Below are 57,671 nucleotides of genomic sequence, written 5' to 3' on the forward strand. Positions count from 1 at the left end.
GGCAGGGCATCCCTTGGCGCTGTGAAATCATTGCTGGCCAAAGTATATCTTACGATGGCGGGATATCCTTTACAGAAAGGCAGTTCGTATTTCGACCTGGCAGCAAAGAAGGCGGAAGAAGTGCTGGATTCAAAACAATTTAAGCTGTTCAATAATTATGGAGATCTGCATAATCCGGCGAAGAAAAATGTGGATGAGAATATTTTTATGATCCAGTATAAAACACAGGTGATCCCCGGTACCTGGCAATCGCTGATCATTCCGTACAACAAAGGCATTTCTGCTTATTCTGCAGAAACAGGCGGTATATACGCTACTGCCGACTTCGTAAAATCTTACGACCCTGCTGACCAGCGTGCAAAAGAAGGCCAGTTCTTTTTTACTCAATTCAGCAGCCGGAGTGACAGAACAAAGACCGTGCAGTTGGGAGGTTATTTTTTATTTAAACTGTTTGATGTGACCGCACAAACAAGCACCGCTAACAGCGATCTGAACTGGTCGCTGATCCGTTATGCTGATGTGTTGCTGGTATATGCGGAAGCGGCCAATGAAACAGGTGGCCCCGGTGCCAAAGCGTACGATGCCGTTAACCAGATAAGAACAAGAGCAAATTTACCGGCATTGACGGGGCTCTCCAAAGATCAATTCAGGGAGGCGGTATGGCGCGAACGTTGGTACGAGCTGTGTTTCGAGAATGTGACCTGGTTTGATATGGTGCGGTTGCGCAAGGCATTTAACGTTACTACCAAAGGGTTTGATAATTATGTTGGGCATAAGTTTACTTACGGCCCGGTGTTAACGGAAAGAGAGTTGTTGTTTCCGATACCGAGCAGGGAGCTGAGGAATAATCCCAATCTGGTGCCCACGAAGGGGTATTAACAGAGATGACCAATTATATAAAACCCTCGCAGATTCAATCGTCTGCGAGGGTTTTGTTTTATATGATGGTTGCTGTTGGTAATTTTCCATTTCATTCATTTGTATTATTGTTGTTCATTTTGTTCATTTATGAGGCCAGCGAATAAAATGCACCTGCAACATCTTCTCAACACAGATATTGGCCCGATTGTAGCCGGCAGCTGGATAGCTGCCACGACAATATTTCGTAGCATGTTCAAATAGCGTTAACTAATTAGTTGGTATTTTTATAGTATATGTTTATCTCCTCAATCGGCCGCCGGATCCTCTTACTTATTGCAGTGGTATTGCTGATGCAGCAGGCAGGTGCTCAGTTGAGCAGTATCCGGCGATTACAGCGCGAGTTGCCCCAGCTTACAGATAGTAATGCTTATGTAAATACCCTCAATCAACTTGGGATGCTTTTTTACCTGAAATCGGGGGACTCATGTATTTATTATGCCCGGCAGGCAAAGGACATTGCAGAGCGGCGGCATTATAAATCCGGGTTGGCAGGTGCACTGAATGTGTTCGGGATTTTCCACATGTCGGAAAACAGTTATCTCGCTACCAAATACATGAACGAATCATTGCAGCTATATACGGAACTGGACGACAGTTCAAATATAGCCCAGTTGTATAATAATCTGGGCGTGATCTTTTACTTCGAAGGTAACCTCAACATGACCATTGCCTATTTTAGAAAAGCAGATAAAATAAGCAGGGATCTGCAGCAGGATTCGATCAGGAGTCTTATTGTGAGTAACCTGGCAGACATGGACTCTACCCTTAGTGTTACCCAGGTAGATTCTATGCAGGCGCTTTCGGCATCTATTGCCCGGAAATATAGAGATACCCTGTTATTGGGAGCGCTCAGGCAGAACCGGATATTTAGAGCTTTCATCCGCGAAAAGAGCAAGGCAAATATTGATAGTATGCTGAACCTACTTGAGATGTATGAGAAAGGAGAGAATAACTTCAGGCTTGCAGAAGGATATGCGGTATTGGCCGATGGTATGCTGGCCACAGGTGACAAATCAGCGGCGCTGACTTACTATAATAAAGCACTCCAAAAAGCTGACATCAATGCCAATTACCCACTGCGTGCCATGATGCTGGAAAAGCTGATGCATTATTATGTTTCGGTAAACAATACAGCTAAAGCCTATGAATATGCAATATTATTGTTGGATGGAAAAGATAAGTTAAACGAACGGTTGAAAAAATCCGGCTATACTTATGCAAACTTCGTGTTTAATGAAAAAGACCTGCAGCTGGCGGCCGAGAGGGCCGCTCAACAAAAAAGGATAATTGCCATATCGACTATATTATTGGTGCTGTTCTTGGTATTGCTGCTGGTGCTTTTCAGGTCATATAAGATTGCCCGGCGCGCCAGGGTTGCCCAGGAGCGGCTGGCAACAGCAACACGTCTGCGTAATGCGCAGCTGGAATCATGGGATCGTTTTAATACGATGTTGCTGGGCATCATGGCGCACGACCTGCGGCAGCCGTTTAGCTCCATCCTGTCTGTTGCAGAATTCAGGAAACATGGTATTGATTTGTCGGAGGAGGAATATGGTTTTGTCATGGATAACCTCTGGGAAACGTCATCGCAAAGTCTCCAGTTAATCGATGGGTTGTTGTCGTGGGTAAAATCTAAAAGAGAAGATTTTGATTACCGCCCGGTGTTAGTGCCGGTAAAGGACGCGTTACATCAGGCTAATATTTTTTTTGTATCCGATCAGCAGAAGAAAAGCATCCGGGTGACCACCAACATGGAGCCGGATACACTGGAGGTAAGCGCCGATAAAACCATGGTGCTATTCATCCTGCGAAATCTGCTAAACAATGCCACAAAGTTTGCCCCGGCAGGCAGTCATATTACGGTAACAGCCAGGCAGCATAACAGTATAGTGCAGATATCGGTAGCTGATGAGGGCAAGGGTATGTCGCCGGAAACTATGACAAGGTTGTTCTCTCTCGAACAGCGCGATTCCATACAGGGCGATACGAAGAAGGGCGCCGGATTGGCACTGGTAATCAGCAACGATATGGTGAAGCAGATGAATGGCAGACTTACCGTAGAAAGCGAGGAAGGAGCTGGTACTGTGTTCCATCTGGAGCTGCCGTCCTACAGAAGAGAGCTCGCATAATTTTGCTACTATCTGAAAATCACGAAATAGCGGCCAAACTGGAAATATAATAGCTGTCGCGATAATATTTCGCAGTATGCAAAAATAGCATTAATTTAATTGGTCAGTCAGTTGTTATTTTGCAGTATATGTTTATCCTATTGATCGGCCGCCGGATCCTCTTACTTATTGCAGTAGTATTGCTGATGCAGCAGGCAAGTGCTCAACTGAGCGCAATCCGGCGATTACAGCACGAGCTGCCCCAGCTTGCGGATAGCAACGCTTATGTAAACACGCTCAACCAGCTGGGACTACTTTTTTACCTGAAATCATGGGACTCCTGTATTTATTATGCCCGGCAGGCAAGGGACATAGCAGAACGGCAGCATTACAAATCGGGGATAGCGGGGGCATTGAATGTGTTCGGGATCTTCCACATGTCCGAAAACAGTTATCTCGCCACCAAATACATGAACGAATCATTGCAGCTATATACGGAACTGGACGACAGTTCAAATATAGCCCAGCTGTATAATAATCTGGGCATGATCTTTTACTTTGAGGGTAACCTCAACCAGACCCTTTCCTACGTCAGAAAAGCTGATGAAATAAGCAGGCACCTACAGCACGATTCGATCAGGAGCCTTATTGTGGCCAACCTGACAGAGATGGACTCGACCCTTAGTGTTACCCAGATAGATTCTATGCGGACGCTTTCGATATTCATTGCCCGGAAGTATAAAGACTCCCTGCTATTGGAGGAGCTCAGGCTGACCCGGATACTTACCGCTTTCATCCGCGAAAAGAGCAAGGCAAATATTGATAGTATGCTGAACATACTTGAGATGTATGAGAAAGAAGAAAATAATTTCAGGCTTGCAGTAGGATATGCAGTATTGGCCGATGGTATGCTGATCACAGGTGACAAATCAGCGGCGCTGACGTACTATAATAAAGCACTCGAAAAAGCTACCACCAACGCCAATTACCCATTGCGTACTATGATGCTGGAAAAGCTGATGCATTATTATGCTTCGGTAAACAACACAGCTAAAGCCTATGAATATGCAGTATTACTATTGGAAGCGAAAGATAAGTTAAACGAACGGTTGAAAAACTCCGGCTATACTTATGCAAATTTTGTATCTAATGAAAAAGACCTGCAGCTGGCGGCGGAGAAGTCCGCTGAACAGAAAAAGATAATTGTAATATCAACAATACTACTGGTGCTGTTCCTGGTATTGCTGATTGTGTTGCTCAGGTCATATAAAATTACGAGACGCGCTAAGGTTGTCCAGGAACAACTGGCTGCTGTAACGCAGCAGCGTAATGCCCGGTTGGAATCATGGGACCAGTTTAACAGGATGCTACTGGGCATCATGGCACACGATCTGAGGCAGCCTTTCGGTACCGTGGTGTCTTTTATAGATATGATGAAACAGGGTATTGCCCTGACAAAGGAGGAAAACAATGTTATTATGGATGGCCTCAGGGAAACTTCCATGCAGAGTATCCAATTCATCGACGGGTTATTAGCCTGGGTGAAATCCAAGCGGGAAGATTTTGCTTATCATCCGGTACCGGTATCCGTACAGGATGCGGTACAGCAGGCCAATGTGTTCTTTGTATCCGATCAGCAAAAGAAAAACGTTGAACTGAACGCCAGCGTGGAGCCGGCATCCCTGGCTGTAAGCGCCGATAGAACCATGTTGTTATTCATTTTACGCAATCTGCTTAGTAATGCCACTAAGTATGCTCCTCCGGGCAGCCATATTACCGTTGCTGCTGAACAACACAATCGTGCAGTGAAGCTGTCAGTAGCTGATGAGGGCATGGGGATGTCGCCGGAAGCCGTGACGAGGTTGTTCACGCTCGGGCAGAACGATGCCGTAAAGACCGACACATTGAAAGGCGCGGGGCTGGCGCTGGTCATCAGCTACGACATGGTAAAACAGATGCAGGGTAAACTTACAGTTGAAAGTGAGAAGGGGGCGGGCACAGTGTTCCGGCTGGAGTTACCTTGCTAGCTTATGATCTCCGCTTTCATCGGTTTACATCACCTTCACCAGCTGGCTGTTAAGCTTCACCAGCTCGCCTTTCCGGGTGTTATAACTAACAGACTTATTACCTGCCTTAATATTCAAAGGACCGCCAAGCTTTGATACAATAGTTGCTTTTACCAGTTGCCCCTGTTGCCATTCCATATCCACTACAAATCCGCCGCGGGCACAAAGTCCTGCAACACGGCCACTGGCCAGCGCATCGGGGAGCGAAGGCAGCAGCGATATTTCAAAAGAGCCGTCGCTTCGTTTATGTTGACTTTGCAGCAGCATCTCCGCTATGGCTGCAGTAGCGCCGAAATTACCGTCGATCTGAAAAGGTGGATGATTGTCGAACAGGTTGGGCAATGTTTTTTTAGTGATCAATCCAGAGAGTAAACGAAACGCGTGGTTACCGTCGTGCAGGCGATTCCACATATTAATCTTCCAGGCAAGGCTCCAGCCGGTGCCATCATCTCCGCGGCCTTCCAGGGTTTTACGGGCGGCTGCTGCCAGCTCAGGAGTGCCTTCCATGGTGATCTGATTGCCCGGATACAATCCGAATAAATGGGAGGTATGACGGTGATGTGGTTCCACTTCCTTATAATCTTCTGCCCATTCCATAATACGGCCGGTAGCCGGACTGATACGCACAGGCGCCAGGCGTTTTAATGCGGCTGCACACTGATCTTTGAAAGCAGGATCTATGCCCAGTGTTTCGGCCGCTGCGATACAATTGCCCAACAGGTTGTGAATGATTTCTATATCCATGGTGGCGCCGTAGGTGAACACGGATTTAGTGCCATCAGCCAGCAGGAAAGCATTTTCCGGAGAGTAGGAGGGATTGGTGACCAATTTACCGGGGCAGACAGTTCCGGCAGGAGCTTCCACCATGAAGTCGAGCATAAACTCAGCTGCACCTTTCATCAGCGGATAGCCCGTGTGCGATAGAAATTTTTTATCGCCGGTATAGCAATAATGTTCCCAGAGATGTTGCGCGAGCCAGGCTGCTCCCATGGGCCATATACCCTGTGGTCCGTCTGCGGGCGCAGTAAAGCCCCAGGCATCGGTGAGGTGGTGCACTACCCAGCCTCTGGCGCCATATGTCTGGCGGGCGGTGCGTGCGCCGGGTTTAGCCAGCTCTTCTTCCAGATCAAACAGCGGCCCGTGAAGTTCACTCAGGTTAGTGATTTCTGCCGGCCAGTAATTCATCTGCACATTGATGTTGGTGTGATAGTCGGCGTTCCATGGTGGCGTCATCTGCCATGCCCAGAGCCCCTGCAGATTGGCTGGCATACATCCCGGCTGCGAGCTGGAGATCAGCAGATAGCGGCCAAACTGGAAGTACAATTCCACCAAACCGGCATCAGGACTGCCAGCGCGTCGTGCATATTCCAGGCGTTCATCCGTAGGAAGAACGGCAGCCTGGGCATCACCTGTCTCAAAATGTAAACTCATTCGATCTGCATACTGTTTGTAAGCCGCTATATGCGCCGATTTTAAAGCCGCATAGGATCTAGCGGCAACAGCAGTCGCCTTGCTCCGGCATTGCTGTATAGGATCTGTATTAACAGTAGTAATGCCTTTGGCAAGATTTTTCAGACCAGGATAATTAGTAGCGCCGGTTATAAACAGGGTAGCGCTGTTGGCATTTTCTACGTGTAAAATCCCATCTTTTACATACACTTTCCCTCCGCTGCTGAGTACTTTAGCACGGGCAGCAAACTTTATTCCACGGGCATTTCCATCTTTATCCTTTACCGGCAGCCGGCCTTCCAGGATGAGTGCTGCCGGATCAGCTGCATCCGGAATGCATTGCGCATCCTGCTGCCGTTTGAGCACGAGCCGGAAGTTGATTTTACCGGGCTGGCTGGCAGTAAACTTTACAATAACAGCATCGTTAGCCAGTGAGGCAAAATTTTCGCGGGTATACTCCACGCCATCGGACGTGTACTTTACCGTTGCCACCGCAGTAGCAAGATCGAGACTACGGGTGTAATGGTTCGCCGCCATTACCGGCTGATCGAGCCATACTTCGCTCAGCGATTGATAGGGCTTTATCCTTTCGGGCTTGCCCAGCATGGTTTCGCTGGCCAGCTTCACCGCTTCGTTGTTTTTGTTTTCAAAAAGAAGCCGCCTTACTTCGGGGAGTGCTTTTAAGGCTGCAGGATTATCGGCATCCATCGGGTATCCATCCCACAGGGTGCTTTCGTTTAGCTGTATCCGTTCGTCTGCCACGCCGCCGAATATCATGGCGCCTATGCGGCCGTTGCCTATAGGTAATGCTTCCTCCCATACATGGGCAGGGTTGCGATACCATAACACGTTGCCTTTAAGCGGCTCGCCTGATTGTCCGCTGCATTGTGCTCTGTCGCTCCATTTCGCAGTGATGTCTGCAGGTCTTTCAACGGCAGGCAGGGGTGTAGTTTGCGCATGTGCGGTAGTGGCAAATAATAAAAGGCCTGGGATCCAGGAGTATTTTCTGAACGAGGAATTGATCATTAATGAGCTTTTTTACAGGGCAATAGGAGAAAATTAGAAAATAAATAGTAGGGGTGGAAGGGAAATTCGGGGTATCGGTAAAAAAATATTATCAATTGTTCAATAAGTATATGAATTCCTTTGAAAGCTGATGGATAGCACTTTGGCCGCAATTTTATCAGAAATGTCGTATTTTAGCCATCAGAACCACTAGCAACCATATGCTCATTGTCCCAAAAGATAGTGTTATCCCATTCGTTTTATGTTAATACCCGTTTGTCATGAAATTCATACTACCAGATCCTTTACAAAGTCAGGCATCTATGGCTGAACGTTTCCCGCTAAGTGAAGAACGAGACTTGTTGCCCTTTTTAAGAGCCACCTACATTACCGGCGCTTTTGGTGAAATATATCAGCAACAAACCCCAACGGATGTTTATACCATTTATCTGCATTTCTTCCGTATGAAGCAGGCAATTCGCCTGCAAACAATTGTTTCAGAACCGATGGTCACATTAAGTTATGCGTTGAAGGGCAACCTTACTTTTTTGCTAAATGGCTCCCAAAAAACACTGATACAAAATGGATGGTATCATTTGTACTACATTCCGGCCGGCAATTACACGGTGCAGATGCCTAAAGGAGAAGTAGTGATATTTCAAATAAATCTGCCGGCGAAATTGATACAGGGCCTGGGACAAAATAATCAGGTGATGAGGGAGGTACTGGAGAATATACTAACCAACAGCAGGAGAGGGCTCCAGCAAGATGCCGCAGAAATTACTCCAAAGGTAAACTCCATACTGGACAGCATATATAGTTGCGAATTAAACGAGGCGGAAAGGGATATTTTTCTGCATGCCCGAATCTGTGATTTGTTGTTATTGTATTTGTCTGCAATGAATGAAACACAAAAGGATTTTTGTACAAAGTATCATTTTTCTCCTGAAGACCTGCAATCTCTGCGAGCGGCCGGCGCTATACTGGCCGGCGAATTACATAAGCCGATACAGCTGGAGGAAATCGCAAGGCAGGTACATTTACATGTCCGGAAACTGACAGCAGGTTTTCGTATGCTCTATGGGGTTAGTGTATATGAATGGTTGACGGAAGTAAGAATGGAGAGGGCGAAGCAGTTGTTACAAAACGGGCATATCAACATTCATGATATAGCCTATGAAGTTGGGTACAATTCAGCATCGGGTTTTATCAGGGCTTTTAAAACCTTCACTGGTTATACACCTGCGCATTACCAGAAATAAAACCCCGGAGCATATATTCGATGCCCCGGGGCGATCAGTACTTTACTACAATACCTGCTCTTTCAGGGTAACATTTCCTGGCAGGTCAGACGCCTGCACTTTTATTTTAGCGCCTGTTGTTGGAGCATGCTCCTGGGTGGCTGTATAGATCCAGTCGAGGCCAATGTTCTGCTGTACTGCATTTCCTGTTTCCAGCAGTTGGTTATCGGCGCTGTAAACAGATACCACTACCGCCCTAACCCTGAAGTCATCTATTGCCCGGATACGTATGGTACTTCCGGTCTTACCTGTGTAATTGAGCGCATCTATTTCCCTGATCTCAGGAGCGCGGAAAGCGTCTGCCAAAGCAAGGTTATAGGCCGATTGCCCATTCTTTGCCACAGCACGATATTGGGCCAGCAAATCGGGGTTAGCCATTACTGATTTAGCATACAGGGTGGCTGTCTGGAAACGCTCTCTGACCACCTGTTGTGCAGGAGTGGGATTTCCTTTGACATGTGTAGGCCTTTTACTTAAAATGGACTGACCGAAACGTTGACGAATAACCACCTGTTTTGCAAAGGTGCCATGTGTTCCCTGCAGGATCACATTGTCTGTTGCTTTTGCCATAAAATAATCCATTTAGTGGTGAGAAAATACTGAACAGTGTCAGGCCGGCCGGTCCCGTAACCTTCAGTGTTGAACGATTCAAAGTTGATACATTCTTTCGTCAAAGGATGTGCAGATCCGGAGAAAAAATGTGCAGAAACGTAGAATCTGGTGTTTTGAGCGCATGGGAAGAAAGTATCAGTTTAGGACTTGGATTGGCACTTGGTGGAGCGAAGGTGGAATATAGGATAAGCGAAGGATAATCGAATGAGAACCGAAGGTGAGTAGGTAATCGGTTGAAGAACAATGATGTAGAAAGAAAGAAGAATGACTGAAGATGGATGATCTGATATTATTTTCGCTTACTCCAGCGGAAGTTAGCAGATTTGCGCTTTTTTATGTGGCTCCTTCATGATGACTTTTTTATGGAATAAATCATTTTTGATATCTTCCATATCCCGGGGACGGAATTACCTGGCGGTTGCCCCAAATACTAATCAAAAATCAAGCGAATGAAAAAAATCAGGGACGAGTTAATAAGAACTATTTCATCAATAAAGAATGGGAGAAAAGCAAAGGGAGAGACTATTACTGAAGCAGAAATTGCTGATAAGGTGGGTGTTTCCGAAGAACAGTTGCATGCTTATCTGAATGGAGAACAAAAGATCCCGGGTGATTTTATATCCAAAGTTAATTCGGCTTTTAACTTGATAATTACCATGGTACAGTTCACTGACGAAGTAGATTTTCCTGATCCGTTGGAGGAAGAAATAGGATCTGATGAAAGCAACAGAAAATCTCTGGAAGCCTGCATTTCCATTATTAAGGGGCATGGACGAGCTAACGGGGAAACTATTACAGAGGAAGATATAGCAAACCAGATAGGGATTTCCGCGGAGCAAATTGATGTCTGGTTAAAAGGGGAAGTGCCAACTCCTGCTGATCTGACGGGCAGGCTGCTATCTGCTTATCAGCCTCTTCTTGATGCTGTGAGGATGGAGAATAATAAAGAGCATCTAAAACGTACGGTCGTTTGGGTTAGGAATCTTGGGTTAGCGGCCGGAAGGAATATTCAGCTGGAAGAGATGGCGGGGAAAATAGGTATTTCTGTTGAACAGCTGTATAATTGCCTGAACGACCAGAGTATAGTAGAGGATGATTTTGCAAATAGGCTGGAATCGGCTTACCCGGAGCTTTTTCAGCGGGAAATGAGTGTTGAGATGACGGAGGATTTTTATCAGATAATGGAAAGGTATAGCGGAGGTCATTAGGAATACTGAATTTACACCCGATAGTCTCTGAATATTAATTAACTGCTCTTTTTTATTCTTTAACTGGCAACCTGGGTTAATTATATTATCGTTAAGTTAGTAGTATTTACTTAATTTTATGTCCGAAAATACAGCGCATTTGACAACGCAGGAATTCATTGCCGCAGCATTGCTCGAGGACGTGGGCAATGGCGATTACTCTACACTGGCATCCATACCAGCCGATGCGAAAGGTAAGGCGGTACTTAAAATAAAGGACGAAGGCATATTGGCAGGCATGCAGCTGGCGCAGGATATTTTTCATCATCTGGAAGAAGATGCAAAATTCACCCTCTATAAAAAAGATGGTGATGCTGTAGATAATGGTGAAACCGCGTTTACCGTTGAAGCCAGCGTGCATACCATATTAAAAGCAGAAAGACTGGTGCTTAACTGCATGCAGCGCATGAGCGGCATCGCAACGCTTACCAATAAGTACACCGATAAAATAAAAGGCTACAAAACCAAAATACTCGATACCCGCAAAACCACGCCGCTGTTCCGCGAATACGAAAAGCAGGCAGTGCGCATTGGCGGCGGTTACAACCTTCGCATGGGATTGTACGATATGATCATGCTGAAGGACAACCATATCGACTTTTGTGGCGGCATAGAGCAGGCCATACAGAAAACCAACGAGTACCTTGCCGCCAACAACCGCCACCTGAAAATAGAGATCGAGACCCGTAACCTCGATGATGTGCGCCGTGTGCTTGCTGTCGGCAATGTACACCGCATCATGCTCGATAACTACTCGCCGGAACTATTGGAAGAAGCAATTGAGCTGATTGACGGTAAGTACGAGACCGAGGCGTCGGGCGGTATCAGTCTCGATAACATTATTTCATATGCCCGTACTGGTGTCGATTACGTCTCATGTGGCGCTATCATACATCATGCTGTGAGCATGGACCTTAGTTTAAAAGCACACAAAATTTAGAGCAGATATTATCGCTTTCTAAATAAAGCCCAATATTTTCTTCAGCACCTGATTCAGCTCATCACTGAAATGCATACACTGCCAGGCTACAAATCCATCGGGGCGTACCAGCAGTGCGCCATCAGATGCGATACCGAATAATGCTTCCACTGTTTTTGTAGTGTCGATGAGATCAATGGCATGGATATCCAGCGCTATGGGAGCCTCTGCAGCAGCGTGTTTCCAGGATTCGTTGTCGCTGCCGGTGAGCAGGAAGAAGCGGGTACCGGCGAGATCGAGCGTGGATATTTTTTCCTGTCCCTGCCTGATCCAGGCATGAGGGAGGCGTGTGCCTGGCTGTCCGTTGAGGCTTATCTGTGAATGATTACCGTTGCTGATGATGGCCGCTGATTGATAGCGGTAGTCGGGCAATCCGGCTAAACCTGCCAGTTGTTTCATGATGAGGCGGTTGACTGTTTTTTGCATACCCATTCCTTCTGCCAGTTTGATGCGCATAATGTTGGTGATCATACCGGTCATATTCATTTTCTTCATGGAGAGCAGGCCGTATTCATCGGCTCTGCTGCCGGAGAAGAGTGCTGCTTGCAAGCCTACGGGCTGGCGTTCCGGCGAGTAGGATGTGAGCAGTATGGGAGTGGCTTCTCCCCGCAATACGGCAGCAAGTTTCCAGGCAAGGTTGTGAACATCCTGGATGCCGCTGTTGGCGCCTTTGCCGCCATAGGGCGTCATGGTGTGGGCGGCATCACCGGCGATGAAGATGCGCCCATGCTGCATCTCGTTCACTACGCGGGTGGTAGGCTGCCAGGGTAATATACTGAGTACGCGCACGGGGATATCAGGCAGGCCAATCATGCTTTGCAATATGCTGGTGACATGCGGGATGGTATATTGATCTGCCTGTGCAGGATCATAACTCAGATGAAATACCCAGCGGTCGCTATTGTTGATAGCGGTGAGCATGCCCCTGATGCCGGGGCGCCTGATTAGCATAATGCTGAATTCACGTCCGCGAACAAAGTCGCCCAGCGGCGCTTCAAAATAGATGTTGAGCAGATGGCCTTGCGGGCCTTTGCCGGAAACCGGTGCCTGTAGCGTTTCGCGGACGAAGCTCCTGGCGCCGTCGGCTGCAATCATATAGCTGGCTTTTACTTCCATCACTTCGCCGGTATCGCGGTGGCGCAGGGTGGCCTGCACATAATCGGGATGTTGCTGGAAGGCAATGAGCTCGGTGTTGAAGTGTATGTCGGCGCCCCGTTGCTGTGCGGCGGCCAGCAGCACGGGTTCCGACAGGTCCTGTGTGCAGCGTGCACCGGCTTCGGGGCTCATGGCGCCGAGACTTTTCACACCGAAGAGCTGTTGCGGATTGTGCTTTTTCTTTTTCAATTTTTTAGGGATGGCGGCAGCCAGGCTTTCGCCGGAATGTATGCCCCAGGCGGGCGCCAGTGTTTTGCCTGCTTCGCGGATGCTTTCGTGCAGGCCGATGCCGCGGTAGAGTTCCATGGTGCGTATATCGAAGCCGCGTGCCCGCGGATGTATGGAAGTACCCCGACGGCGTTCGATTAATAAAGGTGTAATGCCTTGCTGTAACAGGAACAGCGCTGCTGAGAGCCCCGCAACGCCGCCGCCGGCGATCAGCACCGGCACTTGCATCGGGGTAGTGGAAGCGTTCATATCTTAGTGTTTATTGCCATCACAAAAATCCAATATCGCATCTCCCTGAGATGGCATAAAACGGATATTTTTGTACCTTGAACGGAGTATTTTATCATCTTTATGGAAAATAGCGAACCTTCCTACCCGACATATGAAGCATTTACCAGCCTGCCGGTATCGGCGGCACCGCTGGTATTCGACTTCTTATTGCCGGAAGTGAAGGGCCGGATGCGCATGATGAAACTGGGCGCCATCCACGTTTCCGACGGACAGCTGGAGATCTCCGGCAAAGCCGCACATGACACACAGCTGCGTCACTACAACGATCATCCTTGTATTGAAATGAATTTTATGCTGGAAGGAAATATCCTCCAGCAACATAGTCATCTCTCCGAAAAATTATATTTTACCAGGGGATATCATAACGTGATGTTCAACCAGGGCGAATGGGAGCAGAACCAATACATGGGCAGTGGCATCCACAATAATTTTACCATCAATATTCATACATCCCGTTTCCTGGAACTGTTCAGCGCTTATGCGGAACAGCTGGATGATATAGCCGGAAAAGTGGCGCGGGGTGAGCCTTTCCTGTTACACCGGCCCGAGTTGCCGTTTACGCCACAGATGTTGCAGGTCATCCATAATATCTGGAATAACCCACTCAGTGGCACTTTGCAAAATCTTTATCTCGAAACAAAAACAACAGAACTGCTGCTGTTGCAATGGGAACAATTTACACGGCCCCGTAAAGCCGCTACGGTATTGAAATCCAGGGAAGATATTGCACGTATCCACCTGGCGCGCGAAATATTATTGAACAATATACAGCAGCCGCCGTCGCTGGCACAGCTGGCGCAACAATGTGGTGTTAATGAATTTAAATTGAAGAAGGGTTTCAGGGAGCTGTTCAATGATACTGTTTTCGGCTACCTTCATGAGCTCCGCCTGGAGCAGGCCCGTCAGCTCGTTCTCGATACGGATATGAGCATGGCTGAAATAGCCGCTGTCACCGGCTATGCGCATTCGCAGCATTTTCACCGCGCCTTCAGGCAGCGCTATGGCACTACGCCGCTGCAACTACGTAAGTAGTGATCTGGGATTGGTACGGATTTTCATCTGAAAAGAAAAAGGTTTAGCTACAGCCACCCAAACACCACGAGGGTTAATCCTACCAATCCAACGTAAAAATCATTCAGCACGCAGACTTTTAATGGGGTTCATCAGTGCCGCTTTCAGGGCCTGGAAGCTAACGGTACATAAAGTGATGAAAAGCATGCCGGCGCCGGCCAGAACGAAGATCCAGGGCGAAAGATAGGTGTGGATCGCGTAATGCTGCAACCATTTGTTCATGGCCAGCCCGATCAGCGGCATGGCGATGGCCATCGAGAGGGCGATGAGCCGGAGGAAGTCGCCCGATATCAGCGCCCACAGGTGCACGACGCTGGCGCCGAGGATCTTGCGGACGCCCATCTCTTTTGTGCGTTGCTCCGCGACGAAGGAGGCCAGACCGAACAGTCCCAGGCAGGAGATCAGAATGGCCAGGCCGGAGAAGACGGTGGTCAGGTTGCCGATTCGGGTTTCGGTGACGAATTTTTGTGCGTAAGCATCATCGTTAAAATGATAGATAAAAGGACTGGCGGGATTATATTGTTTGTACACAGCTTCGATCGCCGTGAGCGCGGTACGGATGGAAGTGCCGGGTTTAATGCGGACAATGTTGACGGAGTGTCCACCGTGACCCAGGAAGACGGCGGGTTGGACCTTGTCATAGGGACTGTTGGAGATCATGTCCTTTGTTACCCCTATGATCGTCCAGTTCTTGTTCCACAATCGGAAGGTTTTGCCAATCGGGTTGTCAAATCCAAGGGCTCGGGCGCCTGTCTCGTTGACAATGGCGGCGGCGCTGTCCGTTCCGTAGTCCCGGGAAAAGTCCCGGCCCTGGAGCACTGTCCAGCCGATGGTGGAACCGAAATCGGCATTGACCGCTATATCGCGGAAGAATATGCTTTTCTGCTCCTCGGTCATGCCCGGCCATTCCATCTGGTTATTCTGGTAAAATTCGGTCAGTAATGTGGAAGCATTTGCCACACCAGCCACCACTCCGGTGTTGAGCAGGCTGGTGCGGAGGGCCTCATAATGGTGGTCCAGCGAATCCGTGTTGATAGGAATATTGATAAGCCCGGCACGGTCATAGCCGATGGGCTGGTCCTTGGTATATTGAATCTGCCGGAAGACGACCAGGGTGCCAATGATCAGGCTTAGCGAAATGGAGAACTGGGCTACGACCAGGACCTTTCTCGGAAGGCTTGCGTCTCTGCCAGCCTTAAAAACGCCCTTCAGGACTTTTACGGGTCGGAATCCACTTAGATAGAATGCCGGGTAGCTGCCGGCCAGCAGGCCCGTGATCCCTGTGATGGCGAGGGAAAAAGACCAGAAGATCGGACTGTTCCAGGGAAGGGTCATGGATTTGCCGGAGAGCTGGCTAAACGCCGGAAGACTTAGCACGGTCAGGCCAATTGCCAGGACAAAGGCAAAAAAGGCGACAAGAAGGGATTCGCCCAGGAATTGCGAGATGAGTTGGGCTCGCTGGGAGCCCAGCGTTTTGCGGATACCGACTTCCCTTGCCCGCTTTTCGCTTCGGGCTGTAGACAGGTTCATGAAATTGATGCAGGCCAGCAACAATACGAAGACGCCAATGATCCCGATGAGCCGTACAAAGCCAATGCGCCCGCTTCCTGCGACGCTGTCTGATTCGTCGTAGTGCAGGTACAACTGATCAAAAGGAAGCACGGTATAGGTCTCGATGCTGTATTTGACAAAGGGAGTACAGAGATCCCGTATCCGGGCTGTGGCCCCTTTTGCGGTGGTATTACCGGCCAGGCGGGCGAAGATGCGGCAGCTATGGTCATTGAAATCCGTGTTGCGGGTGAGCCAATCCATCGATTTGTGAGTGATGGGCGTGAAAAAGTCGATGTCATGAAAAGACGAGGTCTCGGGCAGATCCGCATAGACACCTCCGACCGTGAATAATAACTGGTTGTTGTATTTAAAGGTTTTGCCCAGCGCATTTTCGGTTCCGTACAGGGCGATGGCGGTAGACCGGGAGATCAGTGCCGTTGAAGGGTCACGGAGCGACGCTGCATTCCCACTAAGAAAGTGATAGCCGAAGAGGATGGGGAAAGTATGTTCCGCCCAGGATCCCCGGCGGGAAATGCTTTTGTCGCCATTGATCAGCAGGCCCTCGCTGGGCCACTGGAACATCGCTGTTTCAGCGAAGATGTCTTTATAGTTATTTTGCAGAAAAGGCTCAAGGGCGGAGGAGACGGTTGTTCCTCTATAGGTGATGGGCGTGCCCGGTGGAGTACCTTTTGGGCGCTGGTCCTGCATAATCTCTACGATATGGGAGCGGTCGGGATAGGATTTGTCGACAGCAACTTCTCCGGCGATCCAGATGCCGATAACGAAGGCGACGGCCATGCCTATAGAAAGGCCAGCAACATTAATCAGGGTGTAGCCGCGGTTTCTGCGAAGTTGGCGGAGAGCGAAGAGAAGGTAATTTTTAAGCATGTCCTTAGTTTAAAAATACAGCAGAACAACAGCGAGAAAAGTACCTGTTTTTTTACATATTAATAATCTATTAGTTACGATTTATTTGATATCATTAATTGTCCGTTTCCGCACACGCTACGTTCAGTTTTATACTTTTGGGAGGGCGCCGGATTGGTCGGGGATTTTTATACGATAATGGAAAGATACAGTTCAGGTCACTGATAAAAAAAGCGCTCTTTTGAGCGCTTTTTTATCAGGCAACCAGCAGGCAAAGTGTATTAAGATAATCCTTTTGTAAATCTTCACTCAACACACCCGATTTCCGGTAAGTATCCAGTATTCTCACAATCTGTATCCTCGTATCCGAAGGAATATCATCATTATGATCTTTCACGATCCGTTTAATCTCCGTGTGAAAATTGGTAATCGATTTTTTCTTCGGTGCAATGCTGGCCATGGATACCAGATAGCCCCATTTCCCATTCCACTGCTTGTATTGAGGGAAGGAATACAGGAACAATGAAACATAAAAGTTTGCTTTCCTGTTTTTCGCCGCGGCTACAAAAAAATCAAAAATGTGTTTGCGTGGACGAAGGCCATATCTTTTGACCATATTTCCTAAAGCAGAAATGATATTGCACAATAGGTTTGAATTCTTGCTATAGGCCCTGCCAATTTCCACCAGCTTATCTGCCAATACGTCATCGGTAAGGAGGGATACATTAGCGCTCGAAACTGCTTCTCTGGGAATTCTTTCAAATTTGGTGATGAGTGCACCTAATTCCTCCTCAGAATAAGTTTCCCATTGATACAGCTTATCCTTTATTTCTGTTGTTAATGTAGTAGCTTTTGTTTTCATATACTGTTTTTGTCGTTGATAGAAAGTAAAGCAACCACATTATCCAAAAATGATGCCTCAGTAAACGGGGTCTGCCTCGTTCACGATGGAAGGCGTGTTAAAGAAACATGAATAAATTACCCCAAATTCATTGCAATAAATTATAAAAAGCGGACGCTATACATTAACTTAAATAGCCATGATAAGAAAGCTATTTTTGATTGCCGCCATCTTTTCCTTTATAAACGGCTATGCGCAAAACAGTGCAGACCTATACCAGGTAGATGCCCTGGAAAAAGTATTCAAAGAAAGGACTTATTTTCCTCCGCTTGCAGATGATACCATTCGTGCCGCCGCAGGGGAAACGGCCACTATTCAGCTGGTCCTGAAAGCGAACAGGCCGATCCGGAGGCTATCGGCTAATGCCGTTTGTTTGCCTGGTAATGCTGCAAAGCTCAATGCCAAAACCGGCTGGGTGACTTATGTTCCGGTTGGCAGAAGGTATACACCTCCCTCAAAAGACCTGCTGTATTCAGTGTCGGGATATTTCCCGGACCCTATCGTTGATGATACATTGCTGAATCTGTCTCAGGGCGACATCAACCCTTTATGGATATCCGTTCCGATACCGGCTAATACTCCAGCTGGTGTATACATGGTACAAACAGATGTAAATGGCCTGGTAAATACACAGAAGGAGCGATTCAGGAAAGTTGTTCCCGTTAAAATTTATCCTGTTGCCGTATCAGCAACCTCACTTTGGATCAGCAACTGGTCGGCCCATTTTAATCCGGTAACGCTGGAGTTGTTGAATAAAGGGCGGAAAGTGGAACTGTACTCGCCATTGTACTGGGAATTATTGAAAGTGCACGCGGAAATAATGGGCTCCCACAACCAGAATGTATATCGTATCTATCCTACCTGGAATACAAAGTACACATTGAATAACGGCAGGTACAGTTTTGATTTTACCAACTTTGATAAAGAAGTGAAGCTGTTTGAAGATGCAGGCGCGCTGAAGCAGATCGAAGGCGGGCACCTGGCCTGGCGTTCCGGGGCATGGGACGATCCTTTTTTTGTGGAAGTGCCGCTGGAGGATAATGAGGAAACGCGAAAATTAAAACAGGCTCCCAATCCATCGGCGTCTTTTTATGGTATGCGTTCCGTGCTGCTGCCGGTAAGTGATGCAAGGGCACAGAATTTTCTGAACCAGTTCCTGCCGGCATTAAAAGAACATCTGGAGAAAAACGGCCGGCTGGAAAAGTATCTGCAGCATATATCTGATGAACCCACCGCCCAAAATGCCCCTTCCTATGTTGAGATCAGTAGCTATGTTAAAAAATACCTGCCAGGTGTAAAGATCATGGATGCCGTACTAACTTCAAAAGAACTAAAAGACGGTATTGACCTATGGGTACCCGTATTGGATGTTTATCATAAGGATTATTCGTTTTACCAGGAGCTGAAAAAGAACGGAAAGGAAATATGGTTTTATACCTGCGTAGGACCCCGGGGAAACTATGCTAACCGGTTTATTGAACTGCCGTTGATCCAGACCCGTTACCTGCACTGGATTAACTATAAATATGGAGCCACTGGGTACTTACATTGGGGATTGAATTTTTGGGGAGGACGTGATCCGCTGAGAGATGATGCATCACGCGATCGCGGGAGGCTTCCTGCCGGAGATGCCAATATTGTCTATCCCGGCTACAGGAAATTATACACCTCCATCCGTTTTGAGGCCATGCGCGATGGTATTTATGACTATGAGTTGTTAAAAATGCTGGAACAAAAAGACGCTGCTAAGGCTAAGGCACTCGTCAATGAACTGATCATGAATTTCAATGACTATGATAGCAGTATCCGTTATTTCCGGGAAGTCAGAAAACGGCTCCTGGAAGCCCTGAGCCGGTAGCGGCGCCCGGTTCATGCTGTGATTTTCGTTCTGTGGTTTAATCCCCATTGCACAATATGCTCAGTTAGTGGTATGACTGTTTTACCATACTCACTGAGATGATAAAATACCTTTGGAATTTTATCATCATTTTGTCTCCGGCAAATGAGCTGATTCTGCTCAAGATCCTTTAATTCCCTGGTTAATACCTTGGGCGACATCCCTTCAATATCATTCAGTATCCTCGTGAAGTTAAGTTCAAGCTCCTGCCTGTTGGCCAGGTAACGCAGTATCAGGAGCTTCCATTTACCTCCTATCACATACAGGCAATCCCGCATGGCCCGCAGCTCCTCGTCACAGGATGCTTCTCTTATACTGCCGTTTTTTTTAATGTATCCCATTTACTTTCCTTTAGGTAAGTCTATTGTTTAAGGGGGCTAACTGGCCCTAAATTTACATAAAAAACGACTTATGAACGCAGTACGATTGGTCATCTCCGGGGAAAACAACCAGTTAGCAGACGATAGTAATTATCCTAAACCTGCCATTAAAAACCCTCACCAGGTGCTTATCAGGGTTAAAACGGCAGGTATTAACCCGATTGACTGGCAAATGTTTCAAGGGAAGAATGAGATACGCATGCTGAACTCCGATATTTTAGGCAGGGAGCTTGTTGGCGTAGTAGAAGAAGTGGGCAGTGCAGTGGTAAATTTCAGGCAGCACGACGAAGTTTTCCTTGCTATCGGCAGTATGGGCAGCAACGGCGCTTTTGCGGAATATGTAGTAGCACCGGAAGAAATAGTGGCGCATAAACCTCAAAAACTCAGTGCTGAACAGGTGGCTGCACTTCCCATTGCGTATGTTACCGCCTGGCAGGCGGTTTCCAGGTTACAATTGCCCAAAGATGTTTCTATACTCATCCTGGGTGCATCCGGAGGCGTAGGCAAGGCTTTAGTTAATGTGCTGCATCATTTCGGGTATCATAAAATAATCGCAACTGCCGGGAATGATTATAGTACCACCGAATTAATGAAACAGGGGCTAGCCAACAATCAAATTGTCTCATACAAACTTCCGGATGTAGCACAGGAATTACTAACGTTTAATAAGGGACTGTATGATGTTGTAATAGACTGCATAGGAAACCAGATGACCGAAATAGGAGCGGCCTCCCTGAAAAGAGAAGGATTATTTACAGACATTACCAATCTGAGAACGGAAGAGGCGAATGATATACTGTTTCAGAAAGCGGCGCTGATTATGAATATTTCCCGTTATGCCGAACCGGAATTGTATTATAAATATGGAGAAATACTGCAACAGGTGTCCGGAATGCTGGAAACACAGGCAGGATGGCATTTACAGGAGGTGCTTAATTTAGGAAAACTGTCCGCCCGTAATTTGCATAAAGCTTTTGATTTAATGAAAAAGAATGAAACCAATGGGAAGAAGCTTATTTTGGAAGTGCTGTAAAATGGATGTTGGACGTTATCGTATACAGATAAGAAAAGAAGACGGAATTATCCGGGCCAGGAAGGTTATCCGGGTTATTTTTTGTCTACCTAACCTCAGGATAGATTTTTTAATCTTTTAATATCCTACTTGGAAATATTACCATGAAAATAACATTCCCACTCCGGAGAAACCCCTAAATTGCATACCATCCAACTTACAACAGTAAAACATTGTTTTAAAACCTGTTTTATATTATGCTGAAAAAGACTGTAGCAACCGTGCTTATTATTGCATTGGCAATATCGTGCAAGAAAAACGACGACAAACCCGTAAATCCTCCGGGCCCGGACCCCCAGGTGGTCAAAGACCTCTCAAAAAAAGCTAAGATCGACTCGATAAGTAACGTCATCAAAAAATGGCAACTAAATAATGTGGTGCGCGATAGTGTCTGGAACGACAGTGCAGGAGTCAGCTTTTTTATCAAATATCCCGCTGGATGGTTCCGGATTAACGGAAATAGTATATTTCCCGGGGCTACTATAAATACCTCCGGATTTAAAAAAGATAATGTGCCTGAGTTCTTAGCCGGACCAGAAAACCAGCAGGTAAAACTGTTTACTGGTAACATTACAGTGAAGCCTGTCGACTCCCTGATTCCTCTTTCCCAAACAGCGGTAAGCGGATTAATTCAGCATTGGTTCGGCAAGAGTAACGGAACAACAGAAGGTACGGCGGTAGGACGGGCAGTGAGCTTTGATGACTATGCTACCCTGTTTTTATATTCCCCCGCCGCCGCTTTAACGAACCGGCTATTTGATCCGGTACCTCTCCATCAGCTGATTCCTGCAGCGAAGCAGTCGGCTATTGAGAAAAAAAATGGCTGTATGGTATATTCTGTAGGGGTTAACTATAGACTCTATTTTGACTATCAGGATGGATTGGTACGCTACAAGAACTATTATGCAACTGATGCCGGCAATAAAGGCTTTATTTCCATGGTAGCTTATGGACATGAAGTGTTCGTATTTCTTGAGTCAGATGCAGAAGAAGATAAGTTAAGACCGGCTATGAACCGCACTCTCAGCGGAACCGAAACCAGCGAAGATGTTGCGCTGCTGAAGCAAAGCAAAGCCCATGTATACTATCGCCATGTGGCGGCCGCAAAGGTTTCAAAGGAGGATTTAAATGGATACGACCGGTTAAAAGAATACCTCACTATAATAAATACTCCCTTTGATTACAAAGGTGTTCCGCTTTACTATGGTGTGAAGAACACAGCCGCGGAAACGATTGAGGCCGATCGTTTGTTAAGAATTGATTTTACGTTGAAGTAATATTGAACAGAGAGATTACGCTGTCTTTCAGTGCTTCACCAGATTCCCAGCGCAGCCCGCATCAGGTAACATGTGCCATTAAAAGCATTGCTGCGCTGGTATCTTCAATCTCATCTTTTTTACCGGCATGCTGTGTGCCTGCTGTAGCAGAAAGAAATTCATTTATCTGTAGCTTCGATACCGGATATTCCTATGATTTGCAGAAAATAGCATGCTGCAACAAATCCTCCCATCATTTGCAACATTTTCATCCCATCCATCCCAATCCCTCTTCATATATTTGCTTCGTCAAACGCTAAAGAACAACCTTTATCCTGCCAGACGTTCCTCATGATGCAAACATCCATAAAACAACTACACCGTCTTTCCGGTATCATCCTCGCCTCATTTCTGCTGCTACACCTCACCAACCACCTGTTCGCCCTCGGCGGCCCGCAACTGCATATCACCGTCATGAATACACTCCGGCATATCTACCGGTTCTGGCCAATAGAAGTACTGCTGCTGTTATGCGTAGGCTTTCAGATAATCAGCGGGGGATACCTCGTCATGAAGAAAGGCTTTATCCGCCAGCCATTCCACGTGGTAGCACAGGTGTTGAGTGGATTGTACCTGTCTTTTTTTATGGTCTATCATGTACAGGCAGTGCTACGTGGGCGTTTCCAGTGGAAGATGAACACCGATTTTTATTTTGCCGCCGGTGTGGCGAATCATTATCCGGAGAAACTCTTCTTTATTCCTTATTACACCCTGTCGCTGATCGCTGTTTTTACGCATATCGCTGCGGCGCATTACCTGAAAAGGAAGGAAGCCGGTTGCCCGCCACGCAGGTATAAAAACGAAACCATTGGTATCTGTATTGCCGGTGGGATAGTAACCTTGCTGATCATGATTTCCTTTACCGGCGTATTATATAAGATTTAAAAGCGGCGTTCCGGGAAACGCCGCCGGGATAAACAGCTACAGGAATTTCCTAAGCTTACTTTTGAAGAAGCCGGCATTTTCCGCAATACTATCCATCGCATCTCCCGTACGGAAGTTACCACCCTGCTCCAGGAAATAGTATTCCAGTCCTGCCATACGGAAGTCGGGCAGTATTTTCGTATAGTCGATAGCTCCCTGCCCAAGCTCCGTATAATCCTGCGTTTTACGATCCATGTCCTTAATATGCCACATCACAAAACGGCCGGGCTGTTGTTTGAAAAATTCTATAGGCTGTTTCTTCGCCGCACGCACCACCCAGTACATATCAATCTGCAGCTTCACAAGGTCGGGATCTGTTTCTTTCATAATCACCTGGTAGCCATTGATGCCTCCCTGATCAATGAATTCATGATCGTGGTTGTGGTAAGCCAGGCGCAAACCAGCCTGCTTCACCCGTGCACCAATAGTGTTAAGCTTAGCCGACAGCAATTTGAATTTATCAATGGTCCTGTCTTCCGGCGCCAGCCAGGGCCAGGTGATATACTGTTGATCCAGCTGTTTCGCACCCGCTATGCATTGATCCACATAGCCCAGCAGATCCGCCTCCGGCACATTAAGGTATTTATAAAGATCATAATGCCCGCTTGAGGTAGTGAGCCCCGCGTCTTTCAGCAGCTGCTTAAAATCCCCGGCACTGAGCCCGTAGTACCCAACACGGGCCGGATCAAAACCATAGGTTTCCAGATCCTGGTATCCCAGGGCCGCCACTCTTTTTAAAGTGCCGGTTACGTCGCGTTCCATCGCCTCCCGGATAGTATAAAGCTGAAGCCCCATTTTAAACCTGGGTTTGTGCAGGGCTGCAAGGGCAGGTGGGGAGAGTAGGGTGCCCATAACGGCAAGACCTGATTGTGTCAGAAAATTTCGCCGGTTGATAGTTTTTAATTCCATAGCTAACAGTAAGGTTTGTAATAAAATTAAATAACTGTCTGATTGACAGTTTTATTTTGCAGTGGACTAAATTTTTTTTAGTCTTTCTATAATATCTGCTATAGCTGATAAAGACAGCATATAGCAATATTCCTGCATTTGGTAAATCTAGCGTAAAGATCGTCACCGTTCATGAATTCGTGATGAAAATGAGGCAATTGCAACAATTGATACCCTAAACTGCAACATACCATCCCCCGGTCATTCAACGATATTATCCAACTTTACAACATTGTATCCACGTAAGAATTTCACCGCGTTATGAAAAGAACGATTACCGTTGCATGGCTTTTTTTTTTGTTGATCAGCAATGCTTCTTTGGCAGGTCCGCCGTTTTATTCACCAACTAAAGATGGGGTCATGATTTTTACTGACCCCTCTTATACCGGTACAACCAACACCGTCAGGCTGTATGTGATAACAGATGAAATTATCAGGGTAGTGGCAGTACCAGGGAAGGAAATCAGTACTGCTCAAAGTCTGATAACAGTCGATACTAAAAGACCGGCTCCTGAATGGAAACTGACGGCTTCCAACGATGTACTAAGACTAAAGACGAAGAAACTAACCGCCGTTATTGCGCTTAAAACAGGCGCTGTTTCATTCCTGGATGCAAAAGGGGAAAAGATGCTGGCGGAAAAAACGCCCAATGGCAGCAGTTTCCAGCCTGCCGTATTCGATGGCCAGCGCTATTATCAGCTCACCCGGCAGTTCGAAGGGGCTGATGACGACGCCTGGTATGGCCTCGGACAGCATCAGGACGGAGTATATAATTATAAAGGACAACAGGTCACTTTCTTCCAGAATAATACCGAAGTAGCTATCCCTTTCCTGGTGTCCAACAAAAACTATGGCATCCTCTGGGATAATTATTCCCTGACTACGGCCGGAGATGTACGGCCGCTGCACCCGCTTGCTGCCTTACAACTTTTCTCGAAAAATGGCGAGCAGGGCTGGCTGACTGCCTCCTACGCCAATGATGCGCATCAGCCGCAGGAAATTATTGCCCGCCGGGCGGAATCCGATATCAGCATGGAATTCCTGGGTGATTCAAAAGTCAGGCTCCCCAAAGAATTTACGCCCGCTACCGGCATGGTTTCCTGGGAAGGCAGCCTGGCCAGCGATCAGTCAGGCCTGCATCAACTGAAGTTCACCTTCGGAGGAACGCTGAAAGTATGGCTGAACGGAAAGCTGGTACTGGACCATTGGCGAAAGGCATGGAACCCCGCGCCGGCACTCATTCCCTTCAGCTTTGAGAAAAACGTAAAGGTGCCGGTAAAGATTGAATGGACGCCCGAAAGCGCCGAATCCTACCTGTCGCTGAAATGGCAGGAGCCGTTGAGTAAAGAACAACAGCGCTGCTTCGGCTTTGCATCTGAAGCAGGCCGCCAGGTAGATTATTATTTCGTGCATGGCAATAATATAGATGAAGTGATTTCCGGCTACCGGGAGCTCACCGGTAAAGCGCCTATCGTGCCCAAATGGGCATTGGGTTTCTGGCAGAGCCGCGAACGCTACAAAACGCAACAGGAAATCCTTTCCACCGTCGATGAATTCAGGAAAAGAAAAATACCGCTGGATAACATCGTGCTCGACTGGAGCTACTGGCGCGAAGCCGAATGGGGAAGCCAGGAGTTTGATCCGGCGAGGTTTCCGTCGCCCGACAGCATGATTACCCTGCTGCATGAAAAGTATCACACACAGATCATGATATCCGTATGGCCTAAGTTTTACAAAAACATACCGGCCTACAACGAATTTGAGAAGAGAAACTGGCTCTATAAAAGAAATATTGCCGACGAACAGCGCGATTGGATAGGCAACGGCTATGTGTCTACCTTTTATGACGCTTTTAATGAAGATGCCCGCCGGGGATTCTGGGATCTGCTCAACACTAAGCTCTATGCCAAAGGAATTGATGCCTGGTGGATGGATGCCAGTGAACCGGATGTACTGTCGAATGTAAGCCCCGGGAAACGAAAGCTGCAAATGACGCCCACAGCCCTGGGCAGCGCTGCTGAATACCTGAATGCTTATCCCTTGCAAAATGCAAAAGGCATCTACGAAGGACAGCGCCAGACCAGTCCCGGCAAAAGGGTATTCCTGCTCACCCGCTCGGGCTTCGCAGGCTCGCAGCGCTATGCTGCCTCCATCTGGAGTGGCGATATTGGCGCCACCTGGCACGACATGCATGCGCAGATCGCCGCCGGCCTCAATTTCTCCCTGTCTGGTCTTCCTTACTGGACAATGGATATCGGCGGATTTGTGGTACCGGCAAAGTTTGAAAAACCGGATACTGCCAGCCTCGAGGAATGGAGAGAGCTGGTAACCCGCTGGACGCAGTTCGGCGCATTTGTGCCGTTGTTCCGTTCGCACGGGCAATATCCTTACCGCGAAATTTTCAATACCGCTCCGGACGATCACCCGGCGTATCAAAGCTTCCTGTATTACGACAAGCTTCGCTATCGTATGCTACCCTATATCTATTCTTTGGCTGGTGCTGCATTCCATGAAAACTATACCATGATGCGGGGTTTAGTCATGGACTTTGCAAAAGACACCGCTGTGCTGAACATCAACGATCAGTTCATGTTCGGACCGTTCATGCTTGTTAACCCAATTTATCAGTACAAACAACGCAGCAGGGAAGTATATCTGCCTGCCGGAGAAGGTTGGTACGATCTGTACACCGGCGCCTGGAACAGCGGCGGCAAAAGAATAAACGCCGATGCGCCGTATAACCGTATACCACTCTATATAAAAGAAGGCGCCATCATTCCATTGGGGCCCGACCTGCAATACACGTCGGAAAAGCCGGCAGATACGACTACGCTATACGTTTACACCGGTAAGAACGGATCTTTCCGGTTGTACGAAGACGATGGGGCGTCCTATGACTATGAGAAAGGACAGTTTACCGTTATCCCGATCGATTATAATGAAAGCGCCGGAACCCTCACAATAGGCGACCGTAAAGGATCTTACAGCGGCATGCTGAAGCAGCGCACCTTCCGGATCATCCGGGTTACTCGTGCTGCTCCTAAAGCCCTGGATCCTGATGGCCGTCCCGATAAGGAGATTAGCTACGAAGGCAGGAAGTTATCCGTCAAAATATAAGTCGTTTTATCACTACCAAAATCCAAATGTCTGACACGTATGAAAAAATCAAGTAGAAAATCATGGCAGCTATTGCTTTATTCATTAATGGTGGTCATATTCATAAGCCATTCAGCGATTGCGCAAACAAATTACACAACAGGCCGGATCACCTCCGGGAAAACGGCAGCAGCAGTGCCGGGCGCGGTGATCAAAATAAAAGGTACCAACAAAGGCGCCGTAACAGATGATGGCGGATATTTTAAGATTGATGCCGCCCCCGGTGATGTGCTCGTCATCACCTCCATTGGCTATGTACCACAGGAAGTAAAGGTAACCGGCAGCGCGATGAACCTGCAATTGCAGGAATCCGTTACACAAATTGAAGACCTGGTGGTGATTGGTTATGGCGTGCAGAAGAAGAAACTCGTTACCGGCGCCAATCTCCAGGTGAAAGGCGATGACCTTCAGAAACAGAATACCACCAATGCTTTGCAGGCATTACAGGGGCAGGCGCCGGGCGTACAGCTTACCAGCTATTCCGGTCAGCCCGGTTCGGCGATGAATGTGATTATCCGTGGTAAAGGTACTGTTGGCAATTTTGCGCCGCTATATATTGTAGATGGCGTACAAACCAGCGATATCGCTTATCTCAATCCCGCTGATATTGCTTCCATTGATGTGTTGAAAGATGCTGCTTCCGCAGCCATTTATGGCTCTCAGGCCGCTAACGGGGTGATTCTTGTTACTACAAGGTCAGGTAAAGTAAACCAGAAAGCGCAGGTAACACTGGATGCTTTCTATGGTGTGCAGAATGTAGCCCGCAAAGCACAACTGCTCAATGCAAAGGAATACGCGACGATTATGAACGAAGCAGCTGTTAACTCTGGCAAAACGCCGTATTTCTCCAACGATGTCATCAACAACCTGCCTGTAAATACGAACTGGCTCGACCAGATGTTTGTGAAAAATGTACCCATCCAGAACTACGTGCTGGGCGTACAGGGCGGAAGTGCCGGCTCCATATATTCGTTGTCGTTAGGATACACGAACCAGGGGGGTATCGTGGGCGGCTCCAGTCTCTCTAACCTCGAACGCTATACGTTCAGGATAAATTCTGAGCACAGGCTGTATAAAGACATGGTCAAAGTGGGCGAACACCTGACTTTCAATTATCAGAATACAGCCGGCATTCAGGTCGGAAATCAGTACAACAACTCGCTGCGTGCGGCGTTTGGCACCAGCCCTTTCCTGCCCATGTACGATAACGACGGCAATTTCTTCAGCAGCGATAAAACCGGCTGGTATCCCGGAAAACCTGATATGGCCTGGAATAACGGCGAATCCAATCCCTATGCGGTGATGTACAATACCAATCAATATCGCAACAGCAGTCAGGGCCTGTTTGGAGATGTATACCTGCAGGCAGAACCCATTAAAGGCCTGAAATACCGCAGCAGCCTGGGATTGAACTACTACGCTAATCAAAGCCATGGCTACACACCCGTTTATCATCTATCTATATACTCCTTTAACGATACATCAAAAGTAACCCAGTCAATGGGAAGCGGGCAAACCATTCAGTTCGATAACTCGTTGAGCTACGACTTCACACTGGGCGCCAATCACAGCTTCACCGTGATGGCGGGTACATCCGCGCTTAAAGCAACCGGCGTTAGCATGACCGGCAACAACTGGGATCTGCGGATCGCCGACATGTCGCATGCCTACCTTTCCGTAGCCCAGAACGTGAATAAAGGAGCGCCTTATATGAGTATGAGTGGTGGACCTTTTACCAATTCACTGGTATCTTACTTCGGAAGGTTGCAATATAATTTTATGGAGAAATACCTGCTGAACGTTACTTTCAGAGCGGATGGCTCCTCCAGGTTTGCACCCGAAAACCGATGGGGATATTTCCCTTCTGTATCTGCAGGATGGGTGGCTACAAAAGAAGAATTTATGAGAGATGTACGATGGCTGGATTTCTTCAAGCTGCGGGCCAGCTGGGGCCAGGTGGGTAATCAGAATGTAGCTGCTTACCAATATTTATCGCCCATCTCTTTCGTGCATGCCGCTTATATCTTCGGCCCGGTGGAAGGTGCTAATACACAGGGCGCTTATCCGAGCAGGCTGGCCAATCCGAATGTAAAGTGGGAAACCTCTGAACAAACTAACGTAGGCTTCGACGCTACGTTGTTGAATAAGCTGAATGTTACTTTTGATTATTATATTAAGAAAACGAAAGACTGGCTGATCACGGCACCTATCCTCGCCACCGCCGGTGCAGACGCTCCTTTGATCAATGGCGGCGATGTCAGCAACACCGGTGTGGAACTCGCGTTGGCCTACCAGAACAGCATTGGCAAATCTTTCCATTATACAATCGGCATCAATGGCGCCTATAATAAAAACAGAATAGGCAACATCCCTACGAACGATCATATCATTCATGGGCCTAACAATTTGCTGTACTCTAATTCCCTTGAATTTTACAGGGCGGCAAATGGTTATCCTATTGGTTATTTCTGGGGCCTGAAAACAGCAGGCATATTTCAGTCGGAGGCAGAAGTGAATGCCTACAGAAGCAAGTCAGGTAAGCTGATTCAGCCGGATGCCAAACCCGGCGATGTTCGTTTCGTTGATCAGAATGGCGATGGTGTCATCGATGCCAGTGATAAAACCATGATAGGCGATCCGAATCCGCATTTTACATTTGGGTTTAACATCGGACTGGATTATAAAGGCTTCGACCTGCAAATACAGGCCTCCGGTGTATCAGGCAATAAAATTGTGCAGTCGTGGAGAGATCAGTCCGGCGCATATGGCAACTACTCCGCTGCCATCCTCGACCGCTGGCATGGCCCCGGATCATCCAACACGATGCCTAGGGTAACGGAAGATAACCGCAACTGGACACAGTTTTCCGACCTCTATATACATGACGGAAGTTTTCTGCGTATCAATACCATCACGCTGGGATACGATTTTTCGAAACTGGCATCGCGGAATTATCTCGGTAAAATAAGGTTGTACGCTGCTGTGCTTAATGCCTTCACCTTTACGAAATACAACGGCATGGACCCCGAAGTGGGCTACAATGAAGGCTTCTCAACAGGAGTGGATCTGGGCTACTATCCCAGGCCCAGAACAGTAATGATAGGCGCCAATCTCCGCTTTTAATTAAAATTATAATGAAGATGAAAAAGCTACATAGTTATATACTGTTCTTCGCGCTCGTAACGCTGGCGGCCTGTAGTAAAAGTTTTCTCGATACAGAAGACGTAACTACGGCAACAGAACAGAACTTCTATAAAACCCCTAACGATGCCTTTAAGGCATTAGTAGGTGTATACGACGGATTACAGACCGTATGGACAGGCGGCATATCCCTGCCCGTAGCATCGGAGGTGATGTCTGATAATGCTTTCGGCGGTACCGGTAATGCGGATGGTTTCGGCTACCAGATGGTCGACGAGTTCGATAAACTCCGTTCACCTTCCGATCAGGCCCTGTACGGCGACAACTGGAGCGCCTATTACAAGGCCGTTTACCGGGCTAACATGCTGCTGACTCACCTGGATCAGGTTAACTGGAAAGGAAGCGAAAACCTGCGCCCGGTATATGAATCAGAAGCAAGATTTATACGGGCGTATTGTTATTTTGATATGGTAAGATTGTGGGGCAACATTCCGCTCCTCGCGAAGCCCTCTACCGAAAATCTGCCACAGGCAAGCCCCGACAGCGTTTACAAGCTGATTGCAGATGACCTGACATTCGCCGCTGCTAACCTCCCGGCGGTGAGCTACCCCAGCCAGGCGCCCGCCACTTATGGCAGGGTTACCAAATGGGCCGTGGAATCGCTGATCGGACGGGTGTTTCTTTATTATACCGGCTATTACAATAAGGCAGATCTCGTGGGTACTGTTTCCAAACAACAGGCACTCGCTTATCTTGAAGATGTTGTTAAGAATGGCGGATTCGGGCTGGTCGACAATTTTGCGAACCTCTGGCCCGCAGCTTCACTGGATCGTTATGTGGGAGAAGATAACAAGGAAACCGTTTTTGCTATTAAGTATACTTATACCAGCGACTACAACGGCAATGCAGATGGTAACTACTGGCTGGTCATGAATGGTATTCGCGGACAAAGCATTTTTCCATACGGAATGGGGTGGGGCGGAAGTACCGTTAATCCTAAGCTGTGGAATGCCTTTAGCGCCAACGACAGCCGGAGAAAAGCCAGCATCATATCCATCGTTGATGAGGGGCTGGATTTCAAGAACACAAAAGATCAACGGGAGTATACCGGTTATTATATGAAAAAATATACGCCGCTGGTAGATCAGGCGGGTAATAGTCTTGCTGTGAAAATGGGCGGTACCAATTTCATGATCGGTCAGTACCAGGACTATGTGTCTATCCGCTATGCCGATGTATTGCTGATGGCTGCTGAATTAGGCTCCGCTGGTGCACAGCAATATTTCGATGCAGTGCGCAAGCGCGCTTTCGGCGACAGCTTCGTGCAGCTACCGGTGAATCCCGCCAATATCATGAATGAAAGACGGCTCGAATTTGTTGGAGAAGGTATCCGCTACTGGGATCTGCTTCGTCAGGGTATTTCTATAGCTGCATCTGCTATTGCAGAAACCGTAGTATTGAAAAACGGCGATGTCAATACCACCAAAACTATTCAGGCAGGTAAGATCACGGACACAAAGGGATTGGCACAGATTCCGTATTCACAAATAACCCTGTCTAATGGCGTCTTGAAACAAAATGCCGGATGGTGATCATCTCAAAAAAATAAAATTATGTTTAAGCAATCATACATAAAGTCAGCAATACTGCTGCTGATAATAATATCTGCTGTACCTGCCTGCAAAAAGAAAGACTACAGTTTATCGGCGTTGCCAGATAAATCGGCCATCAACATGGAAGTGAAGCAGGATCTGGCTACAGATGCAGGTGGCAATACCATCTACCTGATCAGCAATACCAATGGGGTTATCCCGGTTTGGGACTATGGCACTGGCCGGTCGAACCGGCTCACGGATACCATTCACTTTGCCTTCAAAGGCGACTATGTGATCAAACGTTCTGCCGTAACCGGTGGCGGCATTGTGCAACTGGATTCCGTTACCATTCATGTAACGAAAGATAATCTTAACTACGTGAATGATCCGCTGTGGAATGCCTTAACCGGTGGTGTTGGCCAGGAAAAAACCTGGGTGCTGGATATCAAAGCAACGGTTTTCGATGGTCCGCTTTTCTTTTATGGCACTGATAATGGATGGGGAGGTGATTGTATGAAGACAGGAGGCGACTGCTGGTCCTGGGCCCCAAAGTATGCCGACAATACCTGGCTGATGCCATCGGGTGATTATGGCACCATGACGTTTAGCCTGAAAGGTGGTCCGTTTGTGAAGGTGATGCACGCCAAAATCCCTGCCAGGGGCACGGAGAACGGTACCTTTTACCTGGATATCAATACCAAAAAACTAAGCCTTACGGATGCCACGCCCATTCATGATGCAGGCAGAGACGCCTGTGTATCGGCATGGGGGAATATCAGGTTGTTTTCCCTGACGGATAAATCGATGCAGCTGGCGGTGCTGCGAACATCCTGCGAAGGGCCCTGCCTGCTCGTATATAACTACGTGGCAAAGCAATAAGAACATACCTGTGCCGGCGTACCAATTGATGAGGTAACTGAGTTTTATTCATCTTTCGAAAACTGAAAAATGCCACGTATGAAATCACTTTTTCGTTTATGGGTTGCCGTAGTAATCACTACCCTTGTTGCCTGCGAAAAGGATAACAGAGATGTTCCTAAAGTATCCCTATCTTCCTCCCAGGTGGCGTTTGCCGTCAATGGAGGAACTTCCGGATTTACCATCAACAGCAATACCAGCTGGAAAATTGTAAGTGCTTCGGCAGGCTGGTTGCAGATAAGCAATCAAACCGGTGATGCCGGCAGCACACAGGTGAATTTAACCGTCGGGGAAAATACCGGCTTCACCAACCGTTCCGTCACTTTGCAGATTGCTACCAGCAACGGCGCGCCTCAGCAGGTGGCCATTGTTCAGTTCAGTCGCAGTAAATCGTATCCGGGCTATAATACTTCACCACTACCACCCGACGCCACCGGCATGACAGGCAGCGCGCAACAACTCGCCGCTAAAATCGGGCTGGGTTGGAATATCGGCAATACGATGGAAGCCATCGGCGGAGAAACCGCCTGGGGAAATCCTAAAATCACCAACGATCTTATCAAAGCCGTTAAACAAAACGGTTTTAACGCCATCCGCATACCCTGTTCCTGGAATCAATACGCCGATGCTAAAACGGCTAAGATACAGGACAGCTGGCTGAATCGCGTTAAAGAAGTGGTGCAGTATTGCGTTAGCAACGACGTATACGTGATACTCAATATTCACTGGGATGGCGGCTGGCTGGAAAACAATTGCACGCCCGAAAAGAAAGACTCCGTCAACGACAAACAGAAAGCTTTCTGGGAGCAGATTGCCACCACACTGCGTGATGTTGATGAACACCTGATGTTCGCGAGTGCCAATGAGCCCAATGTCGACAATGCCACAAAGATGGATGTGTTGTTGTCGTATCACCAAACGTTTGTTGACGCGGTACGTTCTACCGGCGGCCGAAATGCTTACAGAACGCTGATTGTACAGGGGCCATCCACCAACATCGACAAAACGGTGCAGCTGATGAGCAAACTGCCTGCGGATAAAGTGCCCAATAAAATGATGGTAGAAGTGCATTCGTATACGCCGTACCAGTTTGCGTTGATGACGCAGGATGAAAGCTGGGGTAAACAATTTTTCTATTGGGGTAAAGACTATCATTCTTTAACAGACCCAACACGTAATCCAACCTGGGGAGAAGAAGCAGAAATAGACCGGCTGTTCAAGGCCATGAAAACTGCATTCGTGGATAAAGGTATCCCGGTGGTGTTGGGCGAATTTGCAGCGATCAGGCGTACCAATCTGACAGGCGATAATTTGCGACTGCACCTGGCTGCCCGCGCATATCATCTTAAATACATCGTGCAACAGGCTAAAGCAAATGGATTATTGCCGTTTTACTGGGATGCAGGCGGATTGGGCAATTATGGCACCGGTATTATCGATAGGAATAGCAATACTGTTTTCGACAGGCAGGCACTGGATGCCATGGCGTCTGGGTTAAATTAAGAGGAGTTTTTAATGTTGATAATGGTAAAGCCAGGGTTGCCTGCTGCGATTTTTGCGGGCAACCCTTTTTGCATGCATTAGCTGTCTTCGTCTTTCTTACTCGCCACATATTGTGAAGGCAGCACCTTAAATTCTTCCTTAAAAAATTTCGAGAATTGCTTGGGATTATTGAATCCCACTTTATAAGCAATCTCCGCGATGGTCATACCGCTTTTTTCCAGCAGCTGGGCGGCCCTTTTCAGCCGGATGCTCCGGATGAATTCCAGGGGCGATTTGCCGGTAAGTGCCAGTATTTTCCGATACAGTGTTACCCGGTTCATATGCATGGCAGCGCTGAAATCTTCTACGGAAAAATCAGGATCGTCCATTTGTTTTTCGATAACGTCGAGCGCACCCTGTAAGAATGTTTCATCTACTGAGGTAACGGTTATCTCCGCAGGATTCACTTCAATCTGCTTCTGGAATTTCTTTTGCAGCAGCTTCTGTTGAGCCAGCAGGTTTTTGATGCGGGAGTCGAGTATTTCAAACGTAAAAGGCTTGGTAATATAATCGTTCGCACCGGCTGCAAAGGCCTGCAGCTGCCGGCCTTCATCACCCACGGCAGTCAGCAGGATAACAGGGATATGCGCCGTAAGTGTTTCCGTTCTGATTTTTTTTACCAGCTCAATACCATCTGCCACCGGCATCATTACGTCGCTTACCACTAAATCGGGGTTGTGCAGTTTTACTTTTTCCCAGCCTTCTTTGCCGTTGACCGCTTCTTCGATATGATACTGGCCTCTCAGGTTGTCTTTCAAATAAAAACGAAGGTCTTCATTATCTTCCACTATTAAAATGGTTTTGAGTTTACTGTTCTTACGGGTTTCCTCCGACAGTATCTGCGCGGCTTCTTCTTCAGCCACCAGCGGGGTAGTACTGCGGGTTACAGGATCATACAACCTCTTCGCAGGAATCCGTACTGTAAAACAGGTACCGGCCCCCGGTGTGCTTTTTACGGTTATGATACCCTGATGTAACTTCACGAATTCCTTTGTGATGGCCAGTCCTATGCCGGTGCCCTGGTTAGCCATGTCTACCGGTACATCTGTCTGAAAGAATCGTTCAAATATTTTTTGCTGCTGGTTTTCAGGAATACCAATGCCGGTATCTTCTACTTCTATAGTAAGTGCGGCATCGTTTTCGGTACCATCGTGGTATGCAAGCCGGAGATACACTGTGCCATTGTCTGGTGTGTATTTGAAAGCATTCGACAACAGATTAAATAAGATCTTCTCCATCTTATCCTTGTCGAAGTATATTTCGAGATGATCAACGCCGGAAGAGAAATTAAAAATTATTTTCTTCTTTTCTGCTATATCCGTAAACGAGCGACTGATATCCCGGATGAATTGTATAATATCGCCCATGGCCAGATGCAGCCTGATGGCCTGTACTTCCATCTTCCTGAAATCGAGTAGCTGGTTAACGAGGTTCAGTAATCTTTTTGCATTGCGCAACACCAGGTGCAGCTGTTTTTGCTGATCGGTGTCACGGGTGTTTTTGATGATGCTGTCTAACGGAGAAATGATCAGGCTGAGTGGTGTACGCAGTTCATGACTGACGTTGGTAAAGAATTTTGTTTTTATCTGTTCTATGCTATGTGCTCTTTCTGCTTCGCGGCGCTGGTGTTCTACTTCATATTTCATGTGTATCCGGTCGAGCGTAATACGTCTTGCCAGCAGAAAGAGGCCGGCAGCTGTAAGCAGATAGATGGCAAAAGCAAAAGGTGTGCGCCAGAAAGGGGGAGCTATGTTGATGTGTAACAATTTGGGCTCACTCCAGGAACCGTCGCTATTGAGGGCTTTCACCTTAAAGGTATAATGTCCCGGATCCAGGTTGGTGTAAGTAGCTTTTCGCTGGTCGCCATCTGCATACAACCAGTCGGTATTAAATCCTTCCAGCATATACGCATATCGCTGATGCGCTTTGTGGCCGTAGTCGAGTGAAGCAAACTCGATAGAAAAAACGTTCTCTTTGTATTTGAGATCGATGCTTTGCAGTTTCGATAATGCCTCTTTTAAAACAACGCGGCCATTTACTGTTTCGCCGGGCTTTATAGTGGTGTTCAGTATTTGCAGGCCGGAGAGCACCAGTTTGGCGCGATTAACGGGCTTGGCAGCGTGGTCGGTATTGATGATGTTAAACCCCGAAGGGCCGCCGAAGATAAGCTCGCCGGTGCTTGTTTTGAGTGCAGCATTATCGTTGAACTCGCGGTTCTGAAGATTGTTGGCTTCGTCGTAGTTAACCACCGACAGCGCCATGTTGTTGTTCCTTTGATGCAGGGTAGCGCTGCATAGTCCGTTGGGTGTGGAAAGCCAGAGACGTTGGTAGTTATCTTCGAGTATATTGAGTACAATGTTGTCGGGAAGACCGTCCGCCATCGTGAACTGCCCGAAGTCGCCGGTCTGCCTGTTGAGCAGATTCAATCCTTCATGGGTGCCTACCCATATTCGTTGCTGGCTGTCTTCCAGCAGGCAGATAACATTGTTATTGCTCAGGCTTTTGGGGCTGGTAGTATGCCGGTAGGTCGCAACAGGCTTTTTATCGGGGGAGAACACCATGACTCCGTACGTAGTGCCAACCCATAGGTTTCCTTTCTGGTCGTCGATCAGCGCGGAGATATAATTGGCCGACTGGTTGCCGGAGCGGTTGCGGTAGAAATGATGGAACCGGCCGGTTTGTTTGTCGAACAGGTCGAGCCCCGCTCCCCAGGTGCCTATCCAAAGATTTTGTTCCCTGTCTTCAAATATCTCCCATACCTTATCATCGGCCAGGGAAGCAGTGTCCTGATCGCTGTGCCGGTAGCGGGTAAACTTTTTGCCATCGAAGCTATTGAGGCCGCCGTAATAAGTGCCTATCCAGAGTGTGTTCTGGTGATCGAGCCACATGCTTACGATGACATTATTGCTTAAACTATTTGGATTGGCAGGATCGTGCAGGTATTGCCGGAAGGTGTTATTTTTCTTATCAAAGTAAATCAGGCCGCCACCGTTGGTGCCGATCCAGATATTGCCCTGTTTGTCTTCCACAAAACGGTTTACATCATCATAAGGAAGGCTGCTGGCTTCTGATTCCCGGTGGCGATAATAAGGGAACTGCTGAATATTGCTGTTGAGATAATTCACGCCCTGCTTATAGGTACCCAGCCACATGATGCTGTTGTCGTCTTTATATAAGGCAATGATGCTGTTTTGACTGAGGCTTTGAGGATTTTTAGGATCATTGAGCAGATAGCTGGTGTGGAAATCTTTCTTTTTATCGATCAGCGTAACGCCGCCATGATCCGTGGCAATCCATATGGTACCATGACTGTCCTGCGTTACCTGGCTGACAAGATTAGATTGCAGCCGGGCCGGGAACGAATTTTCGTTGAATGATCTGACGGAGTTGTCCGGTGGATGAAAAAGCAGCACGCCGCTGGTGAAGCTCCACAGCCAGATGTCGCCGTCGCTGTCGATGAACAGGTTGACCGGGCTTTGACCCTTGGCTTGTTGTAACGCGGTGCTGGTAAACGTAGTTTTACCGGATGGAATATCGTATTCCTGTAGTGTGTTGTTCTGATATAGCAGCCATAATTTATCATTGCCTGTTTCCCTGACAGCAATAATTTTCTGTGCGGGATTGGTTGCTCCAAACGGCCTGACTTTTTTTTCTATGGCTGAATAGCCGAATAAGAGGCCGCTGTCGTAGAGAAACCAGTAACGGTGGTTGTTTCCTTTCGAGATGCTGGCCATTGTTCCATTCGGCAGGCCGAGTGATTGCAGATAATTACTGTAGCTGACGTTGAAGCGTTCCGTACGGGTATCATAAATGCAGGGGCCGCCTTTCGTCACCACCCAGATCTTTTCGTCCGGAAGCTCATACAGGGAGAGTACGTAGTTGTCGGCCAGCGAGGTGCTGTCGTTTTGCCGGTTGCGCAATATCTTACAGGTGTAGCCATCGTACCGGTTAAGGCCGGATACGGTGCCAAACCACAGATACCCTGCTGCGTCTTTGAGAATAGCGGTTACCTGGTTATGAGATAAGCCTGAATAGATATCGAGTTTGGAGAAGTTGTAGGGCGCAACCTGGGTAAAAACCCGGAAAGGGAGCGCTAGTAGCGCGATGACGAGGAAAATGCGCATCATAACGTGTTAAACTTAGAATTTGGTTTGTATGGTATAGGTGCTGATGACAGCCTATGGGGGCTAAGGTAAGGAAATTCGGTATTGAGATGATAGATGGGGGTGGGAATGTTGGGTTTGGGGAAGGGTGGAGTTATAGAGATCGGCTACTATGGCTTGTTGTGTCGTATTGAGGGTGGTTATGAAATAATTGTAATTATGACAATATATGATAATAGGATTGGGTATGGATGTTAAAATGAATCAAGGTTTTTTTAATATGTGTATTAGAAAAGAGGGGCTGCATTTTTGAGGTGCGGGAAAAAATACTCCGGTAGGAGAGGCCTGAGCGGCTATTAATAGCGGAAAGCCGTTCAGACCGCGATTTATAGATTGGGTGGTAGATTAGTGTCTGGTTTTCAGAGTGGGTGAATACTCTTAAATATCACATCAATATAAAAGTGCAAATAGTTGATAAGGGTTACAGCAAGATACTTCGCCTGTTCAATAGACCCAGTTAAAGTTGCAATTATCCCTTCCAATCCAATGGTTTCTCCGCCGTTAACCGTTTCCATTTCCCGGATACTCATTTCTTCGAGCCCGTATTGGCCTGGTTCAAGGAGATTTACTGTTGTTTTCATAAATGTTGATTTTTTATGGTTAAGAAATATGCCTGAGTTAATCAGCGTGCAACTTCAGCTGGGTGGGTAACTTGTTTCAGGCAGCAGACATAATCTGAATTGAGGTTGTGTCGGATGAATTGAACAATGAATTTATTTCTTTGCGGGGAAAATCTATTTATTTATTTTATCCATTACGGCTTTTATTATTCATTTTGTTCAATCGATACTGCGAAAAGAATGTAGCTCAAATAGAATATTATCCGCGTCCCATCGTTTTGATAGTTTTTTTATAATATAAAATCAATGAATAAGCCCTGAACCATACGTATTATCACGGTCGAAGAACATCTCCCATTCTCCGAAATGGCTGCTCAAATCCCGGGGGGAAGCGCTTGGTAATTTGGGCCAGTCGCCATGTATGCAGCAATTAGTTTCCCTACAGTCCTTAAATCGGTATACCTGGCTTTACAGGAAGCGTCAAAAAAATGGACCATGCCCATTAGAAGCCTGGGCATGATCCTCAATCAGTTTTTAACTGTTTTTGATAAAAGGGTGAGCATCTAATTATTTATCTGACTCTCCGATTTTTGAGTTTACACACCTAGTGAATTACTCGATAAGAAATTAGATATATATGTAAGTAAATTTTCCCATTGACTGTGATAATATGCGACCATATTGTTGAGAACGGAGATAGTATACGTATTAATATACATAGTGGTCTTCTCAACATCAATAACTATATCCGTAATGAGTCCTCCGCCGTTAACTGCTTCCATTTCCCCGATATTCATTTCATCGAACCCGTATTGGCCTGGTTCGATGAGACCTACCGTTGTTTTCATAAATATTTATTTTGATGATTAAGAAATATACCTAAATTAATCAGCGTGCCACTTCAGCTGAGTGGGTAACCTGTTTCAGGCAGAAGACGTAATCTAAATTGAGGTATTAGCGGATGAATTTATTTCTTTGCAGGAAGAATCTATTTGTTTATTTTATCCAATACGGCTTTTCTTATTCATTTTGTTCAATCGACACTGTTTAGATAATACCGGTCTTCCTGCTGCTAATCTGGAGAAAATAGCATATCGCAATGCAGAACGTGTTGTAGCTTTACTAAGCTTGTTTAAAATATCGTCGGTAGAAGAGCAGGTAAGCCGCTGCAAAAGAAACCGGCAACAACCAGTAAATACCGTTATACATAATGCTCCAGAACAACCCTCCGAACAACAGGAATACCGTGAGCAGGTATTTGCGCATATGATCGCCGTAATAATAGCAAATACTACGTAGCAACTGCGTATAACCGAGTGCGGAAAGGAAGAGCAGGATGCTGTTGGGAAACCGGAACGAAAAGAGCAGCCACGACAGTTCCGGCAGCAACAGTATAACATGTGTAAGCAGCGAATAAACAAAAATACGTGCCCGGCTATACGGAAAGTTGCGCAGGAACCCGAGGTAATATTGCTCGAACTGTTGTTCCTGGAAAATCAGCACGGCATGCGCCATTACAATCAGGAGCATCGCCAAACCGGCCACGCGGAGATCCTGTGGCATATCTTCAAGAAAATGAAAGAAATGTGAGCCGATAATAATAGCTGTTGCTACCTTGGTGAGGATATATACAATTTTCTTCTTGTCAAGGATGTGGTATATAAAGAGACTGAATAAAGGTTTCCGCCATTGCATCGTAAAACGAAGCAGCCAGGAAGAAGGAGAGGGGGTATCGATAAAACGGTTGGATTGTTGTATATAAATAACAGCCCCCGCGGTTGTCAATATCAACAGATAAAGAAATATAATAACGGGAAACAAATAGTGATGCCATATACAGCCTATGCACAAGGCAAATATAGCGTACACAAAGGCCGGTGCATTGATCAGCAGCTGCACATAAAACCAGCTGATGAATTGTTTGCGTACCGGCATGGCATTGGCGCTGTAAAAAATAAATTGTTGTTCACCAGCCGCTAATTGCAGCATAACATATTGCCAGCTTTTGATATTGTATATCAGGCAGACGATGAAAAACAACAACAGGATAAACGGATTACTGATCAGTGTAATAGTGATCAGTTGCTGGAAGTAGGAAAGGAATTCCGCCCGTACATCGCCGGCAGTATTAATGAAAAAGGCATAGCTCACAAAGGTTACAAAAAGGAAGAGTAGCAGGCCGGCATGTATCTTGAAAAAGCCCCGGGAAAATATACGCGTCAGTACAATGGTAAGAGGCTGTTTCATGCATGTACCAGTTTGAGCGTTTGCGAAGCCACCAACAGGGTGGCGCTGGTACGTACAATCTCTCCTTCAGGAGGCTGGTGCGACGATAGCAGAAAACTCACGCCCTGCCTGTGGCTTTCCTGTATCCAGTTGTACAGGATCTGCAATGAAGCTTCATCCATTGTAATAAGCGGTTCATCCAGCAATATGAGTTGAGGGTTACCAGTAAACGCAAGTACCAATGAGAGCTTTTTGAGCATACCGCTGGAGTAGGTATGGATCGGATCATGGATGTAGTCCTGCATTTGCATGCTATCTATATAACTCCCGGCCTGAGAGGCATTACCTTTTTTTGCTGCTGTAAAGAGGGCCACCATATCCTGCCCGGTAAGATAGGGAGGAAACACCGGCTCGGCCTCCGCGAAGTTAACCAAACCACGGTATGCCTTTGTTTGCTGCTTTAGCGACAAAGTGTTGTTGAGTACTATCTGGCCTTCGAAGTGAAGCAGTCCGGCAAGGGATTTTAACAGCGTGCTTTTGCCGGAGCCGTTTGCACCTTTTACCCAATAAATACCGGGATTGATATCGAGATCATCAACGGAGAGTATTAACCGGTGATGATAGTATTTTTTGAATTGTTTGATATGCAGCATGAATTGTAATATAACATATCTCCGGTATATAGCTTTTCGTATTTTACTAAAGACTAAAACCTGAATCGAAACACATTCAGGTGCCTGCCTTCAATCCGGGTGCTGATACTCCGTACTTTTTCAGCGCCCATTTTTATATAAAAGCCTTCGGCATTAGGATCTGACTCAACGTCCACTATGGGTTCATTCATGGCCAGGCAACGGTTCCGGAGGTCAGTAAATGCTTCCTTCCCTAAACCCTTTCCAATAAATTCAGGCAACATCCAAAAGTAACCGATGTACAGTTGTTTTTCTTTGTATTCAAGCGCATAGAAGCCCGCCAGTATATCTTCATTGATAATCTTAATAACCTGGTTCTTACTGATATATTCAGGAGTGATCGTAAGATCCTCTGTCCAGAGTTGTATCCACTCTTCCGGGTAATCCCAGTAGCGTTTGGAATGGAAAGCTATTTGGGTGAGCGGGTCAGCATCACTAATTTCAGCGGGAATGTATTTTATATGTTGGGTCATACAGCATATTTCAGGCAATATTATATCTGCAAATTAAAGCTATTTAAGTGTAGAAAAAGTTAAAGCAGGGTTGTAAGAGAAAACTTACAACCCTGCTTGTCGTTCTATAGTTTTAATTTCAGTCCACCATTAACAACAAAGCCATCCAGCGGAGCATATATATCCCGGAACACCGGATGCGTGACAGTGCCGGTATAGATGGTGTCGAACCTGGTTTGCCGGGTATCCAGCATGTTTTCGAAGTTGACAAACAAGGAAAACCGCTCCCATAGCTTTTCCGCCATAAATCCACATATCCAGTACGGTTTGCCGGTACTGCCATCGTTCAGTGCCTGCTGGCTGTAGTAGTAGGCTTCCAGTCCCACTTTCCATTTCTCCTCTTTTTCGTACATCAGTACATTGTTCAACCGGTGACGGGCAGTCAATGGGTTTTCCATGACCCTGCCGTTATTATTCAGTTGCGCATCTGTAAAGGTATAGCCAAGATATAGTTTGAAGTCGCCGTATCCTATTTTTACATTGGTTTCCCAGCCCCTGGTTTTAATATAACCAGCTGCATTCTCCAGTCGGAATAGATGTGCAGCTGCATTTGTCAACAGTAGCGGATCGTTGATACGGGTGTAGAAAAACAACTGGTTAAAGCTGAAGCTGAATTTATCGTCAAAGAAGGAGGTATGATAATTTACATCAACATTGGCGCCATACGATCGCTCCAGTTTATTAGCATCACTGCTAACGGGAAGCACACCCTGGTATTGAATCCGCTCCGTTTCTTCCGTAAATATAGTCGGTGTTTTGTAACCGAGGCCTCCGCCGATGCGGGACGATACTTTCGGCGATATCTTAAACAAGGCAGAGAGCCGCGGCAACAGCACCAGTCCGTAATCCGCTACATAATCGCCCCTGAGCCCCGTTTCCAGTTGCAGCCAGTTACTGGTCTTCCAGGTATTCTGTATAAACGCACCCATAGTACGCTGATCGTAGTTGCGCCTGGGTACGGTGTCGGTTGGTGTCTCCCTGAAATTATCAGTATAAACATTCAGCCCCATTACCCATTCCAGACGCTCCCGGCTATGGTGGTAAGTTGCTTCTGTATAAGACGACCATTGTTTGCCGTCAAATACATAGCCGGGAATACGTATGGTGCGGTTGAAGTTGTTGATGGAATTTTTTACAGCCACACTGCTGTTATCAGTGAATTGATGCTCGAAGGCCAATTGCGTAGATACCCGCTGGCTGTTATTCTTCTCAAAATAACTGTGCACATCATTTCCCTGTCCCCTGATATATAAAATATCCCCGCCTGTACGATCTTCTGTCGTGAAACTGATGCCTGCATTTAATTTAGTATTGGCGTTGAAATACAGGAACAGCCTGGGATTGAGCACATACCGCTCAAATTTTGGAATGGCGGTAAACCCGGTATTGGAAGGATCATATGCCCGGTTGCTGTTGCGCGAGGCAAAAACGGTCACACCAACTTTCTCAAATCGCTGTCCGTAATATCCGCTCAGATCAAGTCCGCCTGCCGATGTACCATTGACCAGGAATCTGAGTTCCCGGTTTTCTGTTGGCACTTTGGAAATCAGGTTTACCAACCCCGCTATGGCCCCGCCACCATATAAAGTGGAAGATGAGCCTTTAATTACTTCCACCTGTTTCAAGTCCATCGGAGGCGTCTGCAACAGGCCAAGACCGCCGGAAAAGCCGGCATACAACGGAAATCCATCTTTAAGGATCTGTGTATAGCGTCCGTCCAGTCCCTGAATCCGGATACTGGAGTTCGCTGACGTGGCCGATACCTGTTGCGTTTGGATGCCGGTGCTTTCATTCAGCATCATACGGATATCTCCGGGCTTCATGTTTCCCTTTTCTTCCAGCTCTTCCCCATTTATAAATTCAACGCGGGTAGGGATATCCTTTATGCTGCGATTACTACGGGTAGAAGATATCATTACTTCTTCTATTTCCCTGCCTGCTCTTTCCAGCGATATGGTTAGCAGCGCTTCCTGCTGCGGAAAAACGATCGTGTCAGTTTTTTCCTGGTAGCCCATAAACCGGAAAATAATCACCTGCTTTCCGGATGGAATGTCTTTTATGCTGACTATCCCTTTTTCGTTCGACTGTGCGCCATTGCTGGTGCCAGCCAGCAAAGCCGTTGCGCCAGGCAATGGCTCTTTCGTATCCGCATCTTTTATAACGGCCGTGAGGGTATGCTGAGCTCCTGCCTGCTGGGCAAAGCCCAGCAGGAGCATAATGGTTAAAATACGCTTCATCCTGATGTTTAATATTTGTCTGATAGCAATGCCTTATCTGCCTGCACAAAAGGCGGGCAAATCTATTTCTTTAATCATGATAAGTACTTATGCTAACCGGGGAGGTTGCCACACGGAAGCCGTGAATCCAGGGAGGGAGCAGGCAATGTAATTAAAGGAGAAACTGCTGAGAATAATCACCCGGGCACTCAGACCGGGGGTAAAGTCAGGAACCACCACTCCGTGGCAGGTATTACAGGAAAAAAAAGGACTGCAGGGAAGTTCCTGCCTGTGGTGGTTATGATGAGTTTCCTTGCCGGCCATTTCCTCGCAACATTGATCATCTCCGCAGCAGGGAATGGCCGACAAAGTCAGTACATACAACGACAATAATATCATCAACCATCTCATAGAAGCAAATATACAAACACCATCATTAACCTGCAATGTCTTTCAAAAAATCAATCAACGAATCCGGTCGAATTTATTGCCGTCATTGATTAATAAGCGGTTTCACTTTCAATACCATCTCTTCCGCCGATCCCGCTCCAGGGCTTTAATTTCAAATACTTTCAGGGCATTTTCCAGCTGCGTTAACTTCCCGTTGTTGCCTTGTTCCTGGTACGCTTTTCTAAGCACGCGGATTTTTTCAAAATCCTGTATTCCTTCTATCAGTTTCTCAAAGCGGATGGAACTCATCGGTCCGGGATAAACCTGGTAGGTATCTCCTGCAGGGAACTTGTGATTACGGCTGTCTGTGAGCGGATTGGCTGTCCAGCTGTTGTAAGCCCAGCGCAGGTATCCGTCCATGTGCTGAGCTGCTGTATACCAGCCCATCCAAACATGCTCCGCAGGTGGTGAAAACGTAAAGCCGTTGGGATATTTTTCTACGCAACAGGTATACCAGGTGCTGGTTTTTCCCTGCTGTGTTCTTTGCGGTAATACATCTGCCGGAAATTTATGTACAGATGCTAAACAATAGTCATCAATATCTTTCTCAATGTCGGCGTGATATTCTCCGGCCAGGGCTATCTTCCAGTCTTTGTCGATTCCCTTCAGCAATTTAATAACGGCTTTCATGGCATCCATGGGGCGCTCATCCATGGCGATGGTTGTTTTTGCAAACCAGCCTTTGGCTTTCAGATGGCGGGTGAAATCTTTCAGCATAGGTGTCCAGAAGGCATTGTATTCGTCGGAGCCGATCTTGCCGGTAAACACGGTATCGCGGCCGAGGCCTTCGTCGTAATATTGAAATGCCACTTTCCACGGCACCATACTGTAGCAATTGATGCGCTGATCAATGCCTGTGCCCATGACAAAGCTGATGTATTGATCGAACAGGCTATAGTCGTACTGCCAGCTGCCGTCTTTCTTTCTGGTCCATTTGATAAGGCTGGGATAATCATCGTAGGTCTGATGCCCCCAGGGCTCATTCACAATGCCTGCGGTGATACATTTCTGGCCGGCTTTTGCCAGCATGGTATAATACCCGCGCATCAGGTTAAAGTGAGCATCGCTCCAGAGTGGTACCTGATGTACCCGCGCCACCGCAGCCGGATGTTGCCACAGATCGAGCTGAAAAGCCCATTGGGAAGGAGGGGGCAGCACCTTATCCAGTACTTTAACGATGAGTTTTAGCTGATAAGTTTTACCGGCTTTTACAGAGATGGTGCCCGCATAGTTACCTGCCTGCGCGTTTGCGGGAATAGTGATGCTGATCCAGAAAGGTTGCACCTGTTGTGGTTTCAGCTGGCCCTGGTGATGCTGCATGTCAATGATGTCTTCCACCAGCGACGAGTCCGGGTCGTTTTGCTGGATCTGTCCGCAGCCGTAGCTGCGATCGCCGGTTCTTACGTAGTTTACGAGCCCGATCTGGACATTTTCAGGAGGAATTACCGCCCCGCCTGTGGATTTCAGCGTACCGGCAATTGCTTCCACAGGTACGTCTTTCGTAGCCCATACACCAAGCTGGGTATGGATCTTTTCGTTCTTCCAGGCTACGAGCGTTATTGTACTCATCGGATTTTCTTCCGGAACACGATCGGGTGCATAATGCCTGTTGCTGTTCAGGAAGCCAACACCTACGCCGTTTTTCAGCGCCTGCCACTGAGCATTTTTTTCAGCGGGCGTCATAACCGGATCTCTTTGCTGGGCCAGGCTTACATCCTGGGCAGAAGATACCGCCGTGTTGAGCAATAAGCCAACGGCCAAAATACAATGTAGGTTCATGAAAGGAATGCGGTACTTTTTCTTTCCCTGAATGAGGGCAGTATTACCATCCAGCGTGGTAATAGCAGTTTTTTCATTGTTCTCCATAACGTTGAATATAAGGTTGATCATGGTCACAGTGCTTACTGTGTTACCGGCAAATATAGATGATTTATGTGGTTAATGCCAGCTGAAAAGAAGAAGCCCCCGGAAGGGGGCTTGTGGTGAATACTTTATGTGCGCTGCAACAATAGCTGATTAGCTTTTTATTTGCTCTTTTATTTTATGCAGCCAGTTTTTATAAGCATTTTTCTGAGCTGTAATGCTCTTCTGTGCCTGATTCTGCAGGCGTTTTAATTGTTTCTCCAGTTTGTCTATTTCAGACTGTGCCTCCTTCTTTTTGTCATCTGCAGCCTGGTTCCATTCCGCCTTTTTAGCATCAATTTTTGCCTGTAATTCCTGTTCCTGTTTGGCGTACAGCTTTTCTAATTCCTCCTCTACGCTGTAACGCTTAATTTCTGCAATGCCCGACAGACTGGTATTAATGGCAGCTTCCCATTCTTCGTTTACGTGCGCTACTACTACATTTTGGCCGTTCTCCATTGTTTTTGAAATTTCATGAAGATAAGCCTGCTGAAAATCTTCATCGTCCCAATCGGCAGCAGAGCCTACCAGTGCGCCGAGAGATGTTCCAAACAGGAAACCAACCGGCCCCGCCAGCAAGCCAATGAGGCCTCCGAAAAGACTACCATACAGCGTGTTGGAAGCGTCTGCGCCTTTGCTGTCTTTAACGGAAGTGTTGCCATTGGCGTCTTTCTGTAATACAAATATTTCTGCAACATCTACATCTCCTTTGGCATTGAGGTTTTGAAGGGTGTCCACTACTTTATAAGCATTGTTCTCGTCGGTGGTAAGAAACTGGATAATCTTTTCCATAAACTAAAATGTTTAATTGATTGAAATAGTAACGAAAGGAACCTGATTAAATATAGTTTAACTTTCCGGATAAAGCATCAGCGGCGATTGTAAAGGAATTATTATTTATCAGGTATCCATACCAGATGGATCCCGTTGTAAAACCGGTTATATAGTCAGCCTGCCATTTATCCAGCCTGCTTGATGATTTAAGCATTTATATTTATTTTTAATTTAACTATTACCAACCAACCATTAAACATTAGCAAATGAAAAGAGCACTTTCGGCCGCAAGCGGCCTGTTGCTGTATGCAACCTCCTGTTTGTCGCAGGATAGCAACCCAAAAACGAATGCCCCTTCCTTCGGCGTCGGCAGTGAAGTATCCAATTACCCAGGCGTTCAATGGATCAAGGGCGCCCCGGTTACTAAATTTGAAAAGGATAAAATTTATGTAGTGGAATGCTGGGCTACCTGGTGCGGACCATGCGTAGGAAATATTCCTCATCTGAACGACCTGGCAAAGAAGTTTGCAGGGAAAATTGTCGTTGTTGGCCAGGATGTTTTTGAAGATGATAAGGCGGAGGTTGAAAAATTTGTGAAGGAGCAGGGCGACGGGATGAGCTACCGTGTGGCATTTGGTGGAGGCGAGGATGGCGATTTTAATAAGAAATGGCTCGAGCCGGCCGGTGTAAGAGGTATCCCGCATGCATTTGTTATCCAGGATAACAAAGTGGTTTGGACGGCGCATCCGGCTGAATTCAGTGAAGCCGCTTTCCAGATGCTGGTAGACCGGAAATTTACCATTGCAGCAGCTAAAGCAGTAAGCCCTTTAGGAGAGATTGGCCAGATTGATTCCCTGATACAAATGGCAAAATATGATGAAGCCGGTACCAGGATTGAAACATTCATTAAGGCAAATCCACATGCTGATATGGGCTTTTATTCGAAAATGACGCTGCTGCAAAAACAGGGTAAAAATGCGGAGGCCATAGCATTTGCAAAGGAGTTGTCTGTCAGTCATCCGAAAGTAGGTAAACCAATGTATTACGACGCACTGGCAACGGCCAAAGATTATAATACCCTGATGGCACTCACCGGCGCCGACCTGGAGAAGAAGCCGGATGATGTAAGCACTATATTTACACGTTACCGCATTTTTGTAGAGCAGAATGATTATAAAAGCGCTGCGGCAATGATTAACAAGGCAACAACAGCTTCTGCGGATGTAAAAACCCTGTCTACCCTCGCTATGCTGAATAAGTACCTCCCTGAAGCTAAGAAAGGTACGGAGGCGGAAGCGGCCATGTTAAAAGCTGGCCGGAAAGCATTAAACCTGAAACCCGGAAACCTTCAACTGGCAATGACAGTTGCTGAAATGCTGTGGGACAATGATAAGAACGGCGCTAAAACTGTGATAGCCAGTACTGCGGATGCCATGAAGAAAGATCCAAAACAGGCGAAGCTTGCCGGTGTTGCGGGTAATGTAAAGGAGTCACTTGATAAGGGCGTTTTCCCGGACATGAAGCAGGTACGTGAATGGTATAAGGATGCTTCAAAATAACAGCTGTTATAATGGAAAAAATCCCGGACCTTTACCCGGGATTTTTTCTATTGATACCCCGCTTTACAGTGATTGATTATCAGTCCGGGCAAAAGATTGCTTGCAGATGGCTGTTTTCCGGGAAGTAGCAGCACTATCCTAAAACCTTACTTACGGGCAACGATGTAAGCCCTCTTATAAAATTACTGCTCCGCGTTGATATCCCTTCTATTGAGGTTTGGAAATGATTCTTCCAATGAGTTGAAATATTTCATGAAGATTGCAAAAATATTCAATTAGGCAACCATTGCACATGCCTTATTGCCTTCCAAATAAAATCTTCCTTATTTCATTGATATATCAATTATATTTGCATCAATAATATAAGTTGTGAAAGATGAAGTCTGAACAAACAGTGTTTTATTATATTGAAAGGGCGATAAAGTCGTACCGCCAATTCGTGCAAAGAAATATAACAGAAAAAGGCTTTGAAACCACGATAGATCAGGGGTTGATATTGAGCATCATCCAGAATAACCCCGGTATCACACAGCAGCAAATAGCAATCGCTGCGTTCAAGGACCATGCTTCTGTCACCCGTATCATCGAAAATCTGGTGAGCAAACAAATCCTGAAACGCGAGTTTCACGCGGAAGACAGAAGGCGCTTTCACCTGACCATCACTCCGTATGGATTAAAGATGCTGCAGCAAATGAAGCCGGTTGTCAATGCCTACCGGAAGAAAGCACTACAGGGTATTACGGCACAGGAAATTGAATTGGTGAAAAATATACTTCACAGAATAAGTGAAAATTGTCAGTGATGATCAACGCCCGCTTTACGCTATCGTGCCTGCTGGTAGCTGCACAATTAGTTATTGCAGTGCCTTCAGCCGATGCTCAGTCTGCCGATACCATAACACAGGACGATCGCTATGAAGCCTATCTCAGGGTTCATACGCTTGTCAGCGGAACCTACATCCGGCCTCATTGGCTGGTGGCCGGCGACCGCTTTTGGTTTGCCACAGGCAGGCCGGACAGCACCGTTATCTATGAGGTTGACGCTAAACGTAACACAAAAAAAGAGCTTTCTGATAAAGCCAGGCTGAATGCGATGCAGGAGAAAGCGGAGGATCCATTGTCGCTGCCGTCTCCGGATAAACAACAATCTGTTTTTGTTCAGGACAATAATCTATGGCTGCGTAATACAGGGGCCGGGGCGCCAAAGCAGCTGACAGACAACGGTATCGCAGACAACGCGTGGAGCATAGCCGATGCTGCCTGGTCGCCGGATGGTGCGCAGCTGCTTGTCCGCCAATCAGACGACCGGAACGTATACCATCTCCCCATTATCAATTATTCAAAGCCTTTGGAAGATGTTGAATGGGACGTATATGCCAGAACAGGAGATAGCCTGGAAATACCTCACCTTTATGTAATTGACACCAGGTCCGGCAAACAGGTAAAGATAGCAATGGGTGGCAGTCCGCAGCAATACGTTTATCCGCTGGGGTGGACACCTGATGGGGCGGCTGTGATTTTTATGCGGATGAACCGCCAGGGAAATGATTTAACGCTGCTGACAGCGGATCCTAACACAGGTGCCAGCAGCGTCATACTGATGGAGCAACAAAATACTTTTGTTGGCGGATTGGATTTCATCATAGACAAATGGCGGCGTCAATTCACGCTATTGAAAGATGGTAAACGTTTTATCTGGATGTCGGAGCGCAGCGGCTGGCGCCATCTTTACCTGTATGATATGCGCGGGAAATTAATCCGCCAGCTAACGGATGGTACTTTCCCTGTTATACAGGTGGTGAAGGTAGATGAGAAAAATGGATGGATCTATTTTACGGCCAATGCGGAGACTAATCTTTATTACACTAATCTCTACCGGATAAATCTGGAAGGCAAAAACATGCAACGGCTAACGAGTGCCAGTGGCGCGCATTACATTCAGTTCTCGCCGGGGGGCAACTATTTCCTGGATACGCATTCTACCATCAGCGAACCTCCGGTGGTGGAGCTGCGCCGCGCGAATGGGCAGCTACTGCAGGTAGTAAGAACAGCAGACACGAGCCGGCTTCGGCGCATTGGCTGGAACCCGCCGGAGAGCTTCGTCGTAAAAGCTGCTGATGGGAAAACAGATCTGTATGGGATCCTCTATAAGCCATACAACTTCGATCCAAATAAAAAATATCCCGTCATTAATGTGATCTATGCCGGTCCTTTTATGACAATCGTGCCCAATGGATTCATGCCTAACAGCTCTTTGTCTATCCAGGCACAGGCACTGGCACAGGCCGGATACATTACCTTCCTGGTAGATGGGCGGGGTACTACTGAAAGGAGTAAAGCTTTCCAGGATGTGGTGTTTAATAATATCGGGAGGAATGAGATTCCCGACCAGGTAGCTGCTTTAAGGCAGCTGGCTGAGAAACGGCCTTATATGGACCTCACAAGAGTAGGCGTTTACGGCCATTCCTGGGGTGGATATTTTACAGAACGTGCTATGCTGACAGCCCCCGATGTTTACCGGGTAGGTGTTGCTTCCTCGGCAGGAGAGGTCAATGAAGGTGCAGAGATCCACGAGCCCTACATTGGGCTGCCGCAGAACAATAAGGCGGTTTATGACTATGCCGCCAATAACAAACTTGCTGCTAATCTTAAGGGCAAATTACTCCTTATTCATGGCACCAGTGATGTCAACGCGCCATTTTCTGCAACAGTGAGAATGATAGCTGCACTCATTAAGGCAGGTAAACCATACGATCTCCTGCTATTACCATTGCAAACTCATTTTTTTGAAGGAACAAGTGAAAAATATGCCAACGAAGCCATACGGCGGTATTTCGATAAAAATCTGAAGCCATAAGGGAATTACGGGTTTCAGGTCAGGAACCAGGAGTTGAGTTGAAGAGAAGAATTGAATGCTTCCCTTCGATGTTTAATTAGTCCTCCTTCCGCCATGCTTAATTATCCCTTTCGGGTTGCTGATTTGGAATCCGTAATTTCTATTAAATGACGCCATGCGCTGCAATGGTTATCTGTTTTTTCATATATATGCGTTAAAAATATATTAAAGCCGCTATGCCTATTCGTCTTTTTAAACTTTATCAATAGTGATATGTCCAACCATCGTAACTAAATTGATAATATAAAAAACACCACCATGAAGTTTCCATTTATGTTGGCCATCGCCGGCTTAATTAGTGCATCTGCCTTTGCACAGGGACCAGGGCATCAAAGAACACATATCAGGAACCATCCTCGTGTAAATCAGGTAAACAGACGGATAGATAACCAGGAAAGAAGAATAAGCGAAGAGAGAAGGGAAGGAGATATCACCAAAGGCCAGGCCAAACAGGATCGCAAAAACCTGAGAGAAATTAACGAGGAGAAGCGGGATATGCGCAAAAAGGATCGTGGCCATCTTACTAAGAAAGATCAGTCGGCGTTAAATCAGCAGTTGAATCAGGATAGTAAGGCCATAGGGCATTAGTGTTTGTATATAACAATTTCGGGAGCAGACAATTTCTTGATGAGCCAGGTCTTTATTTGAAGGGCCTGGCTCATGTTTATGTTCATAAACGGTATCCAAGCCTGAAGCCCATTGGTATATGTATGAAATCCCCGTCCTCTGCCTGGTAAACCGAAAGCCAAAGACTGCTTGCTTTTACCATGTTGGCGGGTCTGTTGCCAAAATTTTTGCTCTTTACGCCCAAACCACCATAGCATTCGAGCATAAAACGTTGCGACTTACCTAGTCTGGCCTGGAAGCCTATATTCCCGGCTATGGAGCGGGTATATTTCCGTTCTTCGTAGTCTACAGATTCCCAGGATGTCCGATTGGTATTGGGGGTTCTTTCAACCATCGCTGTTTGCTGATAGGAGGTTTGCTTGTAGGCTGCCTGTAAACTAAAGAAGCCCCTGTATCTTTCATAGCGTCCTGGAAAATAAAACCTTAGCTCCGGCTGGACGCGAAACCCATGGGGTGTACTTCCGCCACTTCCCAAACCCTGGTACATGACTGCCATGCCTTCTATTACTACCCCCCAGTATTTTGAATACCGATATTCTACTGCCAGACTGGGTCCGGCGTCAAAATCGTGTAGCGATTGCAGGTTGGTGCTGAGAAGCCATCCGGTTTTGGGCGGGTCGATGACTATCGGCGGGGCATGCGGGCGTCTGCGCTGGGCCGATGAGGCGAGGCTTACTGCCATGCACAGGAAAAACAGGAGATAACTACGTACAGACATTGGCTGATCAGTGAATTTATAGGGTAAATTTAAATGAATACTGTCAGCTGTTGAACGATGGAAAAATCTAAAAGTTACATGATAACCTGATGAGGGCGAAAGAACCTTAGCGATTATTATTATCGCTAAGGTCTTCGCTGTTCAGCCGGATGGCGTTATTTTTTTACTGTTATTTTTGCCGCCTCTCTGCATTCTTTGCAAGGTGTTTGGGTAAGATCATCCCCCAATGTACTCCTGTACTTTTCCACAACCGTCATTAAATCTTTCACGATATCGGGATATGATTTCTGAACGTCCAGCGTTTCGCCGGGATCATGCGCCAGATCATACAATGCCATAGGTTCATCCGCCTCTGCATAACCGCCAGGGAAGCCGTTTTTCCCGGGCATGTAGGTCTTATACGTTTGCCCCCTGTGTGGCAGCACCAGTTTCCAGCTGCCCTTGCGAACAGCCTCTAAGTTGTTGCGACGATAATAATATGCAAATTCATTTCTGGGATTCGCACCTTTCTCCATGAACAGCAATGAAGATATATCCACGCCATCAATTTTATTTTCGGGTAATGGTGCATGGGCAAGCTTCGCAATGGTTGGTAAAAGATCGATGGTAGCCGACAGGTTATTGCAGATGGTACCAGCAGGGATTATTCCCGGCCAGCGAATAATACAGGGCTCCCGCTGGCCGCCTTCCCAGCTACTGCCTTTCCCTTCTCTCAGGCCGCCGGCATTACCCGCGTGATCGCCGAAGGTAAGCCAGGGACCATTGTCGCTGGTAAAAACAACCATCGTATTCTTATCAATACCCTGCTGTTTGAGGGTTTGCATGATTTCGCCTACCGACCAGTCTACTTCCATCATCACATCGCCAAATAAACCAGCGCCGCTTTTTCCCAAAAAACGGGGGGATGCCGCAATGGGAACATGTACCATGGAATGCGCCAGGTATAAAAAGAAGGGCCTGTTTTTATTCTTTTTTATAAAATCACAGGCACGCTGGGTATAGGTGGCAGTTAAAGTGCCCTGGTCGTCCAGGGTTTTAATATAACGAACGGGTTGATCTCCCTCCAGCAGGGGCAGTGGCGGGTATTTCGACATCCGGTTAGCGGTATCAGTAACAGGTTTGCCATCATATCCCACAGGCCACATATCATTGGAATAAGGTAATCCTAAATATTCATCAAAGCCGTAGTGTATGGGGAAATAAGGCGCTTTGGCGCCCAGATGCCATTTCCCGATCATGCCTGTATAGTATCCTTCTTTCTTCAGCATAGATGCGATGGTGGTTTCCCGGGGATTCAGCGCAATCTCAGTCCAGGGCATAAAGGCGCCATGTATGCCCAGGCGGTTGGGATAACAGCCGGTAAGTATACCCGCCCTGGAAGCAGTGCAGACGGCCTGCGCGGCGTAGAAATTGGTAAAGCGCATACCTTCTGCTGCAAGCTTGTTGATATGGGGGGTATGATATACGGCGCCGTTATAGCATTCCGGATCGCCATAACCCATATCATCCATGAAAATAATGATGAAGTTAGGCCTGGGCGCAGTTTTTCGCGGCGCCTGTGCGATGGCTGTGAGATTACCCACGCTCATCAGCGCCACCAGTAAATAGATAAACCCCTTTTTCATTGGAATATTTTTGTTTATAGATGCAGGCATCGACAGACGATTTGCTGCTATCTCTGTATAAACTTAACTAAATATCCGAAAAGAGTGCTTAGTTTCCACCAATTGCTATCCCTAAAACTGATCAATATCCGTTTGCCACGGTATATTCTTATCCGAAGTAAGATAATTCACCATTCCTTCTGTTATGTTTATTGTTCACCTGCAGGTGTAATTGTAAAGCAGCACAAAAGTGCGATAGCCATCTCGTGTAATGCTGTTGCTAACAACCCGGCCCGTGTCATCGAACCCGTAAATATAGCTTTCCGGCGTGTTAGGAGCGCCTGACCTGCTTTTTACCAGGCTTTTATTTCGAATGGTACCTGCGGTATTGCCGTAGGAATTAAAATCTTCATTCACCAGTTCGTCGCCCTGCCGCACCGGCTGGTCATAGTAGGTGTAAATTTTTGTACTGCTCACTTTACCATTTTGCGTTTCTGTTTGTTTTATAAGATTGCCGTCTGCCCACTGATAAGTGCTGAGAAAAGGCGCGGAAACACCAACGAAAGTAATGCTGCTTCTGATAACAATAGTGTCGTTATACTCATACGTTTCTATATATCCGGAATTGAGATTTTCGCTGCCATCATCATTGACATCCCTCAGGGTAACTTTGGTAATCAGCCGCTGGCTATTGTATTCGATGAGCTCTTTGCTGTCTTTTTTCCCGTTTCTGATGTTTATTCTTGTTATTTTGTTGGGCTCGTAGGTGAAGTAGGTAGTATCCGCCTGGTTATATGTAACACGCGATAGTCTGTTATTTCCGTCATATTGATACGATATAATAGTGGGCGGCGTATAGTAGGTGGAAGTGACAGTGGTAGGAAATCTGCCATCACAGCCGTTGCCGGGAGTATCATGATTTTTCTTGCTGCAACCGGCCAATGCAATAAACACCAATGGTAGCAGCAATGTAGCAGTTGTTATTCTTGCGTTCATCGTTATCTGGTTTGGATGTTATTAAAAGAATTCCTGGTTATTTACATTGATAAGTAAATGTTTCCTGGGTGTTACCGCCCGACAGGCGTTCTGTCGGGTAGCCGTGCTCGTTATAGTTGTAGGTGTATTCGTATGTCGCATCTATTGCGTTTAAATACAGGTCACGACCGTAAGCGTGCAATTTAACAGGATTGTTTTTGCTAAGGGCAGCAATGATCAACAACCAGTTGCTCGTATAATAATCCCCCCAGTCGGATCGTATGAATTTGTAATAGTTCAGCATACATGTATACGGACAGGGCTTTTCGTCGTAGACGATTTCAAATGTTTCCCGGAGCGCCTGATCGAAGAGCCAGTAATTTTGAGATGGCTGCTGTGGGAAATACTTGAAGGTTGCGTATTTATTGATGACCAGTATTTTTATCACATTGTCTTTATCGTCATATACAAGACTGTCTGTAACTCCTGCTACTATTTTCTTGTTGCTGAAGGTATCTATGTTCACCGTATACCTGTAGTTGATGTAAACAGAAGTGAGCCGTTTCTTTGCGTCGTAGCCATAAAGAAAGTAATGATCCTTGTAGTTGATGATTTTGATAACACTATCTGCGCCGGTACCTCCGTCTCCAAATCCAGCATAGGCGGGCATGCCGTCATACACACTTTGGGTACTGTCGTCAAACACCACGAGATCGTTGATGGTGAACTGGCCTATTTTACTATAGGTTCCCGCCACCCTGTAGGGAGTAACGGTTTGTACATACGGGGTGTAAAGAGAACTGAGGCCGTAAGCCATTGTTACTTTGGTGAGCAATCCTTTCGGATCATATTCAAAAGTCTGTGGCTGTCCGGTCAGAGAGCTGGATTCTCCTGAAAGCATACAGGTATTGTTGTTAGATGGCGGCGGATTAGGGGAAGTAATGGAGTTTTTCTTACAACTTGCAAGAAGCAGGAAAAGCAAAGCTGATAGTAGAATATTTTTCATGATCTTTATTTTGTTAAGAAGGGGTGATAACAATCGGTACAAAACTACTCCCGGACTATGCTGCAAGTCAATAGCAATAAAACGCTAATTCGCCCCCGTGAAAACCCCCTCCTGGTCACGTAAAAACACGGTTTTTTGACGGGTTTGGAAG

General features: G+C 46.9%; 41 protein-coding genes (1 of these 41 only partly in view). 20 read left to right on the forward strand and 21 right to left on the reverse strand.

What is annotated here, in order from left to right; all coding sequences use genetic code 11:
* From UNH61_RS11515 to UNH61_RS11525, 3 genes are all read left to right on the forward strand, one after another.
* On the forward strand, window positions 1-879 hold the 3' portion of the coding sequence (locus UNH61_RS11515; protein ID WP_339071013.1) for a RagB/SusD family nutrient uptake outer membrane protein. It extends 624 nt beyond the left edge of the window; only the last 879 of its 1,503 coding nucleotides appear in the window; its start codon lies off the left edge, out of view; its stop codon occupies window positions 877-879.
* Between the two features lie 275 nt (window positions 880-1,154).
* Window positions 1,155-3,050, forward strand: a complete 1,896-nt coding sequence (locus tag UNH61_RS11520; protein WP_339071014.1) for an ATP-binding protein — start codon at window positions 1,155-1,157, stop codon at window positions 3,048-3,050.
* 128 nt (window positions 3,051-3,178) lie between these two features.
* Window positions 3,179-5,056, forward strand: coding sequence for a HAMP domain-containing sensor histidine kinase (locus UNH61_RS11525; protein WP_339071015.1), 1,878 nt, complete (start codon window positions 3,179-3,181; stop codon window positions 5,054-5,056).
* 24 nt (window positions 5,057-5,080) lie between these two features.
* Here UNH61_RS11525 and UNH61_RS11530 read toward each other — a convergent pair whose 3' ends face one another.
* The gene (locus UNH61_RS11530; protein WP_339071016.1) at window positions 5,081-7,570 is read right to left on the reverse strand and encodes a glycoside hydrolase family 95 protein; all 2,490 of its coding nucleotides are present in this window, start codon (window positions 7,568-7,570) and stop codon (window positions 5,081-5,083) included.
* A gap of 260 nt (window positions 7,571-7,830) precedes the next feature.
* On the opposite strand from UNH61_RS11530, the gene UNH61_RS11535 reads away from it, so the two are divergent.
* Window positions 7,831-8,811: an AraC family transcriptional regulator gene (locus tag UNH61_RS11535; protein ID WP_339071017.1), complete on the forward strand. Its 981-nt coding sequence runs from the start codon at window positions 7,831-7,833 to the stop codon at window positions 8,809-8,811.
* 45 nt (window positions 8,812-8,856) lie between these two features.
* Here UNH61_RS11535 and UNH61_RS11540 read toward each other — a convergent pair whose 3' ends face one another.
* Complete coding sequence (locus UNH61_RS11540) at window positions 8,857-9,420, reverse strand: hypothetical protein (protein ID WP_339071019.1); 564 nt, start codon at window positions 9,418-9,420, stop codon at window positions 8,857-8,859.
* Between the two features lie 491 nt (window positions 9,421-9,911).
* On the opposite strand from UNH61_RS11540, the gene UNH61_RS11545 reads away from it, so the two are divergent.
* Window positions 9,912-10,670, forward strand: a complete 759-nt coding sequence (locus UNH61_RS11545; RefSeq protein WP_339071020.1) for a helix-turn-helix transcriptional regulator — start codon at window positions 9,912-9,914, stop codon at window positions 10,668-10,670.
* A gap of 118 nt (window positions 10,671-10,788) precedes the next feature.
* Window positions 10,789-11,649, forward strand: coding sequence for a carboxylating nicotinate-nucleotide diphosphorylase (gene nadC / locus UNH61_RS11550; RefSeq protein WP_339071021.1), 861 nt, complete (start codon window positions 10,789-10,791; stop codon window positions 11,647-11,649).
* Window positions 11,650-11,667: 18 nt separating this feature from the next.
* Here nadC and UNH61_RS11555 read toward each other — a convergent pair whose 3' ends face one another.
* Window positions 11,668-13,320: an FAD-dependent monooxygenase gene (locus UNH61_RS11555; protein ID WP_339071022.1), complete on the reverse strand. Its 1,653-nt coding sequence runs from the start codon at window positions 13,318-13,320 to the stop codon at window positions 11,668-11,670.
* 102 nt (window positions 13,321-13,422) lie between these two features.
* Between UNH61_RS11555 and UNH61_RS11560 the strand changes: the two genes are divergently transcribed.
* Window positions 13,423-14,394, forward strand: coding sequence for an AraC family transcriptional regulator (locus UNH61_RS11560; protein WP_339071023.1), 972 nt, complete (start codon window positions 13,423-13,425; stop codon window positions 14,392-14,394).
* Window positions 14,395-14,493: 99 nt separating this feature from the next.
* Here UNH61_RS11560 and UNH61_RS11565 read toward each other — a convergent pair whose 3' ends face one another.
* Both UNH61_RS11565 and UNH61_RS11570 read right to left on the reverse strand, forming a co-directional pair.
* Entirely contained in the window at window positions 14,494-16,872 is a 2,379-nt protein-coding gene (locus UNH61_RS11565; RefSeq protein ID WP_339071026.1) for an ABC transporter permease, read from the reverse strand.
* Window positions 16,873-17,107: 235 nt separating this feature from the next.
* Window positions 17,108-17,713: a hypothetical protein gene (locus UNH61_RS11570; protein WP_339071027.1), complete on the reverse strand. Its 606-nt coding sequence runs from the start codon at window positions 17,711-17,713 to the stop codon at window positions 17,108-17,110.
* A gap of 178 nt (window positions 17,714-17,891) precedes the next feature.
* Here UNH61_RS11570 and UNH61_RS11575 point away from each other — a divergent pair, with 178 nt between their 5' ends.
* Window positions 17,892-19,610 carry a glycoside hydrolase domain-containing protein gene (locus UNH61_RS11575; protein ID WP_339071028.1) on the forward strand — a complete coding sequence of 573 codons (1,719 nt, stop codon included), beginning with the start codon at window positions 17,892-17,894 and terminating at the stop codon, window positions 19,608-19,610.
* A gap of 11 nt (window positions 19,611-19,621) precedes the next feature.
* Here UNH61_RS11575 and UNH61_RS11580 read toward each other — a convergent pair whose 3' ends face one another.
* Window positions 19,622-19,990 carry a helix-turn-helix domain-containing protein gene (locus UNH61_RS11580; protein ID WP_339071029.1) on the reverse strand — a complete coding sequence of 123 codons (369 nt, stop codon included), beginning with the start codon at window positions 19,988-19,990 and terminating at the stop codon, window positions 19,622-19,624.
* A 70-nt stretch (window positions 19,991-20,060) separates the two neighbouring features.
* Here UNH61_RS11580 and UNH61_RS11585 point away from each other — a divergent pair, with 70 nt between their 5' ends.
* From UNH61_RS11585 to UNH61_RS11595, 3 genes are all read left to right on the forward strand, one after another.
* A complete protein-coding gene (locus UNH61_RS11585) occupies window positions 20,061-21,062 on the forward strand; it encodes a zinc-binding alcohol dehydrogenase family protein (RefSeq protein WP_339071030.1) in 1,002 nt (333 codons plus the stop codon).
* A 236-nt stretch (window positions 21,063-21,298) separates the two neighbouring features.
* Entirely contained in the window at window positions 21,299-22,378 is a 1,080-nt protein-coding gene (locus tag UNH61_RS11590; protein ID WP_339071031.1) for a hypothetical protein, read from the forward strand.
* A 330-nt stretch (window positions 22,379-22,708) separates the two neighbouring features.
* On the forward strand, window positions 22,709-23,302 hold the full coding sequence (locus tag UNH61_RS11595; protein WP_339071032.1) for a hypothetical protein: 594 nt from the start codon (window positions 22,709-22,711) through the stop codon (window positions 23,300-23,302).
* 36 nt (window positions 23,303-23,338) lie between these two features.
* Here UNH61_RS11595 and UNH61_RS11600 read toward each other — a convergent pair whose 3' ends face one another.
* The gene (locus tag UNH61_RS11600; protein ID WP_339071033.1) at window positions 23,339-24,250 is read right to left on the reverse strand and encodes a sugar phosphate isomerase/epimerase; all 912 of its coding nucleotides are present in this window, start codon (window positions 24,248-24,250) and stop codon (window positions 23,339-23,341) included.
* 300 nt (window positions 24,251-24,550) lie between these two features.
* Between UNH61_RS11600 and UNH61_RS11605 the strand changes: the two genes are divergently transcribed.
* From UNH61_RS11605 to UNH61_RS11625, 5 genes are all read left to right on the forward strand, one after another.
* On the forward strand, window positions 24,551-27,406 hold the full coding sequence (locus UNH61_RS11605) for a TIM-barrel domain-containing protein (protein ID WP_339071034.1): 2,856 nt from the start codon (window positions 24,551-24,553) through the stop codon (window positions 27,404-27,406).
* A 39-nt stretch (window positions 27,407-27,445) separates the two neighbouring features.
* Window positions 27,446-30,568, forward strand: coding sequence for a TonB-dependent receptor (locus UNH61_RS11610; RefSeq protein WP_339071036.1), 3,123 nt, complete (start codon window positions 27,446-27,448; stop codon window positions 30,566-30,568).
* A gap of 17 nt (window positions 30,569-30,585) precedes the next feature.
* Complete coding sequence (locus tag UNH61_RS11615; protein ID WP_339071037.1) at window positions 30,586-32,178, forward strand: RagB/SusD family nutrient uptake outer membrane protein; 1,593 nt, start codon at window positions 30,586-30,588, stop codon at window positions 32,176-32,178.
* A gap of 21 nt (window positions 32,179-32,199) precedes the next feature.
* Window positions 32,200-33,060 carry a hypothetical protein gene (locus UNH61_RS11620; RefSeq protein WP_339071038.1) on the forward strand — a complete coding sequence of 287 codons (861 nt, stop codon included), beginning with the start codon at window positions 32,200-32,202 and terminating at the stop codon, window positions 33,058-33,060.
* 78 nt (window positions 33,061-33,138) lie between these two features.
* A complete protein-coding gene (locus UNH61_RS11625; RefSeq protein ID WP_339071040.1) occupies window positions 33,139-34,602 on the forward strand; it encodes a cellulase family glycosylhydrolase in 1,464 nt (487 codons plus the stop codon).
* Between the two features lie 77 nt (window positions 34,603-34,679).
* Here the strand turns inward: UNH61_RS11625 and UNH61_RS11630 are convergent, their stop codons facing one another.
* The 10 genes from UNH61_RS11630 to UNH61_RS11675 all read right to left on the reverse strand — a co-directional run bounded on the left by UNH61_RS11630 (window position 34,680) and on the right by UNH61_RS11675 (window position 48,154).
* Window positions 34,680-38,768 carry a two-component regulator propeller domain-containing protein gene (locus UNH61_RS11630; RefSeq protein ID WP_339071041.1) on the reverse strand — a complete coding sequence of 1,363 codons (4,089 nt, stop codon included), beginning with the start codon at window positions 38,766-38,768 and terminating at the stop codon, window positions 34,680-34,682.
* Between the two features lie 395 nt (window positions 38,769-39,163).
* Window positions 39,164-39,385, reverse strand: a complete 222-nt coding sequence (locus UNH61_RS11635; protein WP_339071043.1) for a hypothetical protein — start codon at window positions 39,383-39,385, stop codon at window positions 39,164-39,166.
* 575 nt (window positions 39,386-39,960) lie between these two features.
* Window positions 39,961-40,212: a hypothetical protein gene (locus tag UNH61_RS11640; protein ID WP_339071044.1), complete on the reverse strand. Its 252-nt coding sequence runs from the start codon at window positions 40,210-40,212 to the stop codon at window positions 39,961-39,963.
* Between the two features lie 274 nt (window positions 40,213-40,486).
* Window positions 40,487-41,611 carry a hypothetical protein gene (locus UNH61_RS11645; RefSeq protein ID WP_339071045.1) on the reverse strand — a complete coding sequence of 375 codons (1,125 nt, stop codon included), beginning with the start codon at window positions 41,609-41,611 and terminating at the stop codon, window positions 40,487-40,489.
* Entirely contained in the window at window positions 41,608-42,243 is a 636-nt protein-coding gene (locus UNH61_RS11650; protein ID WP_339071046.1) for an ATP-binding cassette domain-containing protein, read from the reverse strand. Before UNH61_RS11650 ends, UNH61_RS11645 begins: the two co-directional genes overlap by 4 nt.
* A 53-nt stretch (window positions 42,244-42,296) precedes the next feature.
* On the reverse strand, window positions 42,297-42,755 hold the full coding sequence (locus UNH61_RS11655; RefSeq protein ID WP_339071047.1) for a GNAT family N-acetyltransferase: 459 nt from the start codon (window positions 42,753-42,755) through the stop codon (window positions 42,297-42,299).
* Between the two features lie 104 nt (window positions 42,756-42,859).
* Window positions 42,860-45,031 carry a TonB-dependent receptor gene (locus UNH61_RS11660; protein ID WP_339071048.1) on the reverse strand — a complete coding sequence of 724 codons (2,172 nt, stop codon included), beginning with the start codon at window positions 45,029-45,031 and terminating at the stop codon, window positions 42,860-42,862.
* Between the two features lie 87 nt (window positions 45,032-45,118).
* On the reverse strand, window positions 45,119-45,421 hold the full coding sequence (locus UNH61_RS11665; RefSeq protein ID WP_339071049.1) for a hypothetical protein: 303 nt from the start codon (window positions 45,419-45,421) through the stop codon (window positions 45,119-45,121).
* 108 nt (window positions 45,422-45,529) lie between these two features.
* Window positions 45,530-47,350: a glycoside hydrolase domain-containing protein gene (locus UNH61_RS11670; protein WP_339071051.1), complete on the reverse strand. Its 1,821-nt coding sequence runs from the start codon at window positions 47,348-47,350 to the stop codon at window positions 45,530-45,532.
* A 126-nt stretch (window positions 47,351-47,476) separates the two neighbouring features.
* Window positions 47,477-48,154 (reverse strand): DUF1269 domain-containing protein, encoded by a 678-nt coding sequence (locus tag UNH61_RS11675; protein ID WP_339071053.1) that lies wholly within the window; start codon window positions 48,152-48,154, stop codon window positions 47,477-47,479.
* A gap of 248 nt (window positions 48,155-48,402) precedes the next feature.
* On the opposite strand from UNH61_RS11675, the gene UNH61_RS11680 reads away from it, so the two are divergent.
* The 4 genes from UNH61_RS11680 (at window position 48,403) to UNH61_RS11695 (ending at window position 53,178) form a co-directional block, all read left to right on the forward strand.
* Window positions 48,403-49,695, forward strand: coding sequence for a TlpA disulfide reductase family protein (locus UNH61_RS11680; protein WP_339071054.1), 1,293 nt, complete (start codon window positions 48,403-48,405; stop codon window positions 49,693-49,695).
* A 376-nt stretch (window positions 49,696-50,071) separates the two neighbouring features.
* On the forward strand, window positions 50,072-50,497 hold the full coding sequence (locus tag UNH61_RS11685; protein WP_339071055.1) for a MarR family transcriptional regulator: 426 nt from the start codon (window positions 50,072-50,074) through the stop codon (window positions 50,495-50,497).
* The gene (locus UNH61_RS11690; RefSeq protein ID WP_339071056.1) at window positions 50,497-52,551 is read left to right on the forward strand and encodes a DPP IV N-terminal domain-containing protein; all 2,055 of its coding nucleotides are present in this window, start codon (window positions 50,497-50,499) and stop codon (window positions 52,549-52,551) included. Before UNH61_RS11685 ends, UNH61_RS11690 begins: the two co-directional genes overlap by 1 nt.
* 297 nt (window positions 52,552-52,848) lie before the next feature.
* Window positions 52,849-53,178: a hypothetical protein gene (locus tag UNH61_RS11695; protein ID WP_339071058.1), complete on the forward strand. Its 330-nt coding sequence runs from the start codon at window positions 52,849-52,851 to the stop codon at window positions 53,176-53,178.
* Window positions 53,179-53,260: 82 nt separating this feature from the next.
* Here the strand turns inward: UNH61_RS11695 and UNH61_RS11700 are convergent, their stop codons facing one another.
* The 4 genes from UNH61_RS11700 to UNH61_RS11715 form a co-directional block, all read right to left on the reverse strand.
* Window positions 53,261-53,935 carry a DUF3575 domain-containing protein gene (locus tag UNH61_RS11700; RefSeq protein WP_339071061.1) on the reverse strand — a complete coding sequence of 225 codons (675 nt, stop codon included), beginning with the start codon at window positions 53,933-53,935 and terminating at the stop codon, window positions 53,261-53,263.
* 155 nt (window positions 53,936-54,090) lie between these two features.
* Window positions 54,091-55,560 carry a sulfatase gene (locus tag UNH61_RS11705; protein ID WP_339071063.1) on the reverse strand — a complete coding sequence of 490 codons (1,470 nt, stop codon included), beginning with the start codon at window positions 55,558-55,560 and terminating at the stop codon, window positions 54,091-54,093.
* A 195-nt stretch (window positions 55,561-55,755) separates the two neighbouring features.
* The gene (locus UNH61_RS11710) at window positions 55,756-56,535 is read right to left on the reverse strand and encodes a hypothetical protein (RefSeq protein ID WP_339071065.1); all 780 of its coding nucleotides are present in this window, start codon (window positions 56,533-56,535) and stop codon (window positions 55,756-55,758) included.
* 37 nt (window positions 56,536-56,572) lie between these two features.
* Window positions 56,573-57,520 (reverse strand): hypothetical protein, encoded by a 948-nt coding sequence (locus tag UNH61_RS11715; protein ID WP_339071068.1) that lies wholly within the window; start codon window positions 57,518-57,520, stop codon window positions 56,573-56,575.
* Between the last annotated feature and the right edge of the window lie 151 nt (window positions 57,521-57,671).

Source organism: Chitinophaga sp. 180180018-3 (assembly GCF_037893185.1).
Lineage (GTDB): Bacteria > Bacteroidota > Bacteroidia > Chitinophagales > Chitinophagaceae > Chitinophaga.

What these genes read in the sequence shown, in the direction of transcription:
- UNH61_RS11520 (WP_339071014.1), top strand. Translation starts at nt 1,155, where the DNA reads ATGTTTATCTCCTCAATCGGCCGCCGGATCCTCTTACTTATTGCAGTG.
- UNH61_RS11525 (WP_339071015.1), top strand. Translation starts at nt 3,179, where the DNA reads ATGTTTATCCTATTGATCGGCCGCCGGATCCTCTTACTTATTGCAGTA.
- UNH61_RS11530 (WP_339071016.1), bottom strand. Translation starts at nt 7,570, where the DNA reads ATGATCAATTCCTCGTTCAGAAAATACTCCTGGATCCCAGGCCTTTTA.
- UNH61_RS11535 (WP_339071017.1), top strand. Translation starts at nt 7,831, where the DNA reads ATGAAATTCATACTACCAGATCCTTTACAAAGTCAGGCATCTATGGCT.
- UNH61_RS11540 (WP_339071019.1), bottom strand. Translation starts at nt 9,420, where the DNA reads ATGGCAAAAGCAACAGACAATGTGATCCTGCAGGGAACACATGGCACC.
- UNH61_RS11545 (WP_339071020.1), top strand. Translation starts at nt 9,912, where the DNA reads ATGAAAAAAATCAGGGACGAGTTAATAAGAACTATTTCATCAATAAAG.
- nadC (WP_339071021.1), top strand. Translation starts at nt 10,789, where the DNA reads ATGTCCGAAAATACAGCGCATTTGACAACGCAGGAATTCATTGCCGCA.
- UNH61_RS11555 (WP_339071022.1), bottom strand. Translation starts at nt 13,320, where the DNA reads ATGAACGCTTCCACTACCCCGATGCAAGTGCCGGTGCTGATCGCCGGC.
- UNH61_RS11560 (WP_339071023.1), top strand. Translation starts at nt 13,423, where the DNA reads ATGGAAAATAGCGAACCTTCCTACCCGACATATGAAGCATTTACCAGC.
- UNH61_RS11565 (WP_339071026.1), bottom strand. Translation starts at nt 16,872, where the DNA reads ATGCTTAAAAATTACCTTCTCTTCGCTCTCCGCCAACTTCGCAGAAAC.
- UNH61_RS11570 (WP_339071027.1), bottom strand. Translation starts at nt 17,713, where the DNA reads ATGAAAACAAAAGCTACTACATTAACAACAGAAATAAAGGATAAGCTG.
- UNH61_RS11575 (WP_339071028.1), top strand. Translation starts at nt 17,892, where the DNA reads ATGATAAGAAAGCTATTTTTGATTGCCGCCATCTTTTCCTTTATAAAC.
- UNH61_RS11580 (WP_339071029.1), bottom strand. Translation starts at nt 19,990, where the DNA reads ATGGGATACATTAAAAAAAACGGCAGTATAAGAGAAGCATCCTGTGAC.
- UNH61_RS11585 (WP_339071030.1), top strand. Translation starts at nt 20,061, where the DNA reads ATGAACGCAGTACGATTGGTCATCTCCGGGGAAAACAACCAGTTAGCA.
- UNH61_RS11590 (WP_339071031.1), top strand. Translation starts at nt 21,299, where the DNA reads ATGCTGAAAAAGACTGTAGCAACCGTGCTTATTATTGCATTGGCAATA.
- UNH61_RS11595 (WP_339071032.1), top strand. Translation starts at nt 22,709, where the DNA reads ATGATGCAAACATCCATAAAACAACTACACCGTCTTTCCGGTATCATC.
- UNH61_RS11600 (WP_339071033.1), bottom strand. Translation starts at nt 24,250, where the DNA reads ATGGAATTAAAAACTATCAACCGGCGAAATTTTCTGACACAATCAGGT.
- UNH61_RS11605 (WP_339071034.1), top strand. Translation starts at nt 24,551, where the DNA reads ATGAAAAGAACGATTACCGTTGCATGGCTTTTTTTTTTGTTGATCAGC.
- UNH61_RS11610 (WP_339071036.1), top strand. Translation starts at nt 27,446, where the DNA reads ATGAAAAAATCAAGTAGAAAATCATGGCAGCTATTGCTTTATTCATTA.
- UNH61_RS11615 (WP_339071037.1), top strand. Translation starts at nt 30,586, where the DNA reads ATGAAAAAGCTACATAGTTATATACTGTTCTTCGCGCTCGTAACGCTG.
- UNH61_RS11620 (WP_339071038.1), top strand. Translation starts at nt 32,200, where the DNA reads ATGTTTAAGCAATCATACATAAAGTCAGCAATACTGCTGCTGATAATA.
- UNH61_RS11625 (WP_339071040.1), top strand. Translation starts at nt 33,139, where the DNA reads ATGAAATCACTTTTTCGTTTATGGGTTGCCGTAGTAATCACTACCCTT.
- UNH61_RS11630 (WP_339071041.1), bottom strand. Translation starts at nt 38,768, where the DNA reads ATGATGCGCATTTTCCTCGTCATCGCGCTACTAGCGCTCCCTTTCCGG.
- UNH61_RS11635 (WP_339071043.1), bottom strand. Translation starts at nt 39,385, where the DNA reads ATGAAAACAACAGTAAATCTCCTTGAACCAGGCCAATACGGGCTCGAA.
- UNH61_RS11640 (WP_339071044.1), bottom strand. Translation starts at nt 40,212, where the DNA reads ATGAAAACAACGGTAGGTCTCATCGAACCAGGCCAATACGGGTTCGAT.
- UNH61_RS11645 (WP_339071045.1), bottom strand. Translation starts at nt 41,611, where the DNA reads ATGAAACAGCCTCTTACCATTGTACTGACGCGTATATTTTCCCGGGGC.
- UNH61_RS11650 (WP_339071046.1), bottom strand. Translation starts at nt 42,243, where the DNA reads ATGCTGCATATCAAACAATTCAAAAAATACTATCATCACCGGTTAATA.
- UNH61_RS11655 (WP_339071047.1), bottom strand. Translation starts at nt 42,755, where the DNA reads ATGACCCAACATATAAAATACATTCCCGCTGAAATTAGTGATGCTGAC.
- UNH61_RS11660 (WP_339071048.1), bottom strand. Translation starts at nt 45,031, where the DNA reads ATGAAGCGTATTTTAACCATTATGCTCCTGCTGGGCTTTGCCCAGCAG.
- UNH61_RS11665 (WP_339071049.1), bottom strand. Translation starts at nt 45,421, where the DNA reads ATGAGATGGTTGATGATATTATTGTCGTTGTATGTACTGACTTTGTCG.
- UNH61_RS11670 (WP_339071051.1), bottom strand. Translation starts at nt 47,350, where the DNA reads ATGATCAACCTTATATTCAACGTTATGGAGAACAATGAAAAAACTGCT.
- UNH61_RS11675 (WP_339071053.1), bottom strand. Translation starts at nt 48,154, where the DNA reads ATGGAAAAGATTATCCAGTTTCTTACCACCGACGAGAACAATGCTTAT.
- UNH61_RS11680 (WP_339071054.1), top strand. Translation starts at nt 48,403, where the DNA reads ATGAAAAGAGCACTTTCGGCCGCAAGCGGCCTGTTGCTGTATGCAACC.
- UNH61_RS11685 (WP_339071055.1), top strand. Translation starts at nt 50,072, where the DNA reads ATGAAGTCTGAACAAACAGTGTTTTATTATATTGAAAGGGCGATAAAG.
- UNH61_RS11690 (WP_339071056.1), top strand. Translation starts at nt 50,497, where the DNA reads ATGATCAACGCCCGCTTTACGCTATCGTGCCTGCTGGTAGCTGCACAA.
- UNH61_RS11695 (WP_339071058.1), top strand. Translation starts at nt 52,849, where the DNA reads ATGAAGTTTCCATTTATGTTGGCCATCGCCGGCTTAATTAGTGCATCT.
- UNH61_RS11700 (WP_339071061.1), bottom strand. Translation starts at nt 53,935, where the DNA reads ATGTCTGTACGTAGTTATCTCCTGTTTTTCCTGTGCATGGCAGTAAGC.
- UNH61_RS11705 (WP_339071063.1), bottom strand. Translation starts at nt 55,560, where the DNA reads ATGAAAAAGGGGTTTATCTATTTACTGGTGGCGCTGATGAGCGTGGGT.
- UNH61_RS11710 (WP_339071065.1), bottom strand. Translation starts at nt 56,535, where the DNA reads ATGAACGCAAGAATAACAACTGCTACATTGCTGCTACCATTGGTGTTT.
- UNH61_RS11715 (WP_339071068.1), bottom strand. Translation starts at nt 57,520, where the DNA reads ATGAAAAATATTCTACTATCAGCTTTGCTTTTCCTGCTTCTTGCAAGT.